This window comes from Ruminococcus sp., from assembly GCF_016287535.1.
Taxonomy (GTDB): domain Bacteria; phylum Bacillota; class Clostridia; order Oscillospirales; family Ruminococcaceae; genus Ruminococcus.
This window is the reverse complement of the sequence record NZ_JAEFAJ010000005.1, coordinates 57672-115342: the sequence shown is the minus strand read 5'-3', so window position 1 is coordinate 115342 and position 57671 is coordinate 57672. Positions and strand designations below refer to the sequence as shown.

Sequence of the window (57671 nt, the reverse complement as noted above, 5' to 3'; positions counted from 1 at the left end):
ATGTCATAGACCAGCTCTGCAATATCTACAACCGCAACGGTTTCATAAATATTGCCGACGATATGTTCAGGGAATGTGTTGCAAAAGGCAGTCAGATAATGATAAGCTTCATAGATATGGACGGTCTGAAGTTCATAAATGATAACTACGGTCATAATGAAGGCGATTTCGCAATACAGCGTATCGCGAGCATAGTTCACAACTGCTGCGAGAACAATGCTATCTGTGCCCGTTTCGGCGGCGACGAGTTCGTTTATTTCAGCCCCAACGCCACTCACGGAGACGCTGTTACCCTCGCCCGGAAGCTCAATACAGCTCTTGAAAACATAAACAAGCTTCTTCAGAAGCCGTATACCATATCCGCAAGTATAGGCAGCGTTGTAACTGTGGCAAAACCCGGAGACACGCTCTATAACATAATCAAACTCGCTGACGATAAGATGTATGATATAAAAAAGCAGAAGAAGGCTGCGCGAAAATCCGAAAAGATCTGAATGAAAGAAAAAAGCTGCGATATGCAGCTTTTTTCTTATGCCTTTCTGAATCCCACACACTGCACCGCAGCTATGGGATTGTCCTTTTCATCCTTTATCTCCACATTGTAGCAGCATATTGTCCTGCCGTCCTTGACAAGCCTTGCCTCCGCGATTATGCGTTCCGTTTTCGGCACTCCGATAAAGGAAGCGTCGCAGTTCAGCCCCACAACTCCGGGCTGCTGCCAGTTCGAGGCAACAGCAAACGCAAAGTCCGCAAGAGTAAAGTATACTCCGCCCATGATACCGCCCATTGCGTTTTTGTGGTGCTCGTTTATCACAAGGCTTACCTTTGCGTAATGGTCGCCTATATCGTCGATGACGGCCCCTGTCTCTGTGGCAAAGCGGTCGCCCCTGAATATTTCCCGCACCCTTTCAAGTGTTTCTGTATCCGTCATATATTACCTCCTGTTTTCGTATTCGTCCCTGAGTATGGAAAAATAAAGCCTTCCCACATACTCTCCGTCCATAAAGAAGTAGTCCCTGAGAGTGCCCTCATAAGTGAAGCCGCACTTCTCTATGACCCTTTTTGACTGCGCGTTTATAGTTTTGGTACAGATCTGAACCTTATGCAGATTCATTCTGTCAAATCCGAAGGCTATAACAGCCTTTGTGGCTTCCGTTGCATAGCCCCTGCACTGGAATTCCGCACCGATGCAGTACTCTATCTCCGCAAAGTGGTTTTTGCTGTCGACAAGGAAATAGGCTATCTGACCGATACACTCCCCTGCTTCCCTGTCTATGACCGCCCAGCGATAGTAATCCTCACGTTCATAATTGCATATGTACTTGTCAAGGAGGCCGTTGACCTCTTCTTTTGTACGGTATGTAGGCTCAGAGTACATCTTCTGCACATTTTCGTCGCTTGCCCAGTTCCTGAATACCGCGTCACAGTCGGTATATTCAAATCTTCTGAGTATGAGCCTTTCCGTCTCTATTGTCTGTGTTCCGGTATGTGTAAGCATTATTACCCTCCAAAAAGCTATCCCCTGACATAGAAGCTATATCAGGGGGAATTGTGTCTTATACCAGCTTTGACATATCATAAAGTCCTGCGGGCTGACCCTTGAGGAACAGTGCCGCATTTATCGCTCCCTCTGCGAAAACGCTCTTGGAAGCAGCCGAATGTGAAAGTGTGAGCACTTCATCGTGACCTGCGAATATAACATCATGCTCGCCTACGATCGTGCCGCCGCGGATAGAATGCATACCTATCTCTGCCTTTTCACGCTTCTGGCGGCGCGAATGACGGTCATATACGTAGTGCCTTGAATTGTCAAGAGTCTCGTTTATAGCGTCAGCAAGCATTATTGCCGTACCGCTGGGAGCGTCCACCTTCTGATTGTGGTGCTTTTCAACTATCTCGATATCGAACTGGTCGCCGAGTATGGAAGCAGCTTTCTTTGCAAGCTGAACGAGCAGATTCACGCCAAGCGACATATTGAAGGTAAAGAATACCGGGATATGCTGTGCAGCCGACTTTATTTTCGCCGTCTGAGCATCGTTGTAGCCCGTAGAACCGATAACTATGGGAGTTCCTGTAGACATACAGTAGTCAATGAGTCCGTCAAGTCCGGACGGATTTGAAAAATCAATGATAACATCAGGCTTTACAGGGAGCTGTGCGGGAGTTTCAACTATAGGGAAATCCGCATACTGCTCGGTATACATATCTATACCCGCAACTACCTCGCAGTCGTCACGCTCCTTTACGCAATTGTAGATAGTCTTGCCCATTTTTCCGTTAGCGCCGCAGATAACTATATTTGTCATACTTTACACTTCCTTTTTGTTAATCCGAAATGCGGAATTAAGGTGTCCCTGACGGGACGGATATCAATTACGCATTCCTAATTCTTAATTACTTAATGAGTCCGTGCTTTGCAAGAGTAGCCCTGAGCTTAGCTTTGTGTTCGTCAGTCATCTCGCAGAGGGGCAGACGGCATGGACCGGCGTTCCAGCCGATCATATTCATTGCTTCCTTTACAGGGATCGGGTTCACCTCTATGAACAGGTCGTTTATAAGGTCAAGGTACTTCAGCTGGAGCTTCATAGCCTCTGTGAAGTTGTTGTCAAGGCAGAGCTGAACCATTTCATGCATCTCCTTCGGGATAACATGGGAAGCGACCGAGATAACGCCCTTTCCGCCGAGAGACATAACAGGAACTACCATATCGTCGTTGCCGCTGTATATGTCGATATCGTTTCCGCACTCAGCAGCTATCTTGGCAACATAGCTGATATTTCCGCTTGCCTCCTTGATAGCAGCGATATTCCTGTGCTTTGCAAGCTCCTTTACTGTAGCCACGTCAAAGCCGCAGCCTGTTCTGCTGGGAATATTATAAAGGATTATGGGGATATTTACTGCGTCTGCGATAGCTGTGCAATGAGCGATAAGGCCCTTCTGTGTAGCCTTGTTGTAGTAAGGAGTAACGTGGAGCAGAGCGTCTGCGCCGGCAGCCTCAGCCTCCTTTGAGAGCTCAACGGCATAGTGTGTGTCGTTGCTGCCTGCGCCTGCGATAACAGGAACTCTGCCTGCGGTGTGCTTTACAGCGAACTTTATGCAGTCACGGTGCTCGTCGTCTGTCATAGTTGCAGACTCGCCTGTAGTGCCGCAGATAACGATAGCGTCGGTACCGTTTTCGATCTGGTCGTCGATAACACGGCCAAGCTCTTCATAGTTTATTGAACCGTCGCTGTTCATAGGTGTTATTATAGCAACAGCAGCGCCGGTAAATACAGTATTCTTCATAGACTCGATCCTTTCATCTAATTAGGAATTCGGAATGCGGAATTCGGAATTAATGGTGTCGGCTGCGCCGACATATCCGAAAACCGTCCTTCATTACCTATTGTTCTTTTTGGTGTTTGGTTATAGCAACAAGAAGACTTATAATCTCCTGACATTCCGAATATATCCCTTCAAAAAAATTGTTTTCAATATAACCGCTCTCGTTCAACAATTCAAGCCAGTATTCTGTTTCACTTGCTTCTTTAAGAGAAATATTCAATTTTGCATAAAAATCAGATTTGCTTTGTCCTCGAAGCGCTTCTTTTATATTAGCACCTATACTTGTTCCGCTTCGTAAAAGCTGTTTTGACATCACATATTCTTTTTTCTCGCTAACAAGGTACTTATATAGCCTTATGCACCTTAATGCAAATACTTTGCTTTTGAAAGCAACAATGTTATTTTTCATAATAATAATTCCGAATTACGAATTCCGCATTCCGAATTAATCAAAGTATCCTTTAGCAGCAAGGAGTTCAGCAAGGAGGACGCCGCCGCCTGCTGCGCCTCTGAGTGTATTGTGTGAGAGGCATACGAACTTGTAGTCGTACTGTGTATCCTCGCGGAGACGACCCGTAGATACTGCCATACCGCCTTCAAGATTTCTGTCCAGCTTAGCCTGAGGACGGTCGTTCTCCTCGAAATAGTGTATGAACTGCTTCGGAGCGCTGGGAAGTTCAAGCTCCTGGGGTACGCCCTTGAAGTTTTTCCAGAGGTCAAGTATCTCTTCCTTGGAAGGCTTATTCTCGAATGTTACGAATACAGCAGCTGTATGGCCGTCTGAAACGGGCACGCGGAGACACTGAGTCGTGATATTCGGAGCTGTTGCCTTTACGATCTCATTGCCCTTTATCTCGCCCCATACCTTGAGGGGCTCCTGCTCGGACTTCTCCTCCTCACCGCCGATATATGGGATAAGGTTATCGATCATTTCAGGCCATGACTCGAAGTTCTTGCCCGCGCCCGAAATAGCCTGATAAGTACAAGCCAGCACATTCTTCAGACCGAACTTTCTGAGCGGGTGAAGTGCGGGAACATAGCTCTGTATCGAACAGTTGGACTTGACCGCGATAAAACCTCTCTTTGTGCCGAGACGCTGGCGCTGAGCCTTGATTATCTCGATATGCTCCGGATTTATCTCCGGAACTACCATAGGAACGTCGGGAGTGAATCTGTGAGCGGAGTTATTTGAAACGATAGGACACTCAGCCTTTGCATAAGCCTCTTCAAGAGCCTTTATCTCGTCCTTTTTCATATCTACGGCGCAGAAGCAGAAATCCACCATGCCTGCGATCTTCTCGATATCGCCTGTAGCGTCCATAAGGATCATATCCTTCATGGAAGCGGGCATGGGAACTGTCATCTTCCAGCGGCTTCCTGCTGCCTGCTCATACGTCTGACCCGCGCTTCTCGGTGAAGCAGCCAGAACCTTTACATTGAACCACGGGTGGTTTTCGAGCAGAGTTGCAAACCTCTGTCCCACCATGCCCGTTGCGCCTATAATACCAACATTATACTGTTTCATATTGACCTCTCCTTAAAAATTTTCCATAAAATAATAAAAACCGGTTGCAAACCGGCTCATCATGCGTTATAATAGAAATGTTGACATATCATGATATTAATATGCCAGTAGCTCTCCATCAAAAGCATGATGACAGCTGTATACCTCTTAAACATACAGCCAGAACTGAATTTACCAAAGACAGCTCTTCGGCGGCATTGCCTTTCGCTGTACACCATCGGACAGGTGGTCCCGTGTGCAGGTACTTTTCGCAGCCGCGCCTCTACCTTAGTAATTATAATAGCACTTAAAACAGCTATTGTCAATACATTCTTGAAAATTTATTCACATAAATCAAAAATTAGCTTTGCTAAATTTTGATTTGAGCCGTTAGCCCATTGTAGGGGCTGCCTTTGGCAGTCCGATAATAAAGCGGCAAGCCGCTTCCTAATGGCTAAAAGCCAAGGACTAAAGGCTAAAAAAGGAGATATTAATGGAACTTCTCAAATCCGATTTTTACTACGAGCTCCCGGAGGAGCTCATAGCCCAGACTCCCATAGAACCGCGGAACGCCTCTCGTATGATGTGCGTTGACCGCAGGACAGGAGCCATAACTCACGACCACTTCTATAATCTATGCGACCACCTCAAGGAAGGTGACCTGCTGGTAATGAACGACTCACGAGTTATTCCCGCAAGGCTCTACGGCGAGAAAATAGGCAATCAGACCTTTATCGAGTTCCTGCTTCTTGAGCAGAAGGGGGATAAGCTGTGGGAAATAATATGCCGTCCCGGCAAGAAAGCCAAAGTGGGAACCCGGTTCTCATTCGGCGGCGGCAGGCTCGTTGCAGAGGTCGTTGAGGTAAAGGACGACGGCAACCGTATCGTACAGTTCCAGTGCGAGGGGAACTTCTTCACTGCCCTTGAGGACGTGGGACAAATGCCGCTTCCTCCGTACATAAAGGAAAAGCTTGAAAACCGCGAACGCTACCAGACAGTATATTCAAGGGAGCTGGGCTCCGCGGCCGCTCCCACGGCAGGACTTCACTTCACTCCGGAAATGCTTGACGATATCCGTTCACGGGGCATAAAGACGGCATTCGTAACGCTTCACGTAGGTCTTGGCACCTTCCGACCCGTAAAGGAGGATAACGTCCTTGACCATAAAATGCACAGCGAGCACTATCATCTCCCCAAGGAAACTGCCGACCTCATAAACGAGACAAAGAAAAACGGCGGCAGAGTCATCGCAGTGGGCACCACAACCTGCCGCACACTTGAAAGTGTAGCTACATTTTACAGAGATATTTCCGAGCGTGACGGTTATACGGATATATTCATCTATCCGTCCTATGAGTTCAAATGCATCGACGGACTCATAACGAACTTCCACCTTCCGGAAAGTACGCTGATAATGCTGGTATCAGCATTTATGGGCTACGACAACACTATGAACGCATATAAGACCGCAGTTGAGGAGCGTTACCGCTTCTTCAGCTTCGGAGACAGTATGTGTATACTGTAAAAACATATTATTAAGGAGATATAGAATTTAAATGAGTGATATTGAGCTTTCTGAATTTTTCAAGGGTATAATCGACTATGAGGAAGGACCTATAGTTATATGCAACCTTGATTACAGGGCGGTCTATGAGAATCCGGCTGCGCTGCACTTTTACTCCGGCGTCTCTCCCCTCACCGGCAGACTCCTCTCAACGGTCATGGACGAGGAAATGATGAGCAAGGTGGTAATGAGCGTAGAATGGTTCAAGGAAGATGCCAAGAACAACAAGGTATTCGCGCTCCATGACAAGAAAAACAATATGGATATGTACATACTTGCGATCAGGAACGCAAAGGGAGAGCTTATAGGCTTCTACGGACGCCGCGAGGACAGAAATCCCGATCAGGGCAAGGAATTCGACCTTGACTGAAATCAGCCTGTTTCATTGCCATACCGCACAGGCTGAATGTTTATAAAAATAATAAAGGAGAAGCTATGTTCAAACTTCTTAAAACCGACAATAAAGCCAGACGAGGCACGTTTGAGACCGTTCACGGCACTTTTCAGACCCCCTGCTTCATGAACGTGGGAACTGCCGCAGCCATAAAGGGCGGTATTTCCTCTGTAGACCTTAAAGGGCTGAAAACTCAGGTGGAGCTCTGCAATACCTATCACCTTCATCTCCGCCCCGGCGACCATGTGGTAAAACAGATGGGCGGACTGCACAAGTTCATGAACTGGGACAAGCCCATACTCACAGACAGCGGCGGATTTCAGGTCTTTTCACTGGCTCAGCTCAGAAAGATAAAGGAAGAGGGAGTATACTTCGCTTCACATATAGACGGTCACAGGATATTCATGGGACCGGAGGAGAGTATGCAGATACAGTCAAATCTCGCCTCCACCATTGCAATGGCTTTCGACGAATGTATTGAGAATCCCTCCCCTTACAAGTATGTTGCCGCTTCCATAGAACGCACCACACGCTGGCTGATACGCTGCAAGGAGGAAATGGCAAGACTGAACAGCCTCCCCGATACTATAAATAAGCAGCAGCTTCTTTTCGGTATAAATCAGGGTTCCACCTTTGACGACCTCCGCATAAAGCACATGGAGGATATCTCAAAGCTTGACCTCGACGGCTATGCTATCGGCGGACTTGCCGTGGGCGAGGAAACTGAGGAGATGTACCGCATAATAGATGTCGTCGAGCCCTATATGCCGGTACATAAGCCAAGATATCTCATGGGAGTCGGAACTCCCTCGAATATAATCGAAGCAGTCGCAAGAGGTGTGGATATGTTTGACTGCGTTATGCCCAGCAGAAACGCCCGTCATGCCACTGTGTTCACATGGAGCGGCATAATGCACCTGAACAACAAGTGCTACGAGACAGACCCCCGTCCCGTGGACGAGCAGTGCGACTGCCCAACCTGCCGCAATTTCAGCAGGGCATATATCCGCCATCTTTTCAAAGCGAACGAGCAGCTTGCCGGCAGACTTGCTGTGCAGCACAATCTTTATTTCTACAATACACTTACGGAAAAGATCAGAGAAGCTATCGACGAGGACCGCTTTGAGCAGTTCCGCCGCAGATATTCGGAGCTTCTTGCCACAAGGATATAATACGGCAGCTTCCCCGGTCATGTATTACGTTTATATAATAAAGTGTGAGGGCGATATGCTCTACACCGGCATCACCAACAATGTCGAACGGCGCATGGACGAGCACTTCGGCAGGAGCGAAAAATGTGCGAAGTTCACACGGGCACACAGGGCGCAGTCCCTTGAAGCCCTCTGGAGCTGCGGAGACCGGAGCCTCGCCTCGAAGCTCGAATACCGCATAAAGCAGCTGACCAAAGCCCAGAAGCTAAGGCTCATAGCAGACAACGACTGCTTTGCAGAGCTTTTCGGCATTGAAAGCTCAGAGCTGTACCGGCGCGAGACCATATAGATAAGGAGTACATCATGTACGAAAACAAGACCGAAGAACTCCCAGTCAGAGCTGTTCTTGCCTGCGTTGACACAGGCGAATTTGACGCGGAGGTCTCCATAAACGAGCTCGCCGAGCTTGCTTCCACAGCAAATGCGGAAGTAGTGGGCTCGGTGATACAGAAAAAGCAGGCTTACGACCCTGCGACCTGTATGGGTGCAGGCAGGCTTGAGGATCTGAAGGAGCAGCTTGAAGCCCTTGACGCCGAACTGATAATATTCGACCACGAGCTCACAGGCGTTCAGGTGCGCAACATTGAGGATATCCTCGGCGTCAGAGTTATCGACCGCACCACCCTGATACTTGATATATTTGCTCAGCGTGCCCGCACAAAGGAAGGTAAATTGCAGGTGGAGCTCGCTCAGCAGAAATACCGTCTCCCACGTCTTACGGGTATGGGTACTGCCCTTTCAAGGCTTGGCGGCGGTATCGGTACAAGAGGTCCCGGTGAGACAAAGCTGGAGACCGACAAGAGACATATCCGCAAGCGTATAAGCTACCTTGAGGCTGAGCTTGAGGAACTGAAAAAGCACCGTAATTTCTCACGCTCACGCCGCAAAAAGGACGGAGTGCTCTGCGCGGCTATAGTAGGCTATACCAACGTCGGCAAATCAACTCTTCTGAACGCCCTTACCGACGCGGGAGTCCTTGCCGAAAACAAGCTTTTCGCAACCCTCGATATCACCTCCCGTGCCATAGAGCTCCCCGACGGCAGGAGCGTCATGCTCATAGATACCGTAGGGCTTATAAGAAGACTTCCCCACAATCTCGTTGAAGCCTTCAAGTCCACTTTGGAAGAGGCTGCGGCTGCGGATCTGATACTCAATGTACAGGACCTCTCCTCCCCTGAGGTAAAGGAACAGGCTGAGGTCACGGAAAAGCTGCTGGCGGAACTGGGCTGCGAGGGTATACCACAGATATACGTCATGAACAAGGCAGATGCGGCTCCCTTTACGGATACAGTTTTCGAGGACGACAATACAGTCATGATAAGCGCAAAGGAACACACCGGCTTTGACAGGCTCCTTGAAAGTATAATGCGGAATCTCCCAGAGACCGCAAAGCGCATGAAGCTGCTTATCCCCTATGACAAGGGCGGATTTCTCGGCAAAATACGTCAGGACGGCAAGGTGTTCTCTGAAGAATATGCCGAAAACGGTACTCTCATTGACGCTCTTGTGGACATCAAGCTCGTCAAGGAGGCGGAAAGCTACAAGGTGTGAGAGTTCGTTTTTGAAAACTCGTTGACATCAATACAGAAAAAGGATATAATCTAAGTAAGATAAATCAAAATTTTGCTTCGCAAAATTATGATTTACAAAGAAAGGGTAAATAATGAACAGTAAAATAAACGAATTGTACGGCTTCGACAGCAGGCTCGCTGAGCTCGCAGCTCAGGCGGAAAAGAACTGCGCGGAAGCCTTTGAAAGAATAGATTCAAATGCCGAATACTGCGGCGCAAAGGTGCTGAAAGCCTTTTCCGACAACAAGGTAAGCGAGCCCTGCTTCTATGGCTCTACAGGCTACGGCTACGGCGATGTGGGCAGAGAAGTGATAGACAAGGTCTTTGCTCAGGCTCTCGGCGCCGAGGACGCACTTGTGCGCTTCAACTTCGTGTCCGGCACTCACGCCCTGTCTGTAGCGCTATTCGGAGTTCTCAGGACAGGCGATAAGATAGTCTCAATTACCGGAAAGCCTTACGACACACTTGAAGAGGTCATAGGTATCAGCGGCAGCAAGGGTAACGGCTCTCTCATGGACTACGGTGTTGAGTACGGGCAGGTCGACCTTAACCCGGACGGTACTCCCAAGCTTGACGAGATAACCGAAGCCGTAAAAGGCGCCAAGGTGGCTTACATACAGCGTTCAAGAGGCTATTCCCTGAGAGGGGCTTTCACTGTATCAGATATAGAAAAAATGGTAAAAGCCGCTAAGAAGGGCGATCCGGATATAATTGTAATGGTGGACAACTGCTACGGAGAATTCGTTGAGGACAGAGAACCCACCGCTGTGGGCGCTGATATCATCATCGGCTCTCTCATAAAGAACGCAGGGGGCGGTATCGCTCGTACAGGCGGATATATCGCCGGCAGAGCCGACCTTGTGGAGCTTTGCTCCTATCGTCTCACCTGCGTGGGAATGGGCAAGGAAGTAGGCTGCACTCTCGGTATGAACCGTGAGATGCTCCTCGGACTCTTCTTTGCTCCCGATGTTGTTGCAAACGCCATAAAGACCTGCACCTTCGCAGGCGAACTATTCAGTCTCCTCGGATTTGAATGCTCTCCGAGAAAGGACGAGCCGAGAGGAGATATTATCACTGCTGTAAAGCTTGGTGACGAGGAACACCTTTGCGCTTTCTGCCGGGGAATACAGAAAGGCGCTCCTGTTGATTCCTTTGTTACTCCCGAACCATGGGATATGCCTGGCTATTCAAGCCAGGTCATCATGGCTGCCGGAGCTTTCACAAACGGCGCTTCCATAGAGCTGTCAGCCGACGCTCCCATCCGTGAACCATTCGCGGTTTGGATGCAGGGCGGTATCACATATACCAGCGGAAAGCTTGGTGTAATGCTCGCGGCTCAGGAAATGCTTTCAGAAGGACTTATATAAATCATAATTTTGCTCCGCAAAATTACGATTTGCGCCCCTACACAGGACGCCGTCCCCTACAAACATAAATTTTTATTTAATTAAGAAATAAGGAGGAATTATCATGCCATTTATCAATGTCAAGACCAATGTTTCTGTTTCCGATGAACAGAAGAAAAGTATCAAATCCGCTATGGGACAGGCTATAACAGCTATCCCCGGCAAGTCCGAGGGCTGGCTCATGGTGGGTATAGAACCTGAGTACGACCTCTGGTTCAAGGGCGAGGACGCTCCTGCAGCTATGGTGGAGGTCTCCATCTACGGCAGTGCTTCCTCCAACGCGCTGGTAACGCTGACCAGCCATATCACAGGCATTCTCACAGATAATATAGGTATCCCGTCAGACCGTATATACGTAAAGTATACAAGTACCAGTGACTGGGGCTGGAACGGCTCGAATTTCTGAGGTGATAATAATGAAAATTACAAAATTATTCGCTTCCCTGGCATCAGCAGTTATATGTATCTCTTCCGTATCTGCCGCAGTTACCGGCGATAACGGCTTTCATGCTTCGGCAGACGAGTGGTACTTCGCAGGAAGCACCTGCGATCCCCTGCATGACACTTCCCGTGATATTCAGACCGAGGGTGTGGGCAATCCTTTGAATTTCGGCGAGAGAAATACTCCTGCCGACGCTTCAACGGCAGAGATACGTGCTATAAACCACAAAATGACAGTTCAGGAAGTAAAGTACGCTCTCTACAAGGAGATAGACGAGCACTGGGATCTCATATCCACACGTCTCGGACAGCCTGACCGCGAAAAGATGTACGCGCTTTTCCTCGGACTCGGTACGAGAGAATCCACTCTCGGCGAAGGCAAGATAGGTTCGGATCACGAAACAGCTTATGAAGACGGCTGGGGCGTCAACTCCGCCCACGCATACGGCACTCTCCAGACTGCAGTTACCGCCTTTGCTGACTGCGATCCAAAATTCATGCCTGAGGACAATGTACCGGAAATGTTCCAGTATTCGTTTACCGAATCAAACTTCTACGACTGCATAATTTCAAATCATATGGGTATCAGAAAGATACTCCACTTTGCGGAGATATGCATAGACGAAGAGGGAATGCACGGCTATCAGGTAATCAGAAACAGCCTCAAGGGCTTCAATACAGGCTGGTGCTATGCTGCGGACGAGGGCGCTTACTCGACCTACGCCGATGAGATATGCTCACTGGCTCAATTCTACTACTACGAGGGGCACCTCTACGATAATGTATTCTCATGGACATCGGCAGGTGCGGATATGGAGAAGTACCGTACAGCCAACCGCTGGGACTGGTGGGGCGACGGTGAGCCCAGCATGGCTCCCATAGGGGAAAAGCAGGTAACTACCACAACGACGACTGCCACCACTACAACTACAACATCGACCACCACCACTTCAACAACAACGACTACCAAACCGACAACAACTACAACTTCGACCGATTCGTCAACTACCACTTCTGTAACTTCAACAACTATCGTGACAGGACAGACTCCCGCGATAATATGCGACAAACCCGATCTCAAGATCGGTGAGGAAGCGAATATCACAGTTAAGAACGCTTCATCAGTTTCGATAAAGCTGGCAAAGAATGAATATGACAGAGACCTTATCGTTGAAGGTGCGTTTGAAATAACAAATACAGGCTCGGATTCCGTTTCCGTAAAGGCTTTGAGCAGCGGTGTTGCAGTCTTTGACGTTGTTGCGGACGACCTTTCCGAAAGAGTGATAATCACAGCAACAAGTGACAGCGAGAGCTATGATGTTATCAGAAATGCCCGTGTTGAAAGAGTGACGAGCGGCTCTGAAGCGACATTGAAGATAGAGGGCTTTGACACTTACCACTTCAATGCGGACTCCTTTGATTTCATAATGGAAGTCGGAGCTTTCCAGAAGAAGATCGCTCTCACAGAGGGAAATGTAGTTTCAGGCGTTATCTGCCACGGTGCTCCCGATTACAGAATGATAATCTGGGCAGCTCTTGCTCTTGATGAACCGGCTTCCGACAAAGCTGTATACGGCGACGCCAACTGCGACGGTGAGATCGATATGTCAGACGCAGTGCTCATTATGCAGGCACTCGCCAATCCCAACAAATACAGTGTGAGCGGTACTGACGGCAAGCACATAACAGATAAGGGACTTGTAAACGCAGACGTTGATACGTCAAGCAAGGGACTGACCTCAAACGATGCCCTGCGCATACAGGAGTACCTGCTTCACAAGATAGATTCCCTTGTTCCTTCGCAGAAATAAACATAAAAAAACGGAAGCTTATGCTTCCGTTTTTTTATACATAAGTGCGACCGCGTGTGCTGACATACCAAGCTTTTCACCGGTAAATCCAAGATGTTCCTCTGTAGTCGCCTTAACGCTTATCTGAGATACGTCACAGCCGCATACCCTTGCGATATTCTCGCGCATAGCCGTGATATAGGGAGCCAACTTGGGAGCCTGTGCGATAACGGTCGCGTCGATATTCCCTATCTCCCAGCCCTCCGCTCTTATCCTGCGGCAGACCTCCTCCATCAGCTTCATGCTGTCGGCGTCCTTGAAGCTGTCGTCGTTGTCTGGGAAAAGATGACCTATGTCCCCCATAGCAAGAGCACCGAGCATTGCGTCCATTATTGCATGAGCGAGCACATCTGCGTCGGAGTGACCGAGAAGACCGGTGACATGAGGTATCTCTATGCCGCCGAGTATTAGCTTCCTGCCTTCAACAAGCTTGTGAACATCGTAACCGTGACCTATTCTGAACATATTATTCTCCTTTCGCAGATCATAATTTATTGATTTACGCCCTCGGGCTCAGATCTGCCGAAGAGAAGCTTCAACACTATGGGCGTTACTATGCTTGATACAATTATAAGAAGTATTACAGCCGTAAAATATGATGAGTCTATTATACCGAGGCCAAGTCCCTTGTTTGTAATGATAAGTGCTACCTCTCCCCTCGTCATCATTCCCGCGCCTATCTTGAGGCAGTCGAGCCAGCTGTATTTAAAGCATTTTGAAACAAGTCCGCAGCCGATTATCTTACTGAGCATTGCCACAATGACAAATCCTATCGAAAAGACTATCATGCTCGAATCAACATTGCTGAAATCCGTTTTCAGTCCGATACTTACAAAGAATACCGGAGCAAAGAACATATAGCCGTTTATACTTACACGGCGGTCTATGTACTCGGCATCCCGGACGTTGCAGAGGATTATTCCGGCTATGTATGCGCCTGTGATATCGGCAATTCCGAAGTACTCCTCAGCGATATAAGCCATGAAGAAGCAAAGAGTTATTGCAATTATCGGGATTCGTCTTGTGTGAGTATGCCTTTCATCGTAGAACCTGAACAGCTTGTAGATAATGAAGCCCACCACAAGCGAAAGCACGAGGAACAGGAATATCTTTCCCGTCACAAGAAGGGTATTGCTTTCGGGGTCCTTGAAGCCGAGAACGAAGGTCAGGACTATGATACCGATAACGTCGTCGATGATAGCGGCGCTGAGTATGGTCTGTCCCACACGTGTTTTCAGCTTGCCCATTTCCTTCAGCACCTCTACGGTTATGCCGACAGAAGTCGCTGTCATTATGCAGCCTATAAATACCGCCTTGAAAAACTCGTCCGTGCCGAACTCCGAAAAGCCGTAAATGCTCATATACAGCAGACTGCCTCCCACAAGGGGCACTAACACTCCCACGCAGGCTATCAGGAAGGCGGCAAAGCCGGATTTTTTCAGCTCCTGTAAATTTGTCTCCAGTCCTGCGGAGAACATAATGAGTATTACGCCTATCTCAGCCATCTGCCCTATGAACTCCGAGGGCTCCGTCCAGCCGAGAAGGCATGGTCCGATTATCAGACCCGCGATTATCTCTCCCACAACCATCGGCGCTTTACATCTTCTCGCAAGAAGCCCGGCTGCCTTGGCAAAAATAAAGATCAGCGCAAGATCTTTAAGTATCTTATAGGTTTCCATTCATATCCATCTTCTTTCGCAAATAAAAGGAGCATAAATGCTCCCTGTCTGCTTCTATTATACTATGATTTTATTCGCTTGTCAACTTTATCACATGAAATATAAGAAAAAAATGCTTGACAAGCATGAAATATAATGATATAATAATTGAGTATCGTGTGTAAACAGATACCATTATTATCCTTGCCCGCAGTAAGTTGCCGGGCATGATCCCAGAAGGAGGTGTGCTAAATGGCAAAGGTATCCGCTAAGTATGAAGTAATGGTTGTTTTCAGCCTCAAGAACGGCGAGGAGCCCATGAAGGCTCTCGTAGCTAAGTTCAAGGAGAGAATCGAGCGTCACGCCGAAGCTGTTGAAGTCAACGAGGATTGGGGTAAGCGCAAGCTTGCATATCCTATCGAGGACGAGACAGAGGGCTACTATGTGATCTATACATTCCAGTCACAGCCCGATTATCCCGCTGAGCTTTCAAGACGTCTCAACATCACAGACGGCGTTCTTCGTTCACTCGTAACAGTTGTTGAATAATTCTACTTCATTATTTAGGAGGCGCTAAGATGAATAAGGTCATTTTAATTGGAAGGCTCACTGCCGATCCTGAGTTGAGACAGACTCAGAGCGGTATCGCTTCATGCAGATTCACAGTTGCCTGTGACAGAAGATTCGCCGACAAGAATACCGGTGAAAGACAGGCTGATTTCATCAGCTGTACAGCATGGAGACAGACTGCCGAGTTCGTATCAAGATATTTCAACAAGGGTAAGCTTATTTGCGTAGAAGGCTCCCTGAGAAATAACAACTATCAGGATAAGAATCACCCCGACGTTACTCACTATACCACAGATGTACAGGTGGACAATGTCGAGTTTGTAGGCGGCAAGGGCGAAAGCGGCGGCAACGGCGGCGGTTATCAGAATAACGGCGGCTACGGTGCTCCCCAGAACAATTACAATAACAGTTATTCCGCTCCTCCACAGCAGGCAGCTCCTCAGCAGCCCGCACCTAATGACAGTATGTCTTACGGCAACCTCAGCGATTTTGAGGAAATACTCAGCGACGGCGACGTTCCGTTCTGAGCAGATTAACTTTACTTTATTACGATAGGAGGAAAAGTCATGGAAAAGGAAAGAAATGCCCGTCCTGCAAAGAAGCCCCGCAAGAAGGTTTGTATGTTCTGCGCAGACAGGATCGAAAAGATCGATTACAAGGATCTTACCAAGCTCAGAAAGTGCATGACTGAAAGAGCTAAGATTCTTCCAAGACGTGTAACAGGCACTTGCGCTTACCATCAGCGTGAGCTCACAGTTGCTATCAAGAGAGCAAGACACATCGCTCTGCTTCCTTATATCAGCGACTAATCATAAAAACCAAGGGAGGCATTCGCCTCCCTTTTATGTTTATACGCATATTTTATGTAGCCGCTCCTTACGGCATCGGTAAAGGAGCGCGTCAGGTCTATCGGTCGATGTTCTGCACGGCAAGCTCCTCGTCCTTGCGGAAGAGAAGAGATATGCACCATACTGCCGAAATTGCCACGAGAATGTAGATAACACGGCTGAGAGCGCTGTCTGTACCGCCTAAAAGCCACGCTACCATGTCAAACTCGAATATACCGACCAATCCCCAGTTTATTCCTCCGATTATCAGAAGAATAAGAGCTATCTTGTCCCACATACTGAGAACACCTCTTGATTCGGGATTTTGGCGTTTCCGCCAATCACCGCCGACTGCCGCTGTCTGCGCATTCCGGCGGTACAAAGCTATTATCGCCTTAAAAGCCCGGTTTATTCATTACGGAAGGAGAAAAAAATGTTTTTTGAAAATATTGCATTATTTGACCTCGACAAAAAAACATGGATACTCATTGCAGTCGCCGCAGCTGCCGTCCTGCTGCTTTTCCTTTATGTATGCGTACATTTCAGCAAGGGAAAACGCAAGGGCAGAGCTGCCGAGAAAAAAGTGGCAAAGATACTGAAAAAGCTCGGCAAAGCCGACCGTATCAGGATCATCAACAACGCCTATCTCCCCCTCTACAATAAAGCCTGCGAGGTGGATCACCTTGTATTCGGACGCTTCGGAGTCCTCGTCGTGGAGACCAAGGGCATATCCGGCAAGGTAACAGGCAGCGGCAAGAACCTTACTCATACCATAGGCAGCAAGTCCCATAAGTTCTACAACCCACAGATGCAGAACAAGACACATATCGACAACGTGACCCACCATCTGAAAAAAGGCGGCTTCGACAATACTCCCGTGAACGGAGCTGTTGTATTCGCCGCTAAGGATATCGAGTTTCCCTCAGAGCTGGGCACCGATATCAAGGGACTTGAAAAGCTGTACAAGTCACTTCCCGACGCTGGCTGCAATCAGGACGTGCTGTACAACTACTTCAGGGATATGCAGGTAAGGAACCCTCTGAAAAAAGCATGGATCAGAACACGCAAGAAAAACGACTGAAAACAGGCAAATGCCAAAGGAGTTAATCATGAAAGCAAAAAGGTTTATCGCGATGGCGGCGGCAGCGCTCATAGCCTTTACCTCTGCGCTCCGCACTGAAAGCACACAAAGAGCAGCTGTAGCTGCAAATATCCCCTCAGTCACATTCAACAATTTTGACAGCCGTGTAAACGGCGGCGAGCCCATACGCGGCGTGGATATCTCCTCTGTCATCTCCGTCGAGGAAGCAGGAGTAAAATTCTATGACGATAACGGCAATGAGCAGGATATCTTCAGGACTCTCGCCGACCACGGCGTGAACTATATCCGCGTAAGGATATGGAACGAACCTCACGACGATAACGGCAATACCTACGGCGGCGGACACTCTGATCTTGAAACTGCCGCTAAAATAGGCAAACGAGCCGCTCAGTACGGCATGAAGCTCCTTGCAGATATACACTATTCCGATTTCTGGGCTGACCCGGCAAAGCAGACCCGTCCCAAATACTGGCAGCCTCACGATCACAATAAGCTGAAAGGTGAAATATACAACTGGACCTCATGGGTCGTAAAATACCTCACCGAAAACGGCAGTGACATCGGTATAGTCCAGATCGGCAACGAGACAGACTGCTTTTTCTGCGGCGAGAAGGATATGTACAAGATATGCGACCTCTTTTCAAGCGGAGAAAAAGCTGTGCGTGACTTTGACAGGAATATCCTCATAGCTCACCACTTCGCCAACGCAGGCAACGGTCACTTCGGCTGGTACGCACAGGTAATGGACGAGTGCAAGCTGGATTACGACGTTTTCGCCAGCTCCTACTATTCCTACTGGCACGGCTCACTTGACAACCTCAGGAATACTCTCACCGATATCGGCAACAAGTACAACAAGTACGTCATGGTAGTCGAGACAGCCTACCCCTACACCAACGAGGACGGCGATACCTTCGGAAACAGTGTAAGCTCAGGCTCCAGCGGAGCAGAACTGAAATACGACATATCCGTTGACGGACAGGCTAAGGCTCTTGCCGATGTGTTCCAGACTGTGGCGAACTGCAACGGTCACGGTATAGGCGTTTTCTACTGGGAGCCTGCATGGCTGGGAGTTCCCGGCATATCATGGCAGGAGCAGAAGCAGCACTGGGAACAGCAGGGCTCAGGCTGGGCAACGGTCTACGCCAAGGACTACGACAGCGGAGCTACCGAAACAGGCGGTTCTTCCTTTGACAATCAGGCTCTTTTCGACTTTAACGGCAAACCTCTGGAGTCGCTTGACGTATTCCTGAACATCTATCCTCAGGAGAAAAAACAGGTAACGACCACTACTACAACTACCACCACAACAACCACAACAACCACAACAACAACAACAACTACTACTACTACTACTACTACCACAACAACGACCACTACCACCGCTGAGCCTACTGAAATAAAGGAGATAATACTCGGCGATATCAACAGTGACGGAACAATAGACATATTTGACGTTGTAGCGCTGAGAAAGGCTTTACTTACCGGAAACAAGTCACCTGAACTCGACCTTAACTCCGACGGAGAAGCAGGCATTGCTGACCTTGTTAAGCTGCAAAGCTATATCCTCGGCACTAAGGACAACGACCTCACAAAGAAAACAATAACCGTAAAAAAGAACGGATAACGCAAAGCCGCTGCGATCGCAGCGGCTTTTTTCAATTTAATATAAAATCAGCGATGTCAGAGGGCTTTTCCGCAATGGAGCTGCACAGCTCCCTTCTGTTCTCGCTTATGCAGGCTTCAAGCTCAGCACGTCCGCGGAATCCCCACGCACAGCCGATAAAGCCGATATCGGCATTGACTGACGTCATGACGTCCACGTTGCTGTCGCCGATCATATAAGCTTCATACTCCTCGTCCGGAAGCTTATCGTATATCTCAAGTATCACAGCAGGATCGGGCTTGAGCGGTCTCCTGTCGCCTCCGCCGAGCACGCAGAGAAAATCTATTTCAGGGAGCAGCTTTGCCACAATCTCCCTTGCGGCATCTTCGGGCTTATTTGTGGCGACCACAAGGATAACGCCGTTATCGCGGAGCCTTTCAAGAGTTTCTCTCATGCCGTCATAAAGTCTGGTCTTGTCAAGATAATGATGACTGTAATACTCCTTGAACATGAGGTAAAGCTCCTCAGCCTTGTCCTTTTTATCATCGGGAAGAGCCCTGAAGCAGAGCTTCCTTGCCCCGTTTCCCACCATTTTCTTGTACTCCGCATAGTCATGGGTCGGACAGCCGAGCTGCTCCAAGCCAAAGTTCACCGCGTCCCCAAGGTCATATATAGTATCCGCAAGAGTGCCGTCAAGATCGAATACAGCAAGCTTCTTCATGTCTCACTCACCTATGAGCTTTCTTATCTCTTCGGGAGTAAAAACGTACTCCCTGCCGCAGAAATGGCAGCTCACCGCCGTGTCCCTGCCCTCATCGGCAATAGACTTCAGCTCGTCCTTTCCTATACTGATAAGAACTCTCTCTGTGCGCTCACGGCTGCAATCGCACTTGTACACGGGAGAAGCCGTATCCAGCACATTGGGTTCAAGTCCGTCAAGGAGCATATTTGCTATCTCCTCCGGAGTTATGCCCTCGTCCAGCATTGCCGACACAGGGCGAATCTTAGCCACATTTTTCTCGATCATGTCTATGCATTTCTCGTCCGCGAACGGGAGCAGCTGCACAAGGAAGCCCCCTGCCGCTTTTACGGTAAGGTCAGGATTTACCAGGACTCCGAGACTGCATACCGTAGGTATCTGCTCGCTCGTAGCGTAATAGCTTGCTATATCCTCCGCTATCTCTCCCGAAACAAGGGGAATGACACCCACATAGGGCTCCTTTAGTCCCATGTCCTTGACTACCGAGAGAGTGCCGTCATGTCCCACAGCTCCGCCCACGTCAAGCTTTCCCTGAGCGTTGAGTGGAAGCTCCACAACGGGATTGTTCACGCAGCTCTTGACATTGCCTCTGCTGTCCGCAACTGCCACAAGCTGTCCGGACGGACCGCCGCCGTCCACACGGAGAGTTACGCTGTCGCCGTCGCCCTTCAGCATATATCCCATAAGTGAAGCAGCTACGGTAAGCCTTCCGAGACCTGCCGTGATAACAGCCGAGGTCTTGTGTATGCGTTCTATCTCCGAAACTATATCCTTAGCGTCAAGTACCTCCGCAAAGGCTGAGCCGTCTGCGGATATCGCTCTGTACAAATTTCCCATTTTCATTGTCCTTTCAGTATTTCTGACCGCTTCTGATACACCTTGCTGCGTAGACTATGCGCTGTGAATCAGCTTTCGGCGGTTCAAGGGTATCATCGCCGTACTTGCCCAGCACCTCGAAGCCGCATTCTGCAAGAAGTCTTTCGATATCCTCCTCGCTGTATGCCTTTTCCGAAAAGCCGTCCGAGCTTCGTGAGTAAAGCCCGTTTTCCTCCAGTTCGAAGAACTGCAGCTCCATTTTCACTTCAAGAGTATCGGGATCAAGGGTATTCTCCCACACGCAGTAAACGTGCTCGGTCTCATAGGTAAAGGTATTGTTTGCAAGTATCTCCCTGTGCTTGTAGGGAGTATTCACATCGAATATGAACAGTCCATCCTGCTCGGAAAAGAAGGCAACTCCCTCGAATACCTTCCTGACGTCGTCAAGGCTGTCAAGGTGATTTATGCTGTCAAGGGCGCATATCGTCACATCTACAGTACCGAACATATCCAGCTTCCGCATATCCTGACAGAGATACTGTATATCCGCTCCGCTGTCAAACTTCTTGTCAAGAGCTATACCAAGCATCTCGTCGGAATTGTCCACGCCTATGACATCATAGCCGAGACCTGCCATGACCTCGGAGATACTTCCGGTACCGCAGGCAAGGTCGAGGAGAATATTCTCCTTTGTGGTCTTGAAGCGCTGTATTATGCCGTGGAAATACTCTCCGCGGCGTTTATAGTCTATATTTGCGGTAAGCTCGTCATAATACCGCGCAAAGGCACTGTATCCGCTCATTTATCCGCCCTCCTCCGCAACTTTTTCCGTACTCAAACAACGGGCTGACGCCTATCGGCGCAGCCCGTCACACGTTCTTCTCCGCAGGGAGAAGCAGCCGTTTTCAGTTATAATTATTTTCACTGGAAGGCTCATCGTCTGATGTCGGCTCCGTCGGTACCTGTTTTCCGTCGGAAACTATCTCGCCTTCCTTGTTACGTATCTCACTTGATATAACTTCGCCGTCGCTGTCATAGTAGACATACTCTATGCGTATTTCGCCCTCTTCATCAGTATACTGATGGATACTGCTCTTCAGAACGAGCTTTTCAGGTCCGTTCCATTCATAGGTCCTGGATTCGTACTCTATATTGTCGTCCTTTTTGTCATATACGATCACAGATCCCTTTTTCAGTTCATCAAGCTCGACGAGATTCTTCAGAGAATTCATTTCCGGCCATGTGGTATATATACCCTTTTCACAGTCATAACGGTAATATCTTCCTGATTTGTTGAGCTCATCCTGCTTTTCAATGATAAAGAGATCAGGATATCCGTCATCATCAAAATCTGCATTGACAATAAAGTCGTCAAGTTTCTTGGTATGATCCTTCTCAATAGCCTCTGCTATCTCTGAAGTATCTACATCCCTGAGTACCTGTACCGTTACTTCTTCTCCGTTCTTGTCAGGACGCATGACCTTTATCTCATTATTATCATTTGATTTCGTATCAAGAGATAAACTGATCTTGCTGTAATCCTTAGGATCGAACGTAGACGTCTGCGTCGTAGGCTCGGCAGTAGTTGTAGAAGAAACCGTTGTGGTAGTCCTCTGTACTGAAGGCACCGATCTTGTTGTACCGTGTACGACTCCGTCATTCACGGCCGTAGCTCTTGTTATCGTCGGTGAAGTCACCTTATTTGTGGTATGTGCAGCTGTAGTGCTTCCCGATACCTTATTGCCTGCCGTCTTTGTGGTAGTGGCATCTACAGTAGACATCTCGCCTGTAGTCACCACAGTCTCATACGTAAGTACATCAGTCGTTGTACCGTTTACCGAACCGGAAACTATATTATTTACATCTTTATCCGTATCAGGCTTTTCCGTCACAAGTCCGCATCCCGAAAGAAGTGCAAGAAGAATAACGGGAAAAATGAGCTTTTTCATATTGTCACCTCATAAAACCTTTCTCTCTCTGAGATACCATGCAAAGCCTCAGCAGACAGACTGCCGCAAGACCTCCGTTCCCATCGGCGGTCCTCAGAAAGCAGCGTCCGTTTCTGCCGCAGCAGAACACAGTATAAAAAACCATCTCTCATACCTGTCAATTTCTGATCCCCTGAGACCGGTATCTAACCGGTCCTGAAAGAATGCGGATGCTCCGCATTCTGATTATTTCGCAGCCATGTCCTTTGCCTTGCAGCACTTCTTGTACTTTTTGCCGCTGCCGCAGGGACACGGATCGTTATCGCCTATTTTCTTTGAACGGACAGGCTCGTCGGAAAAGCTTCCGTCGCCTGCTCCCGCATTCGGTGCGTCGGGCTGTGCAACCTGTTCACGCTCCGGAGCCTCGTTCTTCTGGAGTCTTACAGTAAGGAGCATACGTATCGTATCCTCACGGATAGAATCTACCATAGCGTCGAACATCTCGAAGCCCTCGTAACGATACTCGATAACAGGGTTCTTCTGACCGTAAGAACGGAGCCCGATACCCTTCTTGAGTTCTTCCATATCGTCGATATGAGCCATCCACTTTGTATCAACTACCTTGAGAAGTATAACACGTTCGAGCTCACGCATGATCTCCGAGCCGTACTCCTCTTCCTTAGCCTGATAGATCTCCCCTGCCTTGTTGCTGAGAGCGTTGACGATATCCTCCTTGGATACCTCCTGAAGCTCTTCATCTGTAAAGCTCAGATCCTCAGGACCTATGAGCCAGCCAAGGAAATGCTCCTTGAGTCCGACTACATTCCAGTCGTCCTTGACCTCGTTATCAACAAGGTATGTGTCAACTGTAGTATTTATGAGATCCTCCATCATCTTGAGAATGCTCTCGTGGAGGTCCTCACCGTCAAGCACCTGAGATCTCTGCTTGTAGATGATCTCACGCTGTGTATTCATAACGTCGTCGTAGTTGAGGACGTTCTTTCTTATGCTGAAGTTCTGTCCCTCGACCTTCTTCTGTGAAGACTCAATGATCCTTGTGAGCATCTTGCTCTCGATAGGAGTATTCTCGTCGACATTGAGGGTCTTCATAAGGTTCTCAAGGCGGTCGCCCGCGAATATACGCATGAGGTTATCCTCGACTGAGAGGAAGAAGCAGCTTTCGCCCTCGTCGCCCTGACGTCCTGAACGTCCGCGGAGCTGATTGTCGATACGGCGTGATTCGTGGCGCTCCGTACCAAGGATATAAAGTCCGCCGGCTTCCTTTACGGCAACTGCCTTTTCCTTTACCTCTGCGTTATACTTGTCATAAAGCTCACGGTAGAGCTTTCTTGCCGCGATTACTTCCTCATCGTCAGTATCTGCGAAGCCGATAGCCTCTGTGATGATCTCCTCAGGGATCTCACGCTTTCTGAGCTCGGCTCTTGCCAGGAACTCAGCGTTACCGCCGAGCATGATATCTGTACCACGTCCCGCCATATTCGTAGCGATGGTAACGGCGCCGTACTTACCTGCCTGAGCGACGATCTCAGCTTCCTTTGCGTGCTGCTTTGCGTTGAGGACCTCATGCTTGACGCCCTTTCTCTTCAGCATTGCGGAAAGGAGCTCAGACTTCTCGATGGATACTGTACCAACGAGGATAGGCTGTCCTTTATCGTGACACTCTATGATCTTGTTTATGATAGCGGCATATTTGCCCTTCTCTGTGGTATATACCTGATCGTTGTGATCGATACGTATTACCGGCTTGTTCGTGGGGACCGCGATAACGTCGAGCTTGTAGATCTCCTTGAACTCATCCTCTTCGGTCATGGCAGTACCTGTCATACCGGAAAGCTTTGTGTAAAGACGGAAGAAGTTCTGGAAAGTGATAGTTGCAAGGGTCTTTGACTCGCTCTTGATCTTAACGCCTTCCTTAGCCTCGATAGCCTGGTGGAGACCGTCGTTGAAGCGGCGTCCCATCATAAGACGTCCTGTGAACTCGTCAACGATAATGATCTCGCCGTCCTTGACAACGTAGTCGATATCGTTCTTCATTACGCCGTTAGCCTTGATAGCCTGATTTATGTGGTGAAGGAGGGTCATATTCTCAGAGTCCATAAGGTTCTCTACCCTGAACGCCTCCTCAGCCTTCTTGACACCGCGCTGTGTGATAGTTGCGGTCTTTGCCTTTTCATCAATGATGTAATCTGCGTTTTCGTTGACGGATTCCTGATCCACCTTGTCGTCCATTTCAACGACGGTAGTAGCGGTAAGTGTCTTCGCAAAACGGTCAACGATAGCATAAAGGTCTGTGGACTTGTCGCCGCGTCCTGAAATGATAAGAGGTGTACGCGCCTCATCTATGAGGATAGAGTCAACCTCGTCCACGATAGCAAAGTTCGGAGCACGCTGAACGCGCTCTTCCTTGTGGGTAACCATATTGTCACGGAGGTAATCAAAGCCGAGCTCGTTGTTGGTAGCATAAGTAACATCACAGTTATATGCCGCACGGCGCTGATCGTTGTTGAGTCCGTGGAGGATACATCCGACTGTAAGTCCGAGCCAGCGGAGAACCTTTCCCATTTCCTCAGCCTGAGTCTTGGCAAGGTAGTCGTTAACGGTAACGACATGAACGCCAAGTCCTGAAAGAGCGTTGAGGTATGAAGCAACGCAGGCAACCAGAGTTTTACCTTCACCTGTCTTCATTTCGGCGATACGTCCCTGATGAAGAACGATAGCACCGATTATCTGTACGGGATAGGGCTTCTTTTCGAGAACTCGCCATGCAGCCTCTCTTACTGTTGCAAGAGCTTCAGGGAGGATATCGTCGAGAGTTTCGCCGTCCTCAAGTCTCTCTTTGAATTCAGCAGTTTTAGCTTTAAGCTCTGCATCTGAAAGAGCCTGGTACTCCTCGTCGAGTTCAAGCACTTTATTCTTTATTGGCTCTATACGCTTCAGCTCACGATTTGAGTAAGCGTTGGCGCCGAAAATGTTTTTGAATAAACCCATTTTAGTTTTCCGCCTTTACTTTATTATAGTGTAGGTCTGATAAATCATATAAATAGACATAATATATTTTACAACAAACGACAGTGTTTGTCAATACCTATAATATAGAAATAGCGGACCAAGTCCGCCATTTCGTCAAAAATCACATAACAAAGCGCCAAAGGGCAATAACTTGGTTGCCTATAGTCATTATCCCGGCAAAACTCCGTGAATTGATGCATTATCTTAATAAAAAGCTCTGAAGCTATCTCCCTGATAACAAACGAGGAAACCGGCTTTGCCTTACTTTTTCTGCCGCAGGTCTGGAAGCGGCAGAATAAACACCCCTTTCGGGCAAAGCCTGCTGCGGCACCGCTGATGCCGCTGTTTTCCTCTTGTCTCTGATAATCCCTGTATCATGCGCAGATGAGCGTTTTTATCAAAAACTATATCATGATATGATAATAACATTTCTTAGGTCATTTAACAAGACGACAAATGTCACTTTTGAAGTGACATTTGTCACTTTTTGCTGTAAAAGTAAAAATAATATGTTATAAGAGCGGAGCCCGCACCGCTGTGTTCGCGTCAGAAAAGCGGAGTTTATCTCCGCAAGTGTTGCTATTTCGATAATTATATGTTATAATGCGGGTGGTGATGAATATGCTTATGATCTCGATAAAGGATATGGATAAACGTGAACTGCACAGCCATGCACACAGGCTTCTCAGGGAGTGCCTGCGCCCGTACCGTATAGACTATAATGAAGATACTCCGGTATCAAAGGGAAAAATGGGCAAGCCTTCCCTCACGGAACGTCCTGATATACACTATAATCTCTCCCACGCCGACGGGATAGCCGCCTGCATCGTTTCAGACTGCGAGTGCGGAATAGACTGTGAAAGGATAAGAGAATACCGTCCTAACGTGATGAAAAGGGTCTTCTCAGACAGTGAGCGCTCAATGGTCGAAAATGCCGGAGAAGGCAAGAAAAATGAGCTTTTTTTCCGGCTTTGGACACTGAAGGAAGCCTATGTCAAGGCAATCGGTGTCGGTATCTCTTACCCGATGAACACAGTAGAGTTCAGCTTTGAAAACGGCATGATAAGATCAAACATAACAGACTGCCGCTTCCGGCAGTATATAGTCGGAAACGGCGGATTCGTGATCTCAGTCTGCGAACTGACCGATACTTCTTTTTAGAATGTTTTGTGGAACTTCGGCACGATATGACTTTTCACGACCTCCCCCTGCTGTGCAAAATTCCTAAATTAATAAATAAAATTCGTTCAAATCGGGAAAAATTACGATTTATACTTGCATTGCCGCCGTATTTAGGTTATAATAATAACAAGCTTCTTGTTTGATCCATAGCGTTCCATCAGAAGTATTCCACAACAGCGGGAGGCTGATATTATGTTCGATAAAACAATGACATTCTCCGTCAACGAGGACAAAGAGGCAGAGCTCAAAAAAAATCTCACCATTATCTATGACGCTCTGACGCAGAAGGGCTACAACCCCGTTAATCAGATAGTAGGATATATTCTCTCCGAGGATCCTACATACATCACGACATACAACAATGCAAGAAGCCTTATCCGTCACATCGACCGTGACGAGCTTTTACAGGTCCTTGTGAGGTCATATTTAAATGCATAAAATCAAAAGACGGTCCGCGGGCCGTCTTTTTTGTTAATGCTTATGAGTGCTTTTTGACATAGAGTTATCGGCGTTTTTCAGTATGGTCTGAAGCAGATATTGAGATCAACATCTCCCACTATTCCAGGGATCCTTCCGGTGCTGGAATACTGCCATATCTTGAAATCATAGTAGTAGGAAGGCTTTTCATCATACTCAGCCAGCCAGAAATCATAATCCTTCACACGGGGAAGATCCAGCTTGTGCATGGATGTAGCCTTATTCTGGTATATCATCGGCGTATATCCCGAATCCTTTACCCTTTCGCAGAAAGCCACACAGCAGTCCGCAAGAGCTTCAACGCTGACCTCATCGGTACGTGCAGCGTCATGTACTATCTCCCAGTCGTAAACCACGGGATATGTGATATCATAAGGCGCCAGTGCGTCTATTACAGCGTCGGCTTCCTCAACAGCCTCGTCGGCATTGGTCGCCTGCGAATAGAAGTATGCGCCCACCTTTATGCCGGCTGCCTGAGCTCCCTCGATATTCTGCTGAAAAGCTGAATCATATGTAATTATTCCGTCGCCATAAGTACGGTAGCCTATGCGTATGAAGGCAAAGTCTATACCCGCCTGCTTTACCTGAGTCCAGTCGATCTCTCCCTGAAACTCGGAAACGTCAACACCGGTAGTTGAAACTGCCTCGCCGTTTTCCATGTAGTAAGCATAACCGTTGCGCATGGTTATTTTGTCCGTGTCAATGGTGCTTGCCGGAACATCCGAATAGACCGGCACAAAGATCTCTCCGTATGTATTGTCCTGCATGAGTATCTTTTTACCGTCAAGCTGATAGAAGGCTTCCTCTTTTTCTATGACCGCCCTTCTGCGGACCTGCTGCTTTTCATTTTTTGCATTTGCGGGCACAGCATCTCCTCTGCCGCGTATCAGTCCCACAAATATAAGGACGATAACAAGAATCAATATTATCACGGCTTCAAGGATAGCTATGCTCCTGAACCGTATACGTCTTTTGTTGTCTGCCATTTCTTCCTCCATGATATTTTTTCTGCAAGTATATAATATCATATTTCCCGCCATTTGTAAACATTTTATTTCATGGAAATAATAACACTTTTGTCACAAAAGGCGTTTTTCACTCAGATTTCAGTATTCTTTCATTGACAAGCTCCGCTTTTTGTTATAAAATTATGGTATAAAATAAACCTGTATGTAAAAAGGAGTCAATTATGAATTACAAATACAAAACCCAGAAGGTCTGTTCACAGGAGATAAGCTTCAATATCGAGGGCAACGTCATCACAAATATCTCATTCACCGGCGGCTGCAACGGCAACCTGAAAGCTCTCTCAAAGGTGCTTGACGGCTGGACTGTCGAGGAAATCGAGGCGAAGCTCAAGGGCAATACCTGCGGCGTAAGAGGCACCTCATGCGCCGATCAGCTCTGTATCGCCGTCCGCAAGGCTTACGATGAGCAGAAAAAAGCATGATACATCTTTAATATCCGTAAAAGCGCACTTTTTGTGCGCTTTTTTTGAACCTTTTCGCCGCTGATGACAATATATAACAGAAGATAGAAAATGGAGGTGCACCGAATGACAGAGATTCAGTTTGAAAAACTGCTGGAACTGTATGGAGATTCTATCTTTGGCTTCTGCTGTCATCTTACAGGCGAAAGGAGCTCCGCGGAAGACCTTTACCATGATTCCGTTATGAAAGCCATGTCAATGCTTGCCAAAATGGAGTGTGAGGGAATATCTGCAAAGGAGCTTAAAACAGCGCGCAACTATGTCATAGGCATAGCAGTGCGGCTGAACAAAAACCTGTGCCGCAGAAAAAAGGCGGCGTATTCCCTTGACGATGAGCTGTCGGCTGCTGTGAGCTCTGACTGTGACCTGATCGCAGAGACCGAACAAAAGGAAGTATTATACAGCATAAAGGCTATTATTGCTCAATTGCCGGAAAAGCTGCGGACGGTAACGTATATGTTCTATTTCGCAGACATGAAAGCGGAAGAGATCGCAAAACAGCTGCATATACCGCCCGGCACGGTAAAGAGCCGTCTTAACAGAGCGAGAAAAGCCATAAAAACAGGTCTGGAGGAAAAAGGCTATGAAAGATATTGATCTGCTTGTACAATATGCCCTTAAAAATGAAGAAAAAGCTCCTCAGGAGCTAAACGACGACTTTATCAAAGAGTTCAGCGAAAGGAGAGTTTCACGAGCTATGAAACCAAAATTTCCAGCCGCTGCTGTTGCAGTTCCGCTCATGCTTGCCATTGCCGGAACGGGAGCTTATGCAGTATCAAAAAGCGGATATTTCCGCGACAAGACAACTATGTTCGGCACGGTAACAGGTTCGGTCTATGAAAATGCCGATAACGAGATAAATGTTTCTCTGGGATATGAGCCCGAAACAATTACTGTAAAGGTCGTATTCAGCGATCCTGATTCTTTGCCATACAGGGACTTTGAGACAATTGACCTCAATGAGTTCGGCATCACCGACCAAACGGACGGCTCAGCGGTGAGCTGCGGAGAGATAATTCCTGCCATGATAAAAAATGGCGAGGCAGAGATAAGGATACCTGTCGGCAAACTTAAGAGCGGCAGCTATGCTATAGCTGTAAGCTCGTTCCTCGGCGGAAAAAAAGCCGATCAGCCTCTTGAAGTCAAAGGGCACTGGACAGCAGCCATTGATGTACAATAATATGCGGAAACGGGAGCGTTTATGCTCCCGTTTTTTACCTTTTACGGTTTACAAAATCGTTTATGCCGCTGAAAAGCGTAAAGGCTACCTTTTCACGGTATTCCTCAGTATTCAGCAGAGCCGCCTCCTCAGGATTCGACAAAAAGCCGCATTCAGCCATTACCGTTGGATTGTTGCTGTAATAGCACAGGAACAGCTCCTTGCCGCAAAGCTTTATCTCACGGTTATTGTCAGGCTGCAAAAGACTCCTGAACCTCTCCTGAAGCATCTCCGCAAGCACCTCACTGGTGCTGTTGCTGCCTGAGTAAAACATCTGTGCTCCGCTGTACTTCGGGTCGGTGAACTGGTTCTGATGTACAGATATGCACACCGCATTGCTGCTCTCATTAAATATTGCAAGACGATTATCCATATCAGAGCTTTTCTGCTCCGCTATCCCCTCTATGCCTGCGTCGTGTATCGACTTGTCGCTTTCCCTTGTGACCTTCACCTCATAGCCGTTTACTTCAAGCAGGTCACGGAGCCGCAGCATTATATCAAGATTTATCCCCTTTTCCGGAACTCCCTCCGCAGATGTGCATCCGCCATCAATACCGCCATGTGGTGCGTCAACTTGAACTGAGTTGGGTAATTGGCTTAAAATAGTCTTTTGCAGGTATATTATATCACGATTTCGTGTTTTTCAAAAGTAAATACCATAATAATAGCGGTACGTCTTTTCCGGACAAACCGCTACAGCTTCCAGTGTATATGTACTTCTCGCTCGCCGGTCTCGCAGGTCTCCCCTATCTCGATATAATCGATGAACTCGTCAGCGATACTGCGGTCCAGCTTTTCAAAGTGGGTATACTGCCTGATCAATGCCTTCTGCCCCTCGGCATTTCTCTGACGCTTTCGTAACTCCGTTATCTTTTCACTTACTTCTGCTACCTGTTCAGAAAGCTTTTCTTCCTCATTGCTGAGGCTTTGTCTGAACACGGCATAGTCCTCGTCTGACAGCAAGCCGTCGAGTTTGTCCTTGTACATCTTCAAAAGGCGCTCCTTAGCTTGTTTATGCCTTTCCACAGCTATACTGAGCCTGCGTTCAAGCTCCTTTTGCTGTTCACAGTAAATATCTGTTATCTGTAGCTCGTCAGGCTGACAGAACTGCTCTATGATAGCGTTAAGCTCGTCAAGAATACGCTTTTCGAGGACAAGACCGCTGATACTTGTTTTATTTGGGCAGTTCATTGCCCCTGTCTTGTAGGTGGCGCATTGCAGACCGTAATACTTAATGGTCTTAGCCTTGTTATAATAAACATTACGTTTCATAGGACGTCCACAGCAGGCACATCTGACCTTGCCCGACAGCGGAGACAGTTCCTGTGAATTTTTTCCGGCCCTGCTATTGCTGTTAAGACGCTCCTGAGTACGCGACCATGTCTCAGCATCTATTATAGCCTCATGAGCGCAGGGAATACGAATCCAGTCAGCCTGCTCCACCTTTTTCCGTTTCTTGTTCTTGTAGCTGATGTTGCGGGATTTTCCCTGCACAAGCGTACCTGTATACATCTCGTTTTGCAGAATTCTTACAACAGTAGATTGTGTCCAGAGTCCCTTCGCATTGCTCGAATCAGCATTGCAGTTTACATAACGGGAACCCTTCTGACGCTTGTACTCTGTAGGACTTACAATGCCGTCTCCGTTCAGCTTCTGCACTATCCTGCGATAGCCATCTCCGCTGACGTACATATCGAATATCCGTCTTACAACCGACGCAGTCTCCTCGTTAATAACAAGGTGATGTTTATCGTTTGAGTCTATCTGATAACCATAGGGAGCAAATGATCCTATAAACTGCCCCTGCTCACGTTTATACGCGAGAGTACGCCTTATTTTGGCTGATATATCCTTGACGTACATCTCGTTATAGGCACTGGTGAACAGCCGCATTGTGGAGTAACTTTCGCTCTCGGTATCGGCGTTATCGACAACTCCGATGAAGCGTATCCCCCACTCTATGAACCTGTCATTTATGAACTGCTCGATCACCACTGTGTCACGCGAAAAACGGGATTGATCCTTGCATAGTACAATGTCGATTTTTCCAGCCTCGCAGTCCAGCAGCAGTCTGTTGAATTCAGGACGGCTGCGGTCAATGCCGCTGTAGCCGTCGTCAATATAAATATCGAATATCTCCCAGTCACGCTCATGGCAGTAATCACGAAGCATGGCTTTCTGATTCTGAATACTTGCACTTGCGCCGTTCTCAGCCCTGTCCTTATCCTCTATGGATAAACGGCAGTATATAGCCACTTTCGGCATTGACCGCAACGCCTCTTTTCATTTATCGCTTATATTTCAGCACAGCTTTTTGAGATGACTGTTTATCAGCTTTTCAACCTTCGCAGTAACACTTTTTTTGATCTGTTCCGTATTCTGCGATGTGAAACTGCTTTTTGTATGTAATATTTCTTTCACTGAGTTCACTTCCTTCCTTTGGATTATATGCAGTGCTGCCATGCCGTATAACTTCATGACCTTTGCCTCCATTTTTTTGGGAATATAGGCATTTCACTATAAAGTCAGAATTTGATAATCATTCTCAATTGTGAAAAGCGTGTGAAAAAAATTTTGAAAGTATTGACATTCACATTTGGTATGATATAATAAGTAAAGCTAATATGATAATGATAATCATTTTCAATTTTGGAAGAGGCAAACATATTGTAAAACATTCGGAAAGAGATATCATATAGACGAGAAAGTTTGCAATTCCATGATATGAAACGAGGTACACTATGTCAAAAAACAAAATTCCAGTTATACTTATCACAGGCTATCTTGGTTCCGGAAAGACCACTCTCATGCAGAACCTGCTGAAACAGGAAAAGCGTAAGATAGCACTTATCGTAAATGATATGGGCAGCGTCAACATAGACGCTGCTCTCCTCAATAAAAACCGTGACCGGATATCTTCTGTTGAAATGGTCGAGCTTCAGAACGGCTGTATATGCTGTACTCTCAGGGACGAGTTCATAGCTGAGATAGAGCGTATCTCTCAGCTTCCAGATATCGAAGCGGTTTTCGTAGAGGCTTCGGGAATCAGCGAGCCGTCAAATATTGCCGCTTCATTCGTGGTCTACACTGAGGATAACCCCGGCACAAACGTATATCTGAGCTCAGTTGTTTCAGTTGTTGACGCTGACCGTATCTACCGCGAGTTCCTGCGTGAGCTCTCTATGGAAAACGATACCGAAGAAGGCGATATCATCAACCTTATTATCGACCAGATAGAGTTCTGTAACCTTATAATCCTTAACAAGACAGACTTGCTAAGTGCTGAGCAGACAGAAGAAGTAACAAAAGCTATCCGCGATATACAGTCAGAAGCTGAGATAATCCCCTGTGTAAACAGCGAAGTCGATACAGAAAAGATAATGCACGGAAAAGAATTCGACTATCATGCGGTACTTGCTTCATCATCTGTACAGCGTGCTCTCAATACCAATGAGCCCACAGACAAGGAAGCCTGCATGGACGAATACGGTATAACCTCTTTTGTCTTTGAGGAGCCCCGCCCTTTTGACCGCGATAAATTCATGGACTTGGTTGATGAATACCCAAAGGAGCTTATCCGTACAAAGGGTTATGTATGGTTCGCAGATGACGATGTACATATACAGCTCTTTGAGCAGGCTGGCAGAAACGCAAGCGTTACGGAGCTGAACGAGTGGCTTGCAGCTTGTCCGCAGGAGGAGCTTGATGTCATGTTCGAGAATTATCCTGACCTGAAAGATGACTGGGACGACAGATACGGCGACCGTATCAATCAGCTGGTATTCATAGGAAAGGGATACAAAAAAGCGGATATTCTTGCAAAACTCGAAAGATGCCTGACTATATGAGCAGCAAGGCAATACCCGTATATCTGTTTCTCGGTTTTCTCGAAGCAGGAAAAACACAGTTTATACAGGAAACAATATCCAATAAACGCTTCGGACTTGATGAGAACATTCTTCTCGTCACCTGTGAAGAAGGGATAGAGGAATATGATCTGTCGCAGTTTGGCGGTAAAAGTATTAAACTTCATACTATAGAGGATAAGTCAGAGCTTGACGAACAGCTGCTCCTGAAGCTATCAGACGAATGTGACGCAGATAAAATACTTATCGAATATAACGGTATGTGGCATCTTACGGACTTGCTGCTTAACAAGCCCGCAAACTGGAAGATTTTCCAGACAGTATTCATCGCCGAAGCTTCGACCTTTCAAAGTTATACCCAAAACCTCGGAAGTCTCGTTATAGACAAGGTCAATGTCAGTGATGTTGTAATTTTCAATCGCTATGCAAACCGAGCCGATGTCAATGAGCTTCATAAGATCATACGCTCGATCAACAGAAAAGCTGAGATATATTACGAAGCCGACAACGGTATGATGATAGTTGACGACATCGAAGATCCCCTCCCCTTTGATATCGAAGCTCCGACCATAGTCATAAAGGATACTGATTATGCGATCTGGTACAGCGACATAATGAGTGAAGCAAAGAAGTATCACGGTAAGACAGTTAAGTTCAAGGCAATAATATCTTCACGCCCTGAGCTCCCCAATAATGTTTTCGCAGTAGGAAGATATATAATGACCTGTTGTGAAGCGGATATGGAGTTCTGCTGGTTTGTTGCGTTATACAACAAATATTACAGCGTTCAGGAAGAGAAATGGGTAACTGTAACAGCTGAAATAACAGTTCAGCACCATGAGAATGAAAACATTGATATACCTCTCCTGAGAATTGCTGATCTATATGAATGTGAACCTCCCGAAAAGAAAATTGCAACTTTCACATAACTGATCCTAAGGTTTAAACGAATACATATTAAAGCAGCCCTAAGGGGCTGCTACGCATTTATCACGGACACAGTCCTTGTTGATCTGATTCTCTTATCCGAAGCAGCCATATCATACAGATGTTTCATTTCCTCCGTATCTTTTCATACGGAGGACGATCACCGTAACATTTTGTGTCAAGTAAGATATTTACTCATTATGTTTACTGCACCACCGAAAAAAGCCCGTAAACAACTCCGCAATAAAATGATTGACATACAGAAATTCAACTGATATAATATATTATATATAAATTTTCAATACTGGAGGTAAACTGCTATGAAAATCAAGGGATTTATTTCAATTCTTGCTGCACTGACTGTTATAACAGGTTCTGTATCAGCTGTGCCGTTCAACGCGGCTGCAGAGGCAGTTTCAGAGGCAGAGGCCACCACAGAATATGATTTCAGCAGCAGTTCATCAACTGTAGAAAAAGACGGCGTCACCTACAGTATCTTTAAGGGATATGCAGCTGTTAATCATGTCAGTGACGAAAGCATTGAAGAATTCACAGTTCCCGATACCATCAATGATATTCCTGTTGTTGGTATAGAATGGGGTGCATTCGGGGACTGTTCCAAGATAAAGAAGCTGACTCTCGGCAAGAACGTCAGTGTTATGGAATGGTATGATGTTGCAGAGCAGACTATTGAAGAAATAGCTGTTACCGAGGACAACGAGTCATTCACAGTCGTTGACGGTATACTTTACAGCAAGGATATGAAGACTGTCGTAGCTTTCCCGCCTTCGGCAAGCGCCACAGAGATAACGATATCCGACGAAGCAAGAACGATTGCACCGTATGCTTTTATATCCTGCCAGAAGCTTACTAAGATAAAGGTAAGCTATAATATAAGAGAGATAGGCGAAGGAGCTTTCGCAGGCTGTATCAGCCTTACAGACATAAATATCCCTGACGGTGTAAAAGTTATAAACCCAGGAACTTTCATGGGCACAAAGGCTCTGAAAAGCATAAAGATACCGGGCTCTGTTGAATATATGTACGGTGAAGCTTTCAGAGATTCCGGAGCTGTCGAAAACGAGGACGGCATACACTACGTTGACAGGTGGGCTGTGAACGCGGATAAAGATATAGAACGTGCTGATATACGTATGGGCACAGTAGGTACGATCGAAGGACTCTTCGTCTCAAAGAACAAGCTGAAAGTCATCACAGTGCCCGAATCTGTTATCCACCTCGGAAGATACCTTGCTTTCGGACTGTATATGCGTGTTGAACTGGTAGAATTCCACTGCCCTGTTATTCCTGAACGTACACTTGGCTGTACGACCATAAAGGAAATATGGATAACAGACCCCGACTGCGTTATAGAGGACGCTGCGATGAGCCTCCCCGCTTATTGGAGAGAGCCGAAAGAAGCTCCCAAAGAAAAGGATAATACCGAAGAGAATGATTATACTGTAAAACACACCCGCGTAGCCGCAGCAAGTGTTGCAGCCAACTCGGTTCAGAAAGCTGTACAGACCGCATTGATCGAAATTGATGAAGATGAAGATGATGACGATTATGATATAGCGAAAGTGGTTCATGTAAATTCTTCCGTGTTGAAAGAAAAATTAGAAAAGTACATGGAGAAAGTCAAGGAAAGGAATGCTCAGAACAACAATCTTTTTGAGTACGAATCAGGATATGCAGTTGCACAGCCAGTTGAAAATGTATACAAAGCACCTATAAAGATAGGCAATCCCGCAAAGTATGATACGATCATACGCGGATATAAAGGCTCTACAGCCGAGGAATACGCACGTAAAAAAAGAAGGATATTTGATGCGTTCGTACCTCCGTCAGTCAATGTAGGTCCAGAGATATATGACGAGGGAGACGTAACATACTGGATATACGGTGATTCCGTAGCTACCGCAAGATTAAGCAGCGAGCATAATGAGACCGCAAAGGACGTTGTTATCCCCGATGAAATAAAGGGAGTACCTGTAACATCATTTGTTATAGGCTGCAATTTCAAGGCAGGTACAGTCAAGCTTCCTGCAACTATACAGTTCATTGATGACAATAATGACCTTCAGTATGACAATACCGCATATTATGAAGTAAGTGAAGATAATCCGTATCTGGTTTCTGTCGACGGAATAATATACAGCAAGGACATGACAGAGCTCATAAAAGTTCCGTCAGATTACGATAAAACAAAAATAACCGTTCCGGACAGCGTTGTGAAGATACGCACAGGCGCATTCCACAGCCTCAAAAATGTTGAAAGCGTGGAACTTCCCGACGGAATTACTGTGATCAGCAGAAACGCTTTCTGCGGCGCAAGCAAGCTCAAAAGCATCAATCTGCCGGATGAGCTGGATATAATCGGCGACAACGCATTCAACGGCTGTACATCACTGACAGACGTACATATCCCCTCAAGCGTTAAGCACATCGGACTGAACGCATTCTGTGAGGCTCCTGTTGTCGAATATGAGAACGGGCTCGGATATTTTGAGGGCTGGCTCGTTCAGGTCGATGAAAAAGCAAATGATATCGTCATAAAAGACGGTACTGAAGGCGTTGCAAGTATAACAGGACACGGAAATATCACTATTCCGGGCAGCGTTACAAGAATGAGCTGGGAAATGGTGAACTCCACCGACAAGAAAACTGTAAGAGCCGATGTATACTCCCATGTGATCGATTATGACGCATTCAAGAACGCGCTGTTCCTTCGTGACATCTATATCTACGATCCCGAATGCGAGATCTGCGCAGGCGACCAGACAATACGTCCGGTACACTATAAGGCGGCTGACGAACTGGTAGGTATACAGGAAAACAGTACAGATTACAGAACATTAGCCTATGAGATAAAAGAACTTGATTCCAGACCTGTCGGCAAAACAGTTATCCACGGCTACAAGGGCTCTACGGCTGAGGCTTATGCTCAGATGTACGGCATAGAATTCGAGGAACTGGACGACACCCTTATTTATAAGGACGGCGACATCAACGGCGACGGACAGTTCAGCGTAGGCGATATCGTTCTTATGAACAAATATATCCACGGAACATATACATTCAACGAAAAGCAGTTCAGATCCGCTGACCTTAACGGCGACGGAAGCACTGATATTTTTGATATTATAGATTTCCGCAGGAAGATACTCGCAGAATGATAAAAGAAACAAAAGCCAGTTAAGCTACTCTTGCAAACGTGAATTTTACATGAGAAAAAGCCTGTATTTCGGTTGCCCCGAAATACAGGCTTTTATTATTCGTAAGAATCACTCAGAAATGTTACGGTCAGAGCTGATCCCTTATGATTTCATGTTTTTTGACGTTCAAGCCGTCACACTGAACTTAATTCAGCAGTTTTCATTCCGTGCTTCTTTAGCAGCCTCAACAAGATTTTTCAGACTCGGAACTGTTTCTTCGTTTCCTCTTGTTTTAAGTCCGCAGTCGGGATTTACCCAGAGCTTCTCAGCGGGGATACGCTCCCTCATCTTGCCGATGGCTACCTTTATCTCTTCCTTTGACGGAACTCTTGGTGAATGTATATCATATACTCCTGGACCGACCTCGGTGCGGAAATTGTTTTCCTTCAGCACATCAAGTATGGTAAGGTCTGACCTTGACGCCTCAAAGGTTATGACATCTGCGTCCATATCGTCGATATCCCTGATTATATCCGCAAATTCGCTGTAGCACATATGAGTGTGTATCTGCGTTTCGGGCTTCACGCCGCTGTGAACATACCTGAAAGCAGGTATGGCCCAGTCGAGATAATCCTCTCTCCAGTCAGCCCTGCGAAGAGGCAGCTTCTCACGGAGTGCTGCTTCATCGACCTGGATTATACTTATGCCGTTTGCTTCAAGGTCGAGTACCTCCTCGCGTATAGCAAGAGCTATCTGCAAAGCGCATTCTCTGAGGGATATATCCTCTCTCGGAAATGACCAGTTCAGTATTGTAACAGGACCTGTGAGCATTCCCTTCATCGGCTTGTCTGTAAGGCTCTGAGCGTATACCGACCATCTTACCGTCATTGGCTTCGCTCTGGAAATATCTCCCCATACAACAGGCGGCTTTACGCAGCGTGTACCGTAGGACTGCACCCATGCCTTTTCTGTAAAGAGATAACCGTCAAGGCACTCGCCAAAGTACTCCACCATGTCGTTACGCTCAAATTCACCGTGTACAAGTACGTCAAGTCCTATCTCCTCCTGCAGAGCGATACACTCAGCAGTCTTTTTCTCGATAAAGAACTCATAGTCACTGTCGGACATCTCCCCCTTGCGGTGAGCATTACGCGCGGATTTTATCTCGGCAGTCTGCGGGAATGAACCTATAGTGGTAGTCGGGAACAGCGGCAGATTGAATCTCGCCTTCTGTATCTTCTCACGCTCTGCGAACTCCGGAAGTCTGACGAAATCCTTATCCGTAAGAGCAGCCACCTTTTTTCTGACAATCTCATTGCCGGCAGTTCTCGGCTCGCTGTAAAGAGCTGTATTTCTGCGATATTCTTCTGTCTCTGCCGGGCACTGTGAAGCTGTTATTTTTTTAAGCTCAGCAAGCTCAGCAAGCTTTTCCTCAGCGTATGCAAAATGCTTCTTATAGCGCTCTTCAAGCTTTGTCTCGTTTGCAAGAGTGCACGGAACGTGAAGCAGTGAGCATGATGTATTTATTACTATATCATCAGTGTGCTTTTCAAGCTCAGAAAGTGTGCAGAGGGTTGAAACATAATTGTTACGCCATATATTCTTGCCGTTGACAACTCCGGCAAACAGTGTCTTTCCCTTCGGGAAGCCATTTTTATTTACAAGTCCGAGAGTCTTTTTGCCCTCAGCAAAGTCAAGCCCGATACCGTCAATGTCCAGTCCGCAGAGCTCATTATAACAGTCGCGGACATCACCGAAATAAGTCTGCACAAGCACCTTTACAGCTCCCTTACCGGGGAGTATCTTCTCATAAATGGAAACAAAAAGCTTTATGTCCTCAGCTGTCATATCCGTTACCAGTGAGGGCTCGTCAAACTGCACCCACTCCGCACCAAGCTCATTGAACTTTTTCAGGATATCTGAATACGCGGCAGCGGTCTGTCCGGCAAAGTCAGCTGCCTTTCGTTTGCCCTTGTATCTTGCGAGCTTCAGAAATGTATAAGCACCTGTTATAACAGGCTTGGTCTTTACACCGCCTGCAAGAGCCTCGCTGAAAAGCTCAAACGGCTTTGTGCCCACAAGCTTTATTTCGGTACTGTCATCAAGTTCAGGCACCATGTAATGATAGTTGGTATTGTACCATTTCTTCATGGCAAGTGCCTTGACGTCTCCCTTTTCGCCCTGATATCCTCTCGCAGCCGCAAAATATGTATCCAGCTTTGACAGTCCGAGAGAGGTATATCTCTCAGGTACGGCATTCAGCAGGAAAGCTGTGTCGAGAACTCCGTCATAGAATGAAAAGTCATTGGACGGTATAAAGTCAAGTCCGCTTTTTTTCTGCAGATCAAGATTATGCGAGCGAATGACCTTTGCTGTTTTTTCAAGCTCTGCCGCAGTTATCTCTCTGCGGAAATACTTCTCGCTTGCGAATTTGAGTTCACGTAAATCACCTATTCTTGGGTATCCGATTATTGATGTCTGCATTAACTATTCCTCCGATATGTTTTGAATATGTTATAATTATATCATGTTTGCCAGAAATGTGTTAATACAAAAAAGAAATGCAGTCCCATATCCAAAAGCTATATCAGCAGGACTAAACTCCGAACGGATCAGCAGCGGATCTGTGAAAGTGACAAAAATCCTCACAAACATCACGATTTTTGCAGGCGTTAAATTGCTGAACGTCATTAATATTATTCGTTTGCAATCAGGAAACTCTTCTGACGACTCAGAGAATACTTTAATCGCTTAAAATCACAGCTTCATTTCCTTGACTTATCTCAGTATATTGCTGTATAATAATTGATGATATCATAGTGTAACCGCTCGATTACACCCAAAGCCGTGGGGCGAATACCCTCTCCCACCCTCTAAAAACAGGCACTTCTGATTTTCAGAAGTGCCTGTTCGTCCTTTTCTAATAAATATAAAAATCGCAAGTGCGGGGAGTATATTTCAATAGTGAATTATTTATATATTCGTTGTTGTTACTTCAGAACGTAAGAGTTGGATCGCTTGTTCAACAGTAATTACCTTTGCGTAACGTGAGCCCCACATAAATTCATTATAATATTTATAGGCGGTTTCCTTGTCAAAATACGGATTATCATAGGTTGAGTTCGTGTATGAAGGGACAAATATTTTGAACCCTTTTTCAAATCCACTTTTTATTGTTGCATCCATACAATAGTCCGTTGATACTCCGATTGCTATAATTTCTTTTTCACACTTAGATTGCAGATATTCTGTTAATCCCGTCATAGGATGAAAAGCGCTGTTTACATTCTTTTCAAAACGCCTTTCGCCTTTCTCCGGCGTAAATTCCTCATATATTTCATAGTTGTCCGTAGATTTATCCAGATCAGTACCCGGACCATCATCGTGCTGGACATATACGACCTCAACATTATTCTCTCTCGCTATAGTAATTAACTGTTTTATATTTTTTCGTACTGTTTCAAACGAATATAGCCTTTCGTCAAAACAGCCCTTTTGTGTATCTACAACTAAAAGAATCATTTATTACTCCTTACTATACTCGTCTGAGGAATACTGTAATTATCTAAAATAAAAGCTGCGATTTATCACAGTAACCTGTTTATTATCCATATTATACACTGCATTGTCACCTAAAGTCAAGGCTGCTGTCGAACAGAGTAGTGGGAATATCAGATTTTTTCTAAGGACGAAAAGTTTTTTTAACCATAAAGCGAGCAGCACCTTTTGTAAATTCCAACGAATAATCTTGACATATAAGCCGTAATAATATATAATAGTATTACAAATGCAGATAGATAAAGGGAGGGAATATCATGCATAAAAATTATAAGAAGATCATTGCAGGATTTCTGGCAGCTGCTATGATCGCACCGACCACTGCCGGTATCACTGTTGTGCAGAGCGCATACGACGATGAGATCTTGGGAGAGTCTACCTTTGACTATAAGATTCTTCCGTGGCATACTGTGGAAGCAAGCCCTGCGAAGCAGTATTTCGAGCTTTCTGAAGGAGCTGTCCGCATTCTTATTCAAGTACCCGAAGGTTATGATAAGGAAAAGTGGGATCTTCAGTTCAGGCACAGATACCTTAATTTTCGGAAAGGACATGAGTACAAGGTAAGCTTCAAAGCAAAGAGCAACAGAAACGGCTTTGAGCTTTACTCAAAGATAGGCAACATCAAGGGTGATGAAGTGTACTTTGAGCTTGACGGTGAAACCAATGATATGCGCATGGGACCTCATATGGGAGGTCAGTGGTCTATGACAGCTGTAAAGCTGTCGACCGAATGGCAGACCTATGAAGGAATATTCAAGCCTACACAAGATCTTGAAGGTGTTGAATGGACGTTCCAGTACGCAAAGGGTACTAAGTATCAGGGCAACGCTCAGGCAGGAGATGAAATTTGGTTCGACGATATGTTCATTGAAGACCTGACAGGAAACATATCCTCTCCGCCGAAGCATTATTTAGGCTATACAGCACGTGGCTGCAGCGGTCTGCCAAATAATTACATCTCTGTCAATCAGCTCGGATACTATCAGGGACTTGAAAAAATCGCAACACTCGGCGACAATAAAGGCGATATCACACACGATGCGCCGACCATTGAGCTTGAAGAAGATCAGGGCTATGACTATGAGATAGTAAGAACGTCAGATATTACTGTAGCTTATTCGGGAAAAACAGGGCGGGTCGAAAAGGATACCGACTCCGGCGACAACATTTGCAGGATAGACTTTACTGATTTCAATCAGACGGGTGAATACTATATTCGCATTAAAGGCAAAAACTGGAGATCGTTCCCGTTCAGGATAGGAAATGATATCTACAGCGATAAAGAAAACAATCTGCTGACCAATGCTCTCAACTATTTCTATCAGAACCGTGGCGGCACAAAGATCGAGTCAAAGTACATCACATCAGGTGACAAATCCGCACTTGCACATAATTACAACAGCGATGAAGCCGTTGGATTTGTCCAGACAAGGTGGCGCACAAGTGTTCCGCAAAACGTCAGGATCGCAGAGGAAAACAGCTCATCAAAGATTGACACCAGCGGCGGCTGGTTCTCAGGAACTGATTTCGACAAGAGCATGACGGAAAGCAGTATCGCACTCTGGACTCTCCAGAATCTGTATGAGCGTTCGGCGCTTATGTACAAAAACTCAGATAAATTCGCAGACGGCTCTGGCACCGTCGTTATCCCCGAAAACGGAAACAAGATACCCGATATCCTCGACGAATGCAGATATGAACTGGACTATATGTCAAAGCTGAAGGTCCAGCCCGATGAAGAAACATGGGGCAAATATGCAGGTATGTACTATCATGGCATACAGGGCGTTGACTTTGTAGCTCTCCCCAAGGATTATGAACATGAATATCATGCGTGCTATATCGTTCAGCCGCCCACATTTGCGGCAACTCTTAATTACGCTGCCTGTGCGGCACAGGGCGCAAGACTTTGGGCAGAATATGACAAGGAGTACGCAGCAGAGCTTCTGAACAACGCAAAGGAAGCTTATCAGGCTTACAGATTGAATTATTATGAGGCAGCTCCTGATGAAGAAAGCAACACAGCTTCTCTGTACGAGCCATCGCCTGTAAAACTAACAGATCCGTCAGGTACCACATATATACAGGACGACGAATACTGGGCAGCCTGTGAGCTCTATATCACCGCAAAGGAAATGGACGACCCCGACGCTGAAAACTATTTAAAGGATCTTTCTGAATATCCAGACGCATTCAAGGTAAAAAACAGAAACGGTTTTATTACCGACGTACCGGGAGAGCCCTCATTGACACTGTTCAGAAGAGACGATACCGCTTCCGCAGGTTCGCTGTCAATGCTTCTCAATAAATACTTGCTCTCTGATGAACAGTACAAATCACTGAGCAATACCGTTATCGACACAGCAGAGGACTACATCAATGAAGAGGAGAAGCAGGGCTACGGTATACCCTACAAGTATGACGGTCCCGGATTTGTGGCATACAACGGAGACCTTTACGATATTGTCTATAGTGGTTTTGAACCCGAATCAAATCAACGGGCTGTAAACAATATGCTGGCTATGGCTTATGCCTACGACCTTACAGGCGATAGCAAATACCTGAACGGTGTGGCAAAGGGCATGGATTATATCTTCGGCAACAATCCGCTGGCGTTCTCCTATGTAACGGGATATGGCTCATATCATGTAAAGAATCCGTCTCACAGGTACTGGATACACGAAGCTGACAGTTTGCTTCCTTCCGCACCTGACGGCGTGCTTGTAAGCGGTCCTAACGCAATGCCTATGGATCAGTATATGCTTGCCCTCGGATTTAACGACAACAGAACTTCCAGTGATCCGTCTGAAAGATACTACGCGGATTCTATAGAGTCGTGGTCTACGAATGAGACCTCTCTCGGCAGCAATGCGTCACTTGCATGGCTTGTTTCATTCATGCAGGACGAGGCGTCGGATATAGTTGTAAAGCCGAGTGCCACAGGCGATGTAAATTCTGACGGTGAATTCACTATGGCAGATCTGGTGCTGCTGAGAAAGTGGCTGTTAGCTGTTCCGGATACAAAGCTTGCGAACTGGAAGGCTGCTGACTTCAGCAATGACGGTAAGCTTGACATATTCGATCTTTGCCTGATGAAAGACGAGATCATTAAAAAGGACACCAGATTTTATATTGAACCTGATACAAGGCTTGAATACGGTATGCGGTGTACTGTTAACTGGGAGGGGCTGGAACTGTACCAAGGCCCTGATGAAAGCTATGGTGTCATCAATACTATCCCCAATAATACACCCCTCAGCGAAATGGGTTTTCAGGAGGGTAACAATGACTGGATGTTTACTAAATACAAAGGTCAGTATGGCTGGATAAAAACAAGCATAAACGGTCACAGTACGATATATTATAATTTGGTAGCTGCTAAACCCGTTATTTACCTTTATCCCGAAGATGAGACCGATGTTCACGTTGAACTTGAGCTTACGGAATCAGATCTCTCAACAACATATCCGAAGTATAACAACGGCTGGGATGTAACAGCATATCCTGACGGAACACTTCTGAACAAGGCTGACGGCACACATCACAAATACCTTTTCTGGGATGCAGTAAACTGCCGCACAAGATTTGATTTCTCAAAGGGCTTCTGCGTTGCGGGCAGTGATACCGAAAGCTTCCTCAAGGAAAAGCTCACATACATGGGACTGACAGAGGAAGAAATGAACGAATTCATTGTATACTGGCTGCCTTTAATGGAGCATAACAAGTATAATCTCATATCGTTCCAAGGTGATGTATATACTGATTCCGCGAAGCTGGAGATCACTCCGGCACCTGACAGCCTGCTTCGTATCTTCATGGCGTATGTTCCTCTTGAAGAGGCAGTGGAGACCGAACCTCAGCAGCTTGAAGCCTTTGAAAGAAATGGCTTCACAGTCGTTGAATGGGGAGGCAGCGAGATCAAGTCGTAAACACATCAGGGAAACGAATATAAACAAATTATCCGCTCGTAATAATACGGGCGGATTTCTTTATATTACCGCCGCACGATCAATGTTGAAACGCAAATACAAGTCCACGCAGCTGCGGGGACTTTCTGTAATATTCTTTGGCTTTAATGCTTCAATGCTGTATCAGATGTATAGTATAGCTCATTCACTCTGACAACTCTTCCGCTCAAATGAACTATGTTTAAGCTGATGCGCCATGTCCGGCATCCAGGACTATAACAGGCACTTCATTTTCCATATCCGTAACAGACACGGGCAGGGCTCCGTTTTCAGTCCTCTCAGCTATACGGGACGCTCCGTACAGAGTGAACAGCGCACAGCCGCACACTACCGCACTGCTTATAATTTTTCTGTGAACTTTTCTCATTTCAGTTACTCCTTCCGCATTCGCAGTGATCCAGTCACTGAATAATATTCACAGATCCGACGTTATATGACAAAGCTCCGGTTGTTTCGCCGGAGCTCCGTAATTAATATCTGCTTATTCTGCCTGAGTTTTTTCGATAGCGGAAAAGTCGGTGATCTTCATCCACTCTCTCATATCGTCCAGTTCACCGCCCGTAGCTAAATACGAGTAATAAACAAGTACAAACGATGCGTCTGCCGCGTCTATTATGCCGTTTCCGTCAACTTCGCCTGCAACGAACTGCTTTTCAGTGAAAGCTGCGGGCTGTTTTGTTGATATTCTCGCATATTCGGCAAGTATAAGGCTTGCGTCAACTGCGTTTACCTCTCCGTCGAAGTTAACGTCTCCAAGCTTTACATTGTCATTAACAGGAACAATAAGCTCCTCGCTCACATTGTTTTCATTGTCAACAGCGAAGATATGAACATACTGCGAAATAACAGTATCATCGAGCTCTGCCTCGATCTTTGCCTTTCCGTTTTCATCAGCAGGAATGATATTCTTTACTGTTTCCTTGTCATCTTCGTACTCAATGATCTCCGGAGTTTCCTTATCGCTGTCTGTGACCCTGACAACAAATCCTTTGATACCGCTGAGTGACTCCTCCTTTACGATATTTGAAGAAGCAGCTTCCCTGCCTTCCTTCTCTGATACAGCACTTACGTAATACTCATAAACTGTGGGCTCGTCCTTTGCCTGAACAGAAAGCAGCATTTTTCCATCGCCTGCATAGGAACCTGATGCATCGGGCTTCTGCGGCGCTTTTCTGTCAGTGAACGCGCCGTCAACGGCATTGGTGCTGTCTGAATTCTGGTACAGGAAGAAGAGAGTATTCGCAAGCACCTTTCTTTCATCATCTGTAGCCTGTCCGTTGCTGTGACCTGTCTGTATCATGCCAAGATTGTTATTTGTGATAAGATAGAAATTACCTATCGCACCTGTCTCGGCATCGATTATATCATCATCGCTCAGTGTCATCCAGACAGTGGCGTCAAGAGCATACTGACCTGTTGCATGGCAGGTAGGTATATCAAGAGTTCCGCGTATAGTCCAAGGATAATCCGTCATAACGCCTGTCTTTACTACTGTTGCTTTCTCCGATCCGACAATATAGCGTGAACCTATAACAATTCCGAGATCTTCGGCAAATGTATTGAAATTCGGATAGCCAAGGCCTGCGCCGAGAGTATCGTGTCCGAAAAGGACTCCTCTTCCGCTCTTTTCAAATTTGGTGACTTCCTTAGTAGCTTCATCACTGAAGTCAAAACCTGAATTATAGTCGGCTGCTCCTACAAAAAGAACGTCATACTTCCAGCTTCCGTCCTCGTTGTATAAATATGTTGCAGGGTCCGAATTGAAATCACTGAAATAGACAGATGATATATTCATCAGGTCTTTTCCGGCAGGAGTTTCTGTTTCACCTATGGGTGAAGTCATCCATTCCTCAAGAAACGGCTGCGCCGGATATATATTCAGCACATCTACCTTTTCCTTTTCATTCCATATCGAGCGGACCTCCCAGTCCGAGCCGTTTTCACGTCTGAAAAGCTGATATCCGAAGCCCTCTTCATCGCTTACCTTGTTCCATGAAAGGGTTACCTTGTTATCCTCGACCTTGCTGTTCAGCTTTAACTCTTTTAAGTCAGCTGAAACGGTAGTTGTTGCAACCGAAGCAGTCGTTGTTGCAGCAGCTGTTGTTGTGACCGTTGCGGTCACTGCCTGCTCATTCTGTTTTTCCGCGCTGTCGTTATCAGCTGCAATAAGCTTCATTGCGGAACAGGTATTGACAGTGAGCAGCATACTCATGCATACTGACAATGTTTTTTTAGTTGACTTTGATAGTTTCAAATCAAGCACCTCCGGATATTATATACAAATTACATTGTATCATATAACGGTATATGTGTCAATATATTATCAGCAAATCCGCATTTTAAAAACCGGATACGTCAGTGCTCCGGCATAAAGGAACCGCTCATGCAGCAACTTGCATGAGCGGTATTTTTTATGCTTCTCTACTTTTATCAATGAAGGACATTTCATTAATATCAATGTAACCCGAATTATTTTTGATCATAACCGAGCATGTTACTTCCGAAGGTCTGAACTCCTCCATGCCCAAATACTTCAGTATATCTGTAAAATCCGTCTCCATTTCAAAGCTGCATTTCTTATCGCATTCAACTGTATTATCTTTTGTGAAAAGCCGTATCACGTAATCATCATACACATCGTCCGAAGTTTCAGCCGGCTTGCTGAGATAATAGTCAGTCCCGTCAATATTTACGTTTTCCATTTTATTGTAACCCGGTAACCAGTTCAATCTGGACTCTTTATCTGCTCCATCTATAACACATACTTCAACAGCTTTACCAGCATTTACAAATTTTGCCGATGTTATAACATAAACACATGGCTTAATATCATTATCCTGCACTGAAACAGTTTTTACCTCTCCCGAACATTTTACGCTGATCTCATCAAAATCATCAATGCTCCTGGACTTTAAAATATCATAGTATTTAATGTCACCCCACTGCGACATATACGTACCGTCTTCACAGATAACTGTTTTTATATTTTGTGAATTATCAGTTGTTGATGAAAATATATACAAGTCTTCATCTATTGAATCGCTGAATGGTCCTACATGATATTCCGCCTTAATATCAGGCTCAGGAACAGAATCCGTCTTACCGAGGACAAACTGTGTAAGCAGCACCAGATCACATACATTGAGCTTATAATCACCGTTCACGTCATGGAGCGCGTCGATCGTCGGTTCACCTGTGTCAAGCAGTTCACGCCTTAACGCTATCATATCGAAAATATCGACAGACTTGTCATTATTGATATCGCCGCGTATATTATATTTTTCCGCGCTTATGAACTCCTCATAATACTCGGCGTCATAAATATAAAGATCGTCAGCATAAAAATCCACAGGCTCTGAAGCGGTAATAACAATGTAATACTTTGTATACACATCATTGTCCAGAGAAAAAGCGAGCAGATCCATAGAAGCCCAGTGATCCGGGGCAATGCTCTTGAAGGATTTATCACGCCTTTCTTCTCTGCCCTGTATATCCCTGCGCAGTATCTCAAAAGAAAACCTTACATCTTTGTCAGAACTATGGTACAGCCTTACACCGCCAAGCATTTTTCTGCCTTTGAAATCAAAAGGATCTATCTCATATATAAGAGTCCTCGTGCTTTTTCCTTCGGCAGATATGAGCATTGAACGCTCTCCGCTGAAGGAATGTTCGGTCTCATATGAAGCCCTGCATTTTTCATCAGCTGCCCCGATACTTTCGTTCTCCGTTTCAAAGTCTATATATACCGATCTTCCCTCTTCGTCCGGCTCAGCAGGCTCATGTTTTTTATAAGCAAATTCAGGACCGAAGTTGGCATCATCAGTGATCTCACTGGTGATATCCAAAGAATTCAGCTTGACATCGCAGTCACTTCTGTATATGTCTACAGAAAATCCTGCTTCATACATATATCCGAGATCAAGTCCCGCATCGTTCCATGCCTTCAGATGATCCGAAATATTGACGGTATTTTTGATATTACAGGTACCATCGACATTATCGGCAAGGTTTTTCTGAGCGATACTGTAATAGGTAGGTGTATATTTAGTCCCAAGGAAATCCATCTGGTATTTCCGGTGATAATACATATCATAAGTAATGCCGTTCGACTCGAATGAACCGAGGAATTTAGTTCCTTCAATTGCTGTTTTTCCCCAGCTGTCAATTATGAAGAACTCTATATTCGGATCAACCATCCAGCCATAAACGCCGGACCAGGATTCCATTCCCATATAGTCAATATCCGCATCATATGTTACATTATATTCCCTGAGCTGTGAAGCAAATATTTTCTCGTCTTCAAATTTCTTGCCTTTAGTTACAATAGAGTCCTCAACGCCTCTGCAGCTGTATGAAAAGCCGTTATTTTCCGTATTTTCGTAGTCGCACTCTCCAATACTGCTCGCTACCCAGTACTGATAAAAATAGCCGTCAACACTGCCTTCCTGCAATATATCAGCTGCATATACCGCTGCGGGTAAAGATGACGGCAGACCGGCTGCGCCAATTAAACATAATCCTGATGTAAGGGCCGATAATGCCCTTTTAAAAAATCCTGCCATAATATTTCCTCCTCACTGTCCCTTTTATCATACAGCATCAACAGCCGGCAATACGCGCAGGTCTGTTAATGCCTTCATTTTTATTCTACCATAATTTTCACGGTTTGTCGACTGTTTTTTTAGTAAACATATAAAAATAAAGCCGCATTTACCGACAGGCAAAACAGGTTGACTAATCGCCGTCATACTGATATAATAAATGTGTATTCAATAACCGCCTTGCTGCAAACATAATAAAAACAGGAGAAAAGCCATGAAAGTAAGATTCCATCTTCCGGATTTTTCCGGAAGTTTCAAGCTTAATCTGCTTTTTGCGGAAATGCTTAGAAACCATCCCGAATTCTTCCGTGAAGGAACAGAAATAGCCTCCGTCTACGGAGTATTTCCTCCGTGTATTTGGAACGGCGGCAGATCACAGGGCGGAAACGCCGATAAAAACTATATAAAAACAGTTATCAGGGAATTCAACAGCCGCGGTATCCCGCTGCGTTTTACTTTCACCAATATCATGCTTGAGAAAAAGCATCTCAGCGATGAGCGCTGCAATATGATACTGCATTACGCCGACAACGGAATGAACGAGGTGATAGTTGCCTCCCAGCTGCTCGAAGACTACATAAGGAAGGAATATCCGGGTTACAAGCTGACCAGCTCGACCTGCAAACGCCTTGATTCCAAGGAGGCTCTTCTTTCGGAGCTTCAGAAGGATTACCACGTCGTCGTCGCCGATTATGATCTCAACAATAAATTCGATATCCTGAGCGGGCTTCCGCGTAAGAAGGATATCGAGTTCCTTGTGAATGCCTGCTGCCAGCCCGAATGTCCGGGAAGGCTCCAGCATTACAAGGATATAAGTCAGCAGCAGATAGCGTTTTGCAATCACATAAAAAAATATCCCAACGTGCCTTTTGATGTTGAAAAGTATGACCCGAACCATTTCATCGACTGTCCTTACTCCAAGCGCAGTATTTTCGAGATCAGGGAGCTGAAAACGCACATATCACCTGATGATATATGGAACAGATATGTTCCCATGGGCTTTGAGCAGTTCAAAATAGAGGGCAGGACAGCAAGCACACTGAACAAGATAGAGACTTATATGTACTATATGGCTAAGCCTGAACTCCGTGAAGAAGCACGTTACTTCCTGATGAATATGATGGAAGACAGCGGAGCTCTTGTTTTCACCTGATGCCTCAGTGCACGATATCCTCTTTTCATCGATTCAGCCGCAATTCATTAAAAACAGCAGTTTCAGCTGATAACACCGCAATTTTAGGATAGACTTTGATGATACATCTGTGATATAATCATTCATGTAAATTTATTCAGAAAAGAGAAGAAAACATGAAAAAAAGAATCATTATGTCAATCCTTGGAGTCATGACCGGAGCTGTCAGTGTGGCTATATTCAAAATGGCTGCTTTCGGCGTTGACCCCTTCCAGTCCTTCATGAGCGGCATCAGCAAGCTCATCCCCATAAGCTTCGGTACCCTGTATGTCATCGTCAACGCATTACTGCTGACATTCAGCCTTATATTTGACCGGCATTACATAGGTATCGCCACATTCATCAACCTCTTCCTTTTAGGTTATGTGACGGAATACTCCTACAAATTCCTGCGCTGGGCTGTCCCGGAGCCGTCAATGGCGCTGCGCGTCCTGTTCCTGGTGATCGGTATAGTCATCATATGTATCGGTTCTTCGCTGTACATAACCGCCGATCTGGGAGTTTCCACATATGACGCGGTAGCCCTGATAATGGCAAACAAATGGAAGATTGGCAAGTTCAAGTTCATACGCATATGCACGGACGTTTGCTGCGTCGTTCTCGGAGCAGTTATGTTCATCGCAGGCGGAGGACATCTGAAGGAGATACCAACGATAGCAGGTATCGGCACGATAATAACCGCCTTCTTCATGGGGCCGCTTATCGAGTTTTTCACCGTTCACATTGCAAGGAAGATACTTGACGGCAAAAGCGGTACAGAAAACGGAAAAACCAGTGTATAAAACAAAAAAGCGTCCAAAGGACGCTTTTTTTATGCTTCCGTATGATCGGCAACATCATGCGGAACTGATATTACTATGCTGTTCAGATCATCTTCTGAACTTCGCCGCAAATCCAAGGCCAAGCAAAAGTACCAGTGCGGAAACTCCAAGAAGGATATATGCCGTCTTATTGTCAGCCTGCTGACCGCCGCCCATAGGCGAGAAATCTCCCATCTGAGGTCTTCCTTCACTTCTCGAACCATCCTGTCTTTGAGAAGGAGCGTCACCCTGGCTGTTCTCAGCGGAAGTAACTTCCGTATCGTTCACAGTTGTCTGCTTTCCGTCACTGCTGTTATCGCCGTCTGCTTCTGTTTTTCCGTTACCGCTGAAGCCTCCCGGAGCTTTGCCGGGGTCGAATCCTTCAGGCATTTCTCCGCCGAAGCCCTGTGGAGACTGACCTCCGAAACCGGGCTTTTCGCCGCCGCCAAATCCCTGTCGCTTTTTACTCTGCGAACTGCTGTCTTCTTCGTTATCCAGCAGCTTTATTGAGCTTGTCATCTTAACAGAAAACTCAGAATTGTCAAAAGACTGCTTTGATCCGGAATTATTGGTTTTTTCTGAGGAATCAGACTTCTCTGTTCTGCTGCTTCTGCCAAAGCCGCCTTTCTGACCGCCGCCGAAGCCGCCTCCCATCGAACCCATATCCGATGTGTTCAGTCCGTCTGTGTCAATAAGTGCCGAACTGTCGGCTTTCTGTCCGTCAGTAGTTGAAGGGATAGTACCGTCAAGCTGTCCGCTTACGCTTTCCGCACGGAGAGTGCAGAATTTCTTTATAGCTTCAACTCCTGTTTTGAACTCATCATATGTGCAGAACTTTGTGGGATCCTTTTCAACATACTTGTCTATAAGTTCTGCCGTATCAGAAACCAATTTCTCAAAATCGACGCCACTGAGGAATTCGCTGAAAAGCTCGTGATACTGCTCTGTGTATTCCTCGTTATCGAATATCCACGCGATCATCGGACGGTCGCTCATACCTCCCGACACAGGTGTATCTATGGGAGAATTAACAGAAGATGACGCATTTCCTCCCATAAATGAACCGTAAGCAAGGTTATAGTCCCAGGGTATCATAGAAAGCTGACCGTCTTTTTCGTACAGGTAGTAATTGTGTATCATCTGACCTGTGTAGCTGTCGCCGTTGCAAAGGAAATTATGCACTACAAAGTATCTGATAACTTCCTCAACGTCAACTGTTGTCTCAATGTCTGTCTCTTCCGACAGTGCTTTGAGTGCCCTGATGAGACGCTTTTTATCGGCAGTATCAACAGGTGTTTTGGCATTGTTGAAGATATTGGAGTAGCTGTCGGTATCGTCATCGATATATTTGAGCTTTACATCGTCGCTGCCCATACCGAAGCCGCCGAAACCGCTCTTGCCGGAGTTTTCTCCGTCACCGCCGAACATCTTCGAGGGATCGAAATCGCCGAAACCTTCAGGCATATTCTCAGGATCAAACTGCGACATATCGCCGAAATCCGGCATATTGCCAAAATCAGGCATCTCTCCTCCGAAGTCAGGCATTCCGCCGCCAAAGCCACCGAAGCCTGATGATTTGTCTTTATTATCGTCTGATTTGTCGGAGCTGTCTTTATCTTCGCTCTCTTTATTCATAAAATTCCCCATACTAAAGTCTTTGCCGTTTCCTCTTCCGCCGCCGAAGCCCAATGCGTCAGGCTTATAGAGGTCGCCGTAGCTGCTTCCGTAGTTTCTTTCAAGGAATGAGTTCTCAATGGCTTCCACAGCAAGATACAGTCCCCAGTCTTCACCGTTGACTGTGATATAGGCATAGCTGCAAAGAGGTGAGTCCACGCCGAAATCATACATGAGCGTATAAGCGAGATAATCCTTCATATAGGTATTATCCTGTATGATATTGTTAAGGCATAGCTTGTCAAGTCCGTGATAGGTCTTGCCGTTTTCGTACTGGTCAAACTCTATCTTGAAGCTGTAACGGCTGCTGTTCATATTCTTTACGGAGCTGAGAGATGTGTTTCCCTTGGCTCTTATGCCGATATTCTTTACTGCCTCACAGTCGATGACAGCATTGCAGGCTGAATATTCCTCGCTCTCGCAGCCCTCAATAAAGCTATCCCAGTCGTTTATGACTATGTCGATCGTATGAACTCTTGATCTGTCGAACAGCCTGTTCTCATAGCCGGCAGCGTGGACTGCGGTTTTTATTCCGAATACCTGTCCGTTGCAGAATATCAGAGCGACAACAACTGTGACTGCCGTGATAAATATGCATATCCTGTCTATGTTTTTATGTGCTGACATTGTATCACACCCTTATCTCATGTAGTCGCCGTTGTAGCTTACAAGAACAGCGCTGCTCACGCCCTCCATATCTGCAAGGGTATTGATGAAATCGGTGTTGTCGTCCTTGAGTCTGATCTCCATATTGAGCTCAACGGAGCCCTTCTGAGCAGTCTTGCTCTTGACAACGCATCTCTCGGTCTTTCCGTCAAGGAAGGATTTTGCCTTGGTCTCGCTGTCGTGTCCGTCGCAGCGTACAACGACGATATAAGGATTGCTGTGAGACTTGCGGTTAACGAATACGAGCAGGATAACGCCGATGATAATGCTGCCGATGATCGCAAGAGGTATCATGCCGGCTGCAAGGACGATTCCCACTGCAATAGACCAGAACAGAAAAGCGATATCAAGGGGTTCCTTTATCGCGGTACGGAAACGGACGATAGAAAGCGCACCCACCATACCGAGGGAAAGGACCACATTGCTTGTGACTGCAAGGATGACCACTGTTGTTATCATGGTAAGAGCAACGAGAGTAGTACCGAAGCTTGACGAATACATAACTCCCGAATAGGTCTTTTTGTATACAAGGAATATGAAAATTCCAAGTCCGAATGCAAGTATCAGCGCTATCGCCATGTCAAGAATGCTCACGCTTGTGATATTATCAAGAAAATTTGATTTTAAAATGTCTTTCATCTGTAAAAACTCCTTTTTGTTTTATCCGTATATACGACAGGCTGCATATTTTGAAAATGCGCCCTCACGCCTGTCAGCAAGGGCAACTGCGTCACTGATTATATCAGGCAGGAAACCGTCCCATTTAACTTCAAGTATGATAGAATCCGAAACAGGTACCGTCACGCAGCCGGTGTTCAGGAAATCCGTACATCTCATTCCGCTCCGCACATTGTAGTCCAGAGTGACGCGGACATTTCCGGCAGGGAAAATAAATGGCTCTCTTGTATAATCCACAATGGTTTTCGGAGCTATCCCCTGCGTCTGCATTTTTGAGTAAAGCTCTCTTACCAGCGGATATTCCGAATCCAGCATCCATGCTGTATCGCCGTCGACTATACTCTGTGCCTGCTGCGCGGTCAGCGGAGCGCTTGCCTTGCTGCCAAGATGATCGATCTTGCTTTTCATTTCAAGATGAATGACCGAAGTATCACCGTTATAATACCTGATACGGAATTTTTCACGGTGGCTGAGTCCGTTTATCTTTTCCATAAGCGCCTTGTCTGCGATATTATCGAAGTAAAGGCTGCGGATAAAGTATTTTCCGTTTATGGTATGAGGATCTGTATATGCAACTGTACTGAGTCTGTGCCTGATCGTTATCATATCCGAGTAATTGATCTCGTGCTTTATCTCGTGTCTGAAATCCATATTTTCACCTCTTTTCATTGTCATAGGTACGCACACAGACATACAAATATGGGCGATAATGTTTTTTTTGTCTGTGTGCGCCTTATCCTATGCTTAAATTATATCTTCCTATGCTGAATTGACGCTGAAAAAGCGTGTGAGCACTGTTAAGCCAAAGTGAAAGTTGAGTGAAATCGCAGAAAAAACTGTTGTTTTCAGCTTGAATTCAGCTGTATGATGTATTATAATAGATACAGAGCAAACAGTCGGCGAAAGGGGGAAACGACTTGAAAATACTTATAATAGAAGACGAAAAAGTGCTTGCTGATTCACTGAAGATAATGCTCAGCTCAAAAGGATTTGAGGCGGAAGCGGTATACGACGGTGAGAGCGGCGAGCAGTACGCTATGCTCAATATCTATGACCTGATAATACTTGACATCATGCTCCCTAAAAAGAACGGTTATCAGGTGGCAAAGTCCATACGCGAGCAGCACAACACTACTCCTATCCTTATGCTGACAGCGAAATCAGACGTGGCAGACAGGGTTCAGGGACTTGATTCCGGAGCGGATTACTATCTTACAAAGCCCTTTGACGCAAGGGAGCTCCTTGCCTGTGTGAACGCGCTTCTCCGCAGACAGGGGTCGCAGGTGAACGAGCTCGGATTCGGGAATACCAGACTGGATATGGAATCTGCCTCACTGATATGCGGAGATAACAGCATAAGACTCTCCGCAAGGGAATTTGAGGTCATGCGTATGCTTATGGTATCGGGTACGAACCACATATCAAAGGAAACGCTGCTTACAAAGGTATGGGGATATGATTCAAACGCAGTAGAGAACCATGTGGAGGTATATGTCGGTTTTTTGAGGAAAAAGCTTTCAAGTATAGGTTCCGATGTGAGGATAGAAGCGGTAAGAAGACTCGGATATCATCTGGAGTGTGATGAAAAATGCTGAAGCGGCTGAGGATAAAATTCGTACTGATAATAATGTCCATCGTTACGCTCCTGTTCTTTGTTCTCTTCGGACTTGTCATGCACTTTACGAAGAATAATATCGAAAGAGAAAGCATACAGATGATGCGTTCAATGGCATTCCGTCCGCCGCACGCATCGCAGCTGCATTTGCGTGACAATATGCCTGATAATATACGTCTCCCGTTTTTTACGGTAATGGTATCTGAAAACGGCGAACTGAAAGCATTCGGCAGCGACTTCTACGATCTGACAGACGAAAAGATGCTCAGCTCGCTCATGGAAATCGCCCGTTCAAACGATGAACAGATAGGCGTGATCCCCGGATACGACCTGAGATACATGAAATCAGACCCCGGTCTCCCGGAATCCGTTGTATTTGCTGATATTTCAAGCGAAAAAGCCATGCTGAAAGGGCTTATCCGCAATTTTATCATAATAGGTCTCATAGGATACGCCGTGTTCTTTCTGATAAGCCTGTTCCTTGCAAAGTGGATGACAAAGCCGGTGGAAAAGACATGGAACGAGCAGAAGCAGTTCATAGCCGACGCTTCCCATGAGCTGAAAACACCGATCACTGTCATCATGACGAATGCTGAAATGATGAGCGATAAGAGCTATACAGACAGTGACCGGGACAGCTTCACAAAAAATATCCTCTCTACGTCAAAGCGCATGAGAGGACTGGTGGAAAGCCTTCTGGAGCTTGCAAGGCTCGATAACAACAGAGCACCGGTAAAGTTCAGCTCCGTTGATTACAGTAAGCTGATAAACGACAGTATACTGCCGTTTGAGCCGTTATTTTACGAAAATGATCTGGAGCTCTCGGCTGATGTCGAGAACGGGATAAATGTTCAGGGCGACAAGGACAAGCTGCGGCAGGTAATATCCATTCTGCTTGACAATGCACTGAAATACTCCGATAAATCGGATAAGGTCACCGTCTGTCTGAAACGTCAGTCTGCAAGCTGTATACTGTCCGTTTCGGGAGCAGGAGCACCGCTTTCAAAGGAAGATTGTCAGAATATCTTCAAGCGCTTCT

At 46.2% G+C, this 57671-nt stretch carries 52 protein-coding genes and 1 riboswitch (2 of these 53 cut by a window edge); of the genes, 27 read left to right on the top strand and 25 right to left on the bottom strand.

Annotated features, from left to right (window positions below; translation table 11 throughout):
• Nucleotides 1-494: the end of a GGDEF domain-containing protein gene (locus tag QZZ36_RS04050; RefSeq protein WP_295077164.1), read on the top strand. It extends 1417 nt beyond the left edge of the window; 494 of the gene's 1911 nt are visible here — the last part of the coding sequence; its start codon lies beyond the left edge, outside the window; it ends in the stop codon at nucleotides 492-494.
• A 35-nt stretch (nucleotides 495-529) separates the two neighbouring features.
• Here the strand turns inward: QZZ36_RS04050 and QZZ36_RS04045 are convergent, their stop codons facing one another.
• The 6 genes from QZZ36_RS04045 to asd form a co-directional block, all read right to left on the bottom strand.
• Nucleotides 530-931, bottom strand: a complete 402-nt coding sequence (locus tag QZZ36_RS04045; RefSeq protein WP_295077161.1) for a PaaI family thioesterase — start codon at nucleotides 929-931, stop codon at nucleotides 530-532.
• A 3-nt stretch (nucleotides 932-934) separates the two neighbouring features.
• Complete coding sequence (locus QZZ36_RS04040) at nucleotides 935-1498, bottom strand: GNAT family protein (RefSeq protein ID WP_295077158.1); 564 nt, start codon at nucleotides 1496-1498, stop codon at nucleotides 935-937.
• Between the two features lie 58 nt (nucleotides 1499-1556).
• On the bottom strand, nucleotides 1557-2306 hold the full coding sequence (gene dapB, locus QZZ36_RS04035; protein WP_295077154.1) for a 4-hydroxy-tetrahydrodipicolinate reductase: 750 nt from the start codon (nucleotides 2304-2306) through the stop codon (nucleotides 1557-1559).
• 88 nt (nucleotides 2307-2394) lie between these two features.
• Complete coding sequence (gene dapA / locus QZZ36_RS04030; RefSeq protein WP_295077151.1) at nucleotides 2395-3285, bottom strand: 4-hydroxy-tetrahydrodipicolinate synthase; 891 nt, start codon at nucleotides 3283-3285, stop codon at nucleotides 2395-2397.
• 97 nt (nucleotides 3286-3382) lie between these two features.
• A complete protein-coding gene (locus QZZ36_RS04025; RefSeq protein ID WP_295077146.1) occupies nucleotides 3383-3733 on the bottom strand; it encodes a four helix bundle protein in 351 nt (116 codons plus the stop codon).
• Nucleotides 3734-3769: 36 nt separating this feature from the next.
• Nucleotides 3770-4849 (bottom strand): aspartate-semialdehyde dehydrogenase, encoded by a 1080-nt coding sequence (gene asd, locus QZZ36_RS04020; RefSeq protein ID WP_295077139.1) that lies wholly within the window; start codon nucleotides 4847-4849, stop codon nucleotides 3770-3772.
• Nucleotides 4850-4949: 100 nt separating this feature from the next.
• Nucleotides 4950-5122: riboswitch (Lysine riboswitch) on the bottom strand.
• Nucleotides 5123-5321: 199 nt separating this feature from the next.
• Between asd and queA the strand changes: the two genes are divergently transcribed.
• The 8 genes from queA to QZZ36_RS03980 all read left to right on the top strand — a co-directional run bounded on the left by queA (nucleotide 5322) and on the right by QZZ36_RS03980 (nucleotide 13226).
• Nucleotides 5322-6353: a tRNA preQ1(34) S-adenosylmethionine ribosyltransferase-isomerase QueA gene (gene queA / locus QZZ36_RS04015; RefSeq protein WP_295077136.1), complete on the top strand. Its 1032-nt coding sequence runs from the start codon at nucleotides 5322-5324 to the stop codon at nucleotides 6351-6353.
• A 31-nt stretch (nucleotides 6354-6384) separates the two neighbouring features.
• The gene (locus QZZ36_RS04010; RefSeq protein WP_295077128.1) at nucleotides 6385-6762 is read left to right on the top strand and encodes a hypothetical protein; all 378 of its coding nucleotides are present in this window, start codon (nucleotides 6385-6387) and stop codon (nucleotides 6760-6762) included.
• A gap of 65 nt (nucleotides 6763-6827) precedes the next feature.
• Nucleotides 6828-7958 (top strand): tRNA guanosine(34) transglycosylase Tgt, encoded by a 1131-nt coding sequence (tgt, locus tag QZZ36_RS04005; protein ID WP_295077125.1) that lies wholly within the window; start codon nucleotides 6828-6830, stop codon nucleotides 7956-7958.
• Between the two features lie 19 nt (nucleotides 7959-7977).
• Nucleotides 7978-8286, top strand: coding sequence for a GIY-YIG nuclease family protein (locus QZZ36_RS04000; RefSeq protein WP_295077123.1), 309 nt, complete (start codon nucleotides 7978-7980; stop codon nucleotides 8284-8286).
• Nucleotides 8287-8300: 14 nt separating this feature from the next.
• Complete coding sequence (gene hflX, locus QZZ36_RS03995; protein ID WP_295077121.1) at nucleotides 8301-9548, top strand: GTPase HflX; 1248 nt, start codon at nucleotides 8301-8303, stop codon at nucleotides 9546-9548.
• Nucleotides 9549-9660: 112 nt separating this feature from the next.
• Complete coding sequence (locus QZZ36_RS03990) at nucleotides 9661-10935, top strand: methionine gamma-lyase family protein (protein WP_295077118.1); 1275 nt, start codon at nucleotides 9661-9663, stop codon at nucleotides 10933-10935.
• 103 nt (nucleotides 10936-11038) lie between these two features.
• Nucleotides 11039-11380, top strand: a complete 342-nt coding sequence (locus QZZ36_RS03985; protein WP_295077115.1) for a phenylpyruvate tautomerase MIF-related protein — start codon at nucleotides 11039-11041, stop codon at nucleotides 11378-11380.
• Nucleotides 11381-11390: 10 nt separating this feature from the next.
• Entirely contained in the window at nucleotides 11391-13226 is a 1836-nt protein-coding gene (locus QZZ36_RS03980; protein ID WP_295077110.1) for a dockerin type I repeat-containing protein, read from the top strand.
• Between the two features lie 18 nt (nucleotides 13227-13244).
• Here QZZ36_RS03980 and ispF read toward each other — a convergent pair whose 3' ends face one another.
• Together ispF and QZZ36_RS03970 are read right to left on the bottom strand one after the other, a co-directional pair.
• Nucleotides 13245-13730: a 2-C-methyl-D-erythritol 2,4-cyclodiphosphate synthase gene (ispF, locus tag QZZ36_RS03975; RefSeq protein WP_295077106.1), complete on the bottom strand. Its 486-nt coding sequence runs from the start codon at nucleotides 13728-13730 to the stop codon at nucleotides 13245-13247.
• A 26-nt stretch (nucleotides 13731-13756) separates the two neighbouring features.
• Nucleotides 13757-14944 (bottom strand): cation:proton antiporter, encoded by a 1188-nt coding sequence (locus QZZ36_RS03970; RefSeq protein WP_295077103.1) that lies wholly within the window; start codon nucleotides 14942-14944, stop codon nucleotides 13757-13759.
• Nucleotides 14945-15175: 231 nt separating this feature from the next.
• Between QZZ36_RS03970 and rpsF the strand changes: the two genes are divergently transcribed.
• The 3 genes from rpsF to rpsR are packed head-to-tail and all read left to right on the top strand — an operon-like array spanning nucleotide 15176 to nucleotide 16302.
• Nucleotides 15176-15472 (top strand): 30S ribosomal protein S6, encoded by a 297-nt coding sequence (gene rpsF / locus QZZ36_RS03965; protein ID WP_024860702.1) that lies wholly within the window; start codon nucleotides 15176-15178, stop codon nucleotides 15470-15472.
• Between the two features lie 29 nt (nucleotides 15473-15501).
• A complete protein-coding gene (locus QZZ36_RS03960) occupies nucleotides 15502-16020 on the top strand; it encodes a single-stranded DNA-binding protein (RefSeq protein ID WP_295077099.1) in 519 nt (172 codons plus the stop codon).
• A gap of 39 nt (nucleotides 16021-16059) precedes the next feature.
• Nucleotides 16060-16302, top strand: a complete 243-nt coding sequence (gene rpsR / locus QZZ36_RS03955) for a 30S ribosomal protein S18 (protein ID WP_295077096.1) — start codon at nucleotides 16060-16062, stop codon at nucleotides 16300-16302.
• Between the two features lie 97 nt (nucleotides 16303-16399).
• On the opposite strand, the gene QZZ36_RS03950 is transcribed toward rpsR, so the two are convergent.
• Entirely contained in the window at nucleotides 16400-16618 is a 219-nt protein-coding gene (locus QZZ36_RS03950) for a DUF378 domain-containing protein (RefSeq protein WP_295077211.1), read from the bottom strand.
• 135 nt (nucleotides 16619-16753) lie between these two features.
• Between QZZ36_RS03950 and QZZ36_RS03945 the strand changes: the two genes are divergently transcribed.
• Together QZZ36_RS03945 and QZZ36_RS03940 are read left to right on the top strand one after the other, a co-directional pair.
• A complete protein-coding gene (locus QZZ36_RS03945; RefSeq protein ID WP_295077093.1) occupies nucleotides 16754-17401 on the top strand; it encodes a nuclease-related domain-containing protein in 648 nt (215 codons plus the stop codon).
• A gap of 28 nt (nucleotides 17402-17429) precedes the next feature.
• Nucleotides 17430-19049: a glycosyl hydrolase 53 family protein gene (locus tag QZZ36_RS03940; protein ID WP_295077090.1), complete on the top strand. Its 1620-nt coding sequence runs from the start codon at nucleotides 17430-17432 to the stop codon at nucleotides 19047-19049.
• A 31-nt stretch (nucleotides 19050-19080) separates the two neighbouring features.
• Here the strand turns inward: QZZ36_RS03940 and QZZ36_RS03935 are convergent, their stop codons facing one another.
• From QZZ36_RS03935 to secA, 5 genes are all read right to left on the bottom strand, one after another.
• Nucleotides 19081-19749: an HAD family hydrolase gene (locus tag QZZ36_RS03935; protein ID WP_295077087.1), complete on the bottom strand. Its 669-nt coding sequence runs from the start codon at nucleotides 19747-19749 to the stop codon at nucleotides 19081-19083.
• Between the two features lie 3 nt (nucleotides 19750-19752).
• Nucleotides 19753-20625, bottom strand: coding sequence for an Hsp33 family molecular chaperone HslO (hslO, locus tag QZZ36_RS03930; RefSeq protein ID WP_295077083.1), 873 nt, complete (start codon nucleotides 20623-20625; stop codon nucleotides 19753-19755).
• Between the two features lie 13 nt (nucleotides 20626-20638).
• Nucleotides 20639-21406, bottom strand: a complete 768-nt coding sequence (locus QZZ36_RS03925) for a class I SAM-dependent methyltransferase (protein WP_295077080.1) — start codon at nucleotides 21404-21406, stop codon at nucleotides 20639-20641.
• A 103-nt stretch (nucleotides 21407-21509) separates the two neighbouring features.
• The gene (locus tag QZZ36_RS03920; RefSeq protein WP_295077077.1) at nucleotides 21510-22553 is read right to left on the bottom strand and encodes a hypothetical protein; all 1044 of its coding nucleotides are present in this window, start codon (nucleotides 22551-22553) and stop codon (nucleotides 21510-21512) included.
• A gap of 225 nt (nucleotides 22554-22778) precedes the next feature.
• Nucleotides 22779-25541, bottom strand: coding sequence for a preprotein translocase subunit SecA (gene secA, locus QZZ36_RS03915; protein WP_295077074.1), 2763 nt, complete (start codon nucleotides 25539-25541; stop codon nucleotides 22779-22781).
• Between the two features lie 642 nt (nucleotides 25542-26183).
• On the opposite strand from secA, the gene QZZ36_RS03910 reads away from it, so the two are divergent.
• Complete coding sequence (locus tag QZZ36_RS03910; RefSeq protein WP_295077070.1) at nucleotides 26184-26723, top strand: 4'-phosphopantetheinyl transferase superfamily protein; 540 nt, start codon at nucleotides 26184-26186, stop codon at nucleotides 26721-26723.
• A gap of 213 nt (nucleotides 26724-26936) precedes the next feature.
• Nucleotides 26937-27182 carry an IreB family regulatory phosphoprotein gene (locus tag QZZ36_RS03905; protein WP_295077066.1) on the top strand — a complete coding sequence of 82 codons (246 nt, stop codon included), beginning with the start codon at nucleotides 26937-26939 and terminating at the stop codon, nucleotides 27180-27182.
• Between the two features lie 77 nt (nucleotides 27183-27259).
• Here QZZ36_RS03905 and QZZ36_RS03900 read toward each other — a convergent pair whose 3' ends face one another.
• Complete coding sequence (locus QZZ36_RS03900; RefSeq protein WP_295077063.1) at nucleotides 27260-28207, bottom strand: glycoside hydrolase family 25 protein; 948 nt, start codon at nucleotides 28205-28207, stop codon at nucleotides 27260-27262.
• A 203-nt stretch (nucleotides 28208-28410) separates the two neighbouring features.
• Between QZZ36_RS03900 and QZZ36_RS03895 the strand changes: the two genes are divergently transcribed.
• The 3 genes from QZZ36_RS03895 to QZZ36_RS03885 all read left to right on the top strand — a co-directional run bounded on the left by QZZ36_RS03895 (nucleotide 28411) and on the right by QZZ36_RS03885 (nucleotide 29890).
• On the top strand, nucleotides 28411-28671 hold the full coding sequence (locus tag QZZ36_RS03895) for a TIGR03905 family TSCPD domain-containing protein (RefSeq protein ID WP_295077058.1): 261 nt from the start codon (nucleotides 28411-28413) through the stop codon (nucleotides 28669-28671).
• 105 nt (nucleotides 28672-28776) lie between these two features.
• Nucleotides 28777-29307 carry a sigma-70 family RNA polymerase sigma factor gene (locus tag QZZ36_RS03890; protein ID WP_295077053.1) on the top strand — a complete coding sequence of 177 codons (531 nt, stop codon included), beginning with the start codon at nucleotides 28777-28779 and terminating at the stop codon, nucleotides 29305-29307.
• Entirely contained in the window at nucleotides 29294-29890 is a 597-nt protein-coding gene (locus QZZ36_RS03885) for a hypothetical protein (RefSeq protein ID WP_295077050.1), read from the top strand. Before QZZ36_RS03890 ends, QZZ36_RS03885 begins: the two co-directional genes overlap by 14 nt.
• Nucleotides 29891-29924: 34 nt before the next feature.
• Here QZZ36_RS03885 and QZZ36_RS03880 read toward each other — a convergent pair whose 3' ends face one another.
• Both QZZ36_RS03880 and QZZ36_RS03875 read right to left on the bottom strand, forming a co-directional pair.
• The gene (locus tag QZZ36_RS03880; RefSeq protein WP_295077202.1) at nucleotides 29925-30533 is read right to left on the bottom strand and encodes an N-acetylmuramoyl-L-alanine amidase; all 609 of its coding nucleotides are present in this window, start codon (nucleotides 30531-30533) and stop codon (nucleotides 29925-29927) included.
• Nucleotides 30534-30622: 89 nt separating this feature from the next.
• Nucleotides 30623-32194: a recombinase family protein gene (locus QZZ36_RS03875; RefSeq protein WP_295077047.1), complete on the bottom strand. Its 1572-nt coding sequence runs from the start codon at nucleotides 32192-32194 to the stop codon at nucleotides 30623-30625.
• 476 nt (nucleotides 32195-32670) lie between these two features.
• On the opposite strand from QZZ36_RS03875, the gene QZZ36_RS03870 reads away from it, so the two are divergent.
• The 3 genes from QZZ36_RS03870 (at nucleotide 32671) to QZZ36_RS03860 (ending at nucleotide 37901) form a co-directional block, all read left to right on the top strand.
• On the top strand, nucleotides 32671-33777 hold the full coding sequence (locus tag QZZ36_RS03870; protein ID WP_295077044.1) for a GTP-binding protein: 1107 nt from the start codon (nucleotides 32671-32673) through the stop codon (nucleotides 33775-33777).
• Nucleotides 33774-34724: a GTP-binding protein gene (locus QZZ36_RS03865; protein ID WP_295077041.1), complete on the top strand. Its 951-nt coding sequence runs from the start codon at nucleotides 33774-33776 to the stop codon at nucleotides 34722-34724. Before QZZ36_RS03870 ends, QZZ36_RS03865 begins: the two co-directional genes overlap by 4 nt.
• A gap of 318 nt (nucleotides 34725-35042) precedes the next feature.
• Nucleotides 35043-37901, top strand: coding sequence for a leucine-rich repeat protein (locus QZZ36_RS03860; protein ID WP_295077038.1), 2859 nt, complete (start codon nucleotides 35043-35045; stop codon nucleotides 37899-37901).
• A gap of 189 nt (nucleotides 37902-38090) precedes the next feature.
• Here the strand turns inward: QZZ36_RS03860 and metE are convergent, their stop codons facing one another.
• Together metE and QZZ36_RS03850 are read right to left on the bottom strand one after the other, a co-directional pair.
• A complete protein-coding gene (gene metE / locus QZZ36_RS03855) occupies nucleotides 38091-40364 on the bottom strand; it encodes a 5-methyltetrahydropteroyltriglutamate--homocysteine S-methyltransferase (protein WP_295077033.1) in 2274 nt (757 codons plus the stop codon).
• Between the two features lie 489 nt (nucleotides 40365-40853).
• A complete protein-coding gene (locus tag QZZ36_RS03850; RefSeq protein WP_295077030.1) occupies nucleotides 40854-41402 on the bottom strand; it encodes an isochorismatase family protein in 549 nt (182 codons plus the stop codon).
• A 293-nt stretch (nucleotides 41403-41695) separates the two neighbouring features.
• On the opposite strand from QZZ36_RS03850, the gene QZZ36_RS03845 reads away from it, so the two are divergent.
• Nucleotides 41696-45367, top strand: a complete 3672-nt coding sequence (locus tag QZZ36_RS03845) for a glycoside hydrolase family 9 protein (RefSeq protein ID WP_295077026.1) — start codon at nucleotides 41696-41698, stop codon at nucleotides 45365-45367.
• Between the two features lie 220 nt (nucleotides 45368-45587).
• Here the strand turns inward: QZZ36_RS03845 and QZZ36_RS03840 are convergent, their stop codons facing one another.
• The 3 genes from QZZ36_RS03840 to QZZ36_RS03830 form a co-directional block, all read right to left on the bottom strand.
• Nucleotides 45588-45773 carry a hypothetical protein gene (locus tag QZZ36_RS03840; protein WP_295077022.1) on the bottom strand — a complete coding sequence of 62 codons (186 nt, stop codon included), beginning with the start codon at nucleotides 45771-45773 and terminating at the stop codon, nucleotides 45588-45590.
• Nucleotides 45774-45887: 114 nt separating this feature from the next.
• The gene (locus QZZ36_RS03835) at nucleotides 45888-47660 is read right to left on the bottom strand and encodes a dockerin type I domain-containing protein (RefSeq protein WP_295077019.1); all 1773 of its coding nucleotides are present in this window, start codon (nucleotides 47658-47660) and stop codon (nucleotides 45888-45890) included.
• Between the two features lie 157 nt (nucleotides 47661-47817).
• Nucleotides 47818-49968, bottom strand: coding sequence for a glycoside hydrolase family 11 protein (locus QZZ36_RS03830; protein ID WP_295077014.1), 2151 nt, complete (start codon nucleotides 49966-49968; stop codon nucleotides 47818-47820).
• Nucleotides 49969-50221: 253 nt separating this feature from the next.
• Here QZZ36_RS03830 and QZZ36_RS03825 point away from each other — a divergent pair, with 253 nt between their 5' ends.
• Complete coding sequence (locus tag QZZ36_RS03825; RefSeq protein WP_295077011.1) at nucleotides 50222-51160, top strand: hypothetical protein; 939 nt, start codon at nucleotides 50222-50224, stop codon at nucleotides 51158-51160.
• 155 nt (nucleotides 51161-51315) lie between these two features.
• Nucleotides 51316-51981 (top strand): DUF6198 family protein, encoded by a 666-nt coding sequence (locus QZZ36_RS03820; protein WP_295077008.1) that lies wholly within the window; start codon nucleotides 51316-51318, stop codon nucleotides 51979-51981.
• A gap of 87 nt (nucleotides 51982-52068) precedes the next feature.
• Here QZZ36_RS03820 and QZZ36_RS03815 read toward each other — a convergent pair whose 3' ends face one another.
• The 3 genes from QZZ36_RS03815 to QZZ36_RS03805 are packed head-to-tail and all read right to left on the bottom strand — an operon-like array spanning nucleotide 52069 to nucleotide 55668.
• Nucleotides 52069-54300, bottom strand: coding sequence for a CotH kinase family protein (locus QZZ36_RS03815; RefSeq protein WP_295077001.1), 2232 nt, complete (start codon nucleotides 54298-54300; stop codon nucleotides 52069-52071).
• 12 nt (nucleotides 54301-54312) lie between these two features.
• Complete coding sequence (locus tag QZZ36_RS03810; RefSeq protein ID WP_295076996.1) at nucleotides 54313-54978, bottom strand: DUF4956 domain-containing protein; 666 nt, start codon at nucleotides 54976-54978, stop codon at nucleotides 54313-54315.
• Between the two features lie 21 nt (nucleotides 54979-54999).
• Complete coding sequence (locus QZZ36_RS03805) at nucleotides 55000-55668, bottom strand: polyphosphate polymerase domain-containing protein (RefSeq protein WP_295076993.1); 669 nt, start codon at nucleotides 55666-55668, stop codon at nucleotides 55000-55002.
• A 266-nt stretch (nucleotides 55669-55934) separates the two neighbouring features.
• Between QZZ36_RS03805 and QZZ36_RS03800 the strand changes: the two genes are divergently transcribed.
• Nucleotides 55935-56612, top strand: coding sequence for a response regulator transcription factor (locus tag QZZ36_RS03800; RefSeq protein WP_295076990.1), 678 nt, complete (start codon nucleotides 55935-55937; stop codon nucleotides 56610-56612).
• On the top strand, nucleotides 56606-57671 hold the 5' portion of the coding sequence (locus QZZ36_RS03795) for a HAMP domain-containing sensor histidine kinase (RefSeq protein WP_295076985.1). 146 nt of this gene lie beyond the right edge of the window; the window shows 1066 of its 1212 coding nt (coding positions 1-1066); its start codon is at nucleotides 56606-56608; its stop codon lies off the right edge, out of view. Before QZZ36_RS03800 ends, QZZ36_RS03795 begins: the two co-directional genes overlap by 7 nt.

What these genes read in the sequence shown, in the direction of transcription:
- QZZ36_RS03980 (WP_295077110.1), top strand. Translation starts at nt 11,391, where the DNA reads ATGAAAATTACAAAATTATTCGCTTCCCTGGCATCAGCAGTTATATGT.
- QZZ36_RS04000 (WP_295077123.1), top strand. Translation starts at nt 7,978, where the DNA reads ATGTATTACGTTTATATAATAAAGTGTGAGGGCGATATGCTCTACACC.
- QZZ36_RS03990 (WP_295077118.1), top strand. Translation starts at nt 9,661, where the DNA reads ATGAACAGTAAAATAAACGAATTGTACGGCTTCGACAGCAGGCTCGCT.
- QZZ36_RS03890 (WP_295077053.1), top strand. Translation starts at nt 28,777, where the DNA reads ATGACAGAGATTCAGTTTGAAAAACTGCTGGAACTGTATGGAGATTCT.
- QZZ36_RS04040 (WP_295077158.1), bottom strand. Translation starts at nt 1,498, where the DNA reads ATGCTTACACATACCGGAACACAGACAATAGAGACGGAAAGGCTCATA.
- QZZ36_RS03875 (WP_295077047.1), bottom strand. Translation starts at nt 32,194, where the DNA reads ATGCCGAAAGTGGCTATATACTGCCGTTTATCCATAGAGGATAAGGAC.
- rpsR (WP_295077096.1), top strand. Translation starts at nt 16,060, where the DNA reads ATGGAAAAGGAAAGAAATGCCCGTCCTGCAAAGAAGCCCCGCAAGAAG.
- tgt (WP_295077125.1), top strand. Translation starts at nt 6,828, where the DNA reads ATGTTCAAACTTCTTAAAACCGACAATAAAGCCAGACGAGGCACGTTT.
- QZZ36_RS03850 (WP_295077030.1), bottom strand. Translation starts at nt 41,402, where the DNA reads ATGATTCTTTTAGTTGTAGATACACAAAAGGGCTGTTTTGACGAAAGG.
- QZZ36_RS03895 (WP_295077058.1), top strand. Translation starts at nt 28,411, where the DNA reads ATGAATTACAAATACAAAACCCAGAAGGTCTGTTCACAGGAGATAAGC.
- QZZ36_RS03905 (WP_295077066.1), top strand. Translation starts at nt 26,937, where the DNA reads ATGTTCGATAAAACAATGACATTCTCCGTCAACGAGGACAAAGAGGCA.
- QZZ36_RS03925 (WP_295077080.1), bottom strand. Translation starts at nt 21,406, where the DNA reads ATGAGCGGATACAGTGCCTTTGCGCGGTATTATGACGAGCTTACCGCA.
- QZZ36_RS03810 (WP_295076996.1), bottom strand. Translation starts at nt 54,978, where the DNA reads ATGAAAGACATTTTAAAATCAAATTTTCTTGATAATATCACAAGCGTG.
- QZZ36_RS03945 (WP_295077093.1), top strand. Translation starts at nt 16,754, where the DNA reads ATGTTTTTTGAAAATATTGCATTATTTGACCTCGACAAAAAAACATGG.
- QZZ36_RS03830 (WP_295077014.1), bottom strand. Translation starts at nt 49,968, where the DNA reads ATGGCAGGATTTTTTAAAAGGGCATTATCGGCCCTTACATCAGGATTA.
- QZZ36_RS03950 (WP_295077211.1), bottom strand. Translation starts at nt 16,618, where the DNA reads ATGTGGGACAAGATAGCTCTTATTCTTCTGATAATCGGAGGAATAAAC.
- dapB (WP_295077154.1), bottom strand. Translation starts at nt 2,306, where the DNA reads ATGACAAATATAGTTATCTGCGGCGCTAACGGAAAAATGGGCAAGACT.
- QZZ36_RS03900 (WP_295077063.1), bottom strand. Translation starts at nt 28,207, where the DNA reads ATGGCAGACAACAAAAGACGTATACGGTTCAGGAGCATAGCTATCCTT.
- dapA (WP_295077151.1), bottom strand. Translation starts at nt 3,285, where the DNA reads ATGAAGAATACTGTATTTACCGGCGCTGCTGTTGCTATAATAACACCT.
- QZZ36_RS03885 (WP_295077050.1), top strand. Translation starts at nt 29,294, where the DNA reads ATGAAAGATATTGATCTGCTTGTACAATATGCCCTTAAAAATGAAGAA.
- QZZ36_RS03870 (WP_295077044.1), top strand. Translation starts at nt 32,671, where the DNA reads ATGTCAAAAAACAAAATTCCAGTTATACTTATCACAGGCTATCTTGGT.
- QZZ36_RS04045 (WP_295077161.1), bottom strand. Translation starts at nt 931, where the DNA reads ATGACGGATACAGAAACACTTGAAAGGGTGCGGGAAATATTCAGGGGC.
- QZZ36_RS03960 (WP_295077099.1), top strand. Translation starts at nt 15,502, where the DNA reads ATGAATAAGGTCATTTTAATTGGAAGGCTCACTGCCGATCCTGAGTTG.
- QZZ36_RS03910 (WP_295077070.1), top strand. Translation starts at nt 26,184, where the DNA reads ATGCTTATGATCTCGATAAAGGATATGGATAAACGTGAACTGCACAGC.
- QZZ36_RS03970 (WP_295077103.1), bottom strand. Translation starts at nt 14,944, where the DNA reads ATGGAAACCTATAAGATACTTAAAGATCTTGCGCTGATCTTTATTTTT.
- QZZ36_RS04010 (WP_295077128.1), top strand. Translation starts at nt 6,385, where the DNA reads ATGAGTGATATTGAGCTTTCTGAATTTTTCAAGGGTATAATCGACTAT.
- QZZ36_RS03940 (WP_295077090.1), top strand. Translation starts at nt 17,430, where the DNA reads ATGAAAGCAAAAAGGTTTATCGCGATGGCGGCGGCAGCGCTCATAGCC.
- QZZ36_RS03840 (WP_295077022.1), bottom strand. Translation starts at nt 45,773, where the DNA reads ATGAGAAAAGTTCACAGAAAAATTATAAGCAGTGCGGTAGTGTGCGGC.
- rpsF (WP_024860702.1), top strand. Translation starts at nt 15,176, where the DNA reads ATGGCAAAGGTATCCGCTAAGTATGAAGTAATGGTTGTTTTCAGCCTC.
- QZZ36_RS03860 (WP_295077038.1), top strand. Translation starts at nt 35,043, where the DNA reads ATGAAAATCAAGGGATTTATTTCAATTCTTGCTGCACTGACTGTTATA.
- QZZ36_RS03820 (WP_295077008.1), top strand. Translation starts at nt 51,316, where the DNA reads ATGAAAAAAAGAATCATTATGTCAATCCTTGGAGTCATGACCGGAGCT.
- secA (WP_295077074.1), bottom strand. Translation starts at nt 25,541, where the DNA reads ATGGGTTTATTCAAAAACATTTTCGGCGCCAACGCTTACTCAAATCGT.
- QZZ36_RS03985 (WP_295077115.1), top strand. Translation starts at nt 11,039, where the DNA reads ATGCCATTTATCAATGTCAAGACCAATGTTTCTGTTTCCGATGAACAG.
- asd (WP_295077139.1), bottom strand. Translation starts at nt 4,849, where the DNA reads ATGAAACAGTATAATGTTGGTATTATAGGCGCAACGGGCATGGTGGGA.
- QZZ36_RS03825 (WP_295077011.1), top strand. Translation starts at nt 50,222, where the DNA reads ATGAAAGTAAGATTCCATCTTCCGGATTTTTCCGGAAGTTTCAAGCTT.
- QZZ36_RS03920 (WP_295077077.1), bottom strand. Translation starts at nt 22,553, where the DNA reads ATGAAAAAGCTCATTTTTCCCGTTATTCTTCTTGCACTTCTTTCGGGA.
- QZZ36_RS04025 (WP_295077146.1), bottom strand. Translation starts at nt 3,733, where the DNA reads ATGAAAAATAACATTGTTGCTTTCAAAAGCAAAGTATTTGCATTAAGG.
- queA (WP_295077136.1), top strand. Translation starts at nt 5,322, where the DNA reads ATGGAACTTCTCAAATCCGATTTTTACTACGAGCTCCCGGAGGAGCTC.
- metE (WP_295077033.1), bottom strand. Translation starts at nt 40,364, where the DNA reads ATGCAGACATCAATAATCGGATACCCAAGAATAGGTGATTTACGTGAA.
- QZZ36_RS03805 (WP_295076993.1), bottom strand. Translation starts at nt 55,668, where the DNA reads ATGGATTTCAGACACGAGATAAAGCACGAGATCAATTACTCGGATATG.
- QZZ36_RS03865 (WP_295077041.1), top strand. Translation starts at nt 33,774, where the DNA reads ATGAGCAGCAAGGCAATACCCGTATATCTGTTTCTCGGTTTTCTCGAA.
- QZZ36_RS03815 (WP_295077001.1), bottom strand. Translation starts at nt 54,300, where the DNA reads ATGTCAGCACATAAAAACATAGACAGGATATGCATATTTATCACGGCA.
- hslO (WP_295077083.1), bottom strand. Translation starts at nt 20,625, where the DNA reads ATGGGAAATTTGTACAGAGCGATATCCGCAGACGGCTCAGCCTTTGCG.
- ispF (WP_295077106.1), bottom strand. Translation starts at nt 13,730, where the DNA reads ATGTTCAGAATAGGTCACGGTTACGATGTTCACAAGCTTGTTGAAGGC.
- QZZ36_RS03935 (WP_295077087.1), bottom strand. Translation starts at nt 19,749, where the DNA reads ATGAAGAAGCTTGCTGTATTCGATCTTGACGGCACTCTTGCGGATACT.
- QZZ36_RS03845 (WP_295077026.1), top strand. Translation starts at nt 41,696, where the DNA reads ATGCATAAAAATTATAAGAAGATCATTGCAGGATTTCTGGCAGCTGCT.
- hflX (WP_295077121.1), top strand. Translation starts at nt 8,301, where the DNA reads ATGTACGAAAACAAGACCGAAGAACTCCCAGTCAGAGCTGTTCTTGCC.